Below are 57,671 nucleotides of genomic sequence, written 5' to 3' on the forward strand. Positions count from 1 at the left end.
TTTTGAATTTTTCTTAAATTAATTTATTCGAAAATAAAAATAGCAGCATCTTTTTGTAATTATAAAATCGCCAAAGAAACAACAGAACACTAATAAATAAGCCGATAATATCGATATACCAATCCTAATTTTATCGCTACAGATAATTATTTAATTCATTTAAAAAAAGTTTTATATATTGCAACCGATTGCACAATATGTCATACTTGCACCACAATAATTTACCAAAAAGGAGTATTAGAATGGTTGAACTGAATCTAAAGCACATCCACAAAAAATATCCGAACAATGATGCTTACTCTGTAAAAGACTTTAATCTTGAAATCAAAAATCGCGAATTTATCGTTTTTGTCGGACCCTCTGGGTGCGGGAAGTCTACCACGCTTCGAATGATCGCTGGGCTAGAAGATATTACTGAGGGAGAGTTTGACATTGACGGTGTCAGAATGAACGATACGCCCCCTAAAGATCGTGATATTGCGATGGTTTTTCAAAACTATGCCTTATATCCTCATATGACAGTATTTGAAAATATGGCTTTTGGTTTGAAATTACGAAAATATCCAAAAAATGAAATCAAACAACGGGTTGAAGAAGCGGCAAAAATCTTAGGATTAACAGAGCTTTTAGACCGAAAACCAGCGGATATGTCAGGCGGGCAACGTCAACGAGTCGCTATGGGAAGAGCAATCGTTCGTGATGCGAAGGTCTTTTTGATGGATGAACCCTTGTCAAATTTAGATGCAAAGCTACGAGTTCAAATGCGAGCGGAGATCGCAAAAATCCATCAAAATCTAGGTGCTACCACCATTTATGTAACCCACGATCAGACTGAAGCAATGACGCTAGCTGATCGTATTGTAATCATGAATGCGGGGGTTATTCAGCAAGTCGGCTCCCCGCAGGAGTTATACAATAAACCGGCAAACAAATTTGTTGCCGGCTTTATGGGCAGTCCTGCTATGAACTTCTTCGAGGTTACGTTCAAAACTGGACGCATCTCAAACCATAAGGGATTGGACTTGCCTCTGCCAGAGGGACAAGCGAAGACGCTCTCTGAAAAAGGATATGAAGGAAAGACACTGACTTTTGGTATTCGACCAGAGGATATCACAGCTGAAGAAGTCGCTTTAGAAGCTTACGAAGATTCAGTCGTCTCAGCCACTGTTGTCGTCAGTGAGCTGCTTGGATACGAATCCATGCTTTACTCAACAATTGGCGATACTGAATTTATCTCAAAAGTAGATGCCCGCGATTTTCACAATCCCGGCGAACACATTGAGCTTGCCTTTAATTTAAACAAAGCTCGCTTTTTCGATTCTGAAACAGAAGAAGCGATTGATTAGCAACGGAGGTTTTTATGAACACAGCAGCAATTTACCATCGCACCGAAAGCGAATACGCCTATTTATATACCAACGAGTTAATGCATCTGCGCTTGCGAACCGCTCGCGCAGACTGTAAACAGGTCTCCTTAGTTCATGGAGATCCCTATGAGTTAGACAAAAAGCGTTGGTATCGCCAACCTACGGTGATGAGGAAAACACTCTCTACCGACCTATACGATTATTGGGAGGTGGATATCACCGCCCCTCATCGCCGTTTAAGCTACGGATTTATTGTCACGGGCTACGATGAGACAACTGTTTTCTTTACTGAACACGGGGTTTTCCCTGTCGAGGAAGACTACTTGTTAATGGCGAATAATTATTTCCGAATGCCCTTTTTTCATGAAGTTGACCGCTTCAAGGCGCCTCAATGGGTAAAGGAAACTGTTTGGTATCAAATATTCCCAGAACGTTTTGCCAATGGCGATCCTTCAAATGACCCAGAAGGTGTTCTCCCTTGGGGCAGCAAAGAATACCCTGACAGACAGGATTTTTATGGCGGGGATTTGCAAGGAGTCATCGATCATTTAGATTATTTAAGTGAACTCGGAATCAATGGGATCTATTTCTGCCCGATCTTCACTGCTCCTACCAATCACAAATACGATACTACCGACTACTTAGAAATTGATCCCGCATTTGGAAACAAAGAACTCTTCCGCAAGCTCGTCGAGGAATGTCATCGTCGTGGCATCCGAATCATGTTGGACGCGGTTTTTAATCATATGGGCGACACTTCCCCGCAATGGCGCGATGTTCTTGAAAAAGGTGAAGACTCTCGTTTCAAAGATTGGTTCCATATCCATTCATTTCCTGTTCATTATACAAAAACGGATGATTTTGAAGTGGCTGAAAATATGAATTACGATACCTTCGCCTTTACGCCCCACATGCCGAAGTTAAACACCGCCAACAAAGAAGTGCAGGAATACATTTTGACCATCGCAAAGTATTGGATTCAAGAGTTCGATATTGACGCATGGCGTTTGGATGTTGCCAACGAAGTGGATCACCAACTATGGAAAAAATTTGCAGCAGCCTGTCACGAATTGAAAGATGATTTTTACCTATTAGGCGAAATTTGGCACAGCTCTCAACCTTGGCTGCAAGGGGATGAATTTACAGGTGTAATGAATTATGCTTTTACTGAATCAATTACGAATTATTTCTTGGAAAGAAAGATTCCACTAGATAAATTGGTTAGCAACCTGAATGAGCAATTGACACTTTACCGCAAACAGACAAATCAGATGATGCTGAATACGATTGATAGCCACGACACACCGCGCTTATTGACATTAGCTAGCGGCAACAAAGACCTGATGAAACAAGTCCTAGCCTTTCTCTATCTTCAGCAAGGAATTCCTTGTCTTTATTATGGAGATGAAATTGGTTTGGATGGCGGGATGGATCCAGATTGTCGAAAATGTATGATTTGGGAACCTGAGAAACAAGATTTACAACTTTTATCATTTGTAAAACAGTTGATCGCCTTTCGTCGAGAAAATCAATTCACGCTTTGTGAAGGAACACTTGAGTGGCAGAAGATTGATACAACCACAGGGACGCTGATTTTTTCACGAGATATCCCTGATGAACGCATTATCGGGATTTTCAACACCGGAGATCATTCTATCTTCGAGTATTCAACCGGCGAAGCCTTGATGCTGCATCTAGCAAACATCACAGATGAGGGAATCACAATTGAGCCAAACGGCTTTGTCATTTTAAAAAATTAGCAAATCATTGTTTTATAGGAGGTTGAAGCATATGCGTCATTGGTGGCAGGAAACTGTTGTCTACCAAATTTACCCACGAAGTTTTCAAGATACGAACGGAGATGGCATTGGGGACTTGGCGGGAATTATTTCACGACTTGATTATTTACAGAAGCTGGGGATCGGAGCGATTTGGTTAAGTCCAGTCTACCAAAGCCCGAATGATGATAACGGCTATGATATCTCAGATTATCAAGCAATCATGCAGGAATTCGGAACGATGGCTGAAATGGAGCAGCTAATCCAAGCCGCAAAGCAACACGGCATTCGAATCATCCTCGATTTAGTCGTCAACCATACCAGCGATGAGCACAGATGGTTTATTGAGGCGCGAAAATCGAAAGACAATCCCTATCGTGACTTTTATATCTGGCGGGATCCAGTTCAGGATACCTACCCAAATAATTTGAAAAGTATTTTCAGCGGTCCCGCTTGGCAATACGATGAAACAACACAACAATATTATTTACATCTTTTCAGCAAGAAACAACCGGATTTAAATTGGGAAAATCCGGCGGTTCGACAAGCCGTGTACGACATGATGAATTTTTGGATTGATAAAGGAATCGGCGGCTTCCGAATGGACGTGATAGACTTGATTGGAAAAGTACCCGATAAAGAAATTACCGGCAACGGCCCCAAGCTCCATGATTATTTACAGGAAATGAATCAGGCAACCTTTGGCGGAAAAGATCTATTGACCGTCGGAGAAACCTGGGGCGCAACGCCCGAAATCGCCAAGCTCTACTCCGACCCGGCTCGCGAAGAACTGTCAATGGTCTTCCAATTCGAGCATATCGGCTTAGATGAAGTAGCAGGACAATCCAAATGGGTTAGTCGCCCCTTGCAAATCAAAGAGCTGAAGGAGGTTTTTTCGAAATGGCAAACCAAATTAGGCGATCATGGCTGGAATTCGCTCTTTTGGAACAACCATGACCTCCCGCGTATTGTTTCACGCTGGGGAAATGATACAGAGTATCATGAAAAATCAGCGAAGCTATTAGCGATCTTACTCCATTGCATGAAGGGAACGCCTTACGTTTATCAAGGAGAAGAAATCGGTATGACCAATCATGTGGTCACGGATATCACGGAAGTCGAAGATATCGAAAGTCGAAACATGTACGCTGAACAAATCGCTGCCGGACAATCCAAAGAAACACTGTTGGCTGCAATCAATCAAAAAGGACGAGACAACGGACGAACGCCGATGCAATGGGACGCTTCCCCTAATGCCGGTTTTACAACAGGCACTCCCTGGCTCGCAGTCGTACCAAATTACGCTAAGATCAATGTGGTACAGGCTTTACGTGATCCCCAATCCATTTTCTATACCTACCAAAAATTGATCCAGTTGCGAAAAGAGCAGCCGATCATGGTATGGGGCGAGTACAAATTATTGACGAAAACAGCCGACGAGGTATTCAGCTATCTTCGAACTCACGAAGACAAGCGTTGGCTAATTGTCACGAATTTTTCAAATGAACCCCAGTCATTTACTTACCCTAAGGGAACACTCGGAAAGGTGATTATTTCAAACTTCACAACTGATATCCCTCGTGAACGGACGATTCAGCTGGAACCGTGGGATGCCTTTGTCGTAGAACTAGGAGAAGAAGTATGAGCAAATGGTGGAAAAATGCCGTTGGATATCAAATTTATCCCCGCAGCTTTATGGACAGCAACGATGACGGTATCGGTGATCTAAAAGGGATTCAGGCAAAGCTTCCCTACCTAAAAGAGTTGGGGATTGACTTTATTTGGCTCAACCCCGTTTACCAAAGCCCCAACGTAGACAATGGTTATGATATCTCCGATTACCAGGCCATTAATCCAGAATTTGGCACGCTCGAAGACTTGAAGAACTTACTTACAGCAGCTCATGAAATAGGCATTCGCCTCATTATGGATTTAGTAGTCAATCACACGAGTGATCAGCATCCCTGGTTTTTAGAATCTAAAAGAAGCCGAGAAAATCCCTATCGCGATTACTATCTGTGGGCTAATGCCACACCTGAGAAAATGCCGAATGACTGGAAAAGCTTTTTTGGCGGATCAACCTGGACTTATGACCCTACTACAAAACAGGCTTATTTTCATGTCTTCGCGAAAGAACAGCCCGATTTAAATTGGAAAAATCCAGCGATGCGAAAAGAAATCTACCAAATGATTCGTTGGTGGTTAGACTTGGGGATCGATGGGTTTCGCCTAGACGCCATCAGCCACATTCAAAAAGAGCCTTGGGATTTCAAAATCACGGATAACCCTTGGGCACCTTTCATGAATGTCGCGGGAATCGAAACCTATATGTCTGAATTACGAGAGATCTTCCGCAGCTACGACATCATGACCGTCGGTGAAGCCAGCGGAGTTAATAGTAAAACAGCACCCTTCTGGACTAGCGAAGAAGACGGCTATATCGATATGATCTTTGAACTGGAGCACCAGGTACGCACAGGCAATCCCGGCTCCGAAACAGGGGATTTACTAGAGTTCAAGAAAGTATTATCCCGCTGGCAAAAGGACATGCAGCCGATGGGATGGAACGCACTGTACACCGATAATCATGATAATCCCCGCAGCAATTCGACCTTTGGAAATGAAACTCGAGAATCAGCAACAGCACTAGCAACGGCCTATATGCTGTTAAGAGGAACTCCTTTCATTTATCAAGGACAAGAATTAGGAATGACGAACTTCCCCTTCGAATCCATTGAGGAAGTCAATGCGACTGATTCCTTAGCTGCTTATCATGATTGGTTAGGAAAAGGATTGTCACCTGAAGAAGCCCTGCGCCTAACTACTCATTGGACCCGCGACCATTCCCGGACACCCATGCATTGGACTGACTTCGGTGGCTTTTCAACGAACCTGCCTTGGATGAAGCTCAATCCAAACACCGATAAGATCAACGTTGCACTTCAAGAAGCAGATCCCTTCTCGCCTTTCAACTATTACAAAAAGTTGATTGCCCTGAGAAAATCCTTGCCCGTCTTCCTGAATGGCAGCTATCATATTGAACTAGCCAAGCATCCCAAGGTCTGGGCCTATACACGTAAACTGGACTCAGAGGAAGCCTATGTCCTTACAAATTTAGGCGATCAACCACAGACTATCACACTACCCAATCGCTGGATAAACAAACCAGCCACAGTCCTGTTATCGAATTACCAAGATCCGCAATGGAAAAAAACAATCACACTGCGCTCCTTTGAAGCAATCGTAGTAAAAAAAGATGCTTAATCAATTACGATTAAGCATCTTTCATTATTCTACCGCGGCGCCTTGAACCTCTAAAATTTTTTCATCAATCAGACGAATCACTTCATCACGTGCGTCAGCATCATCTACAAAGTTCAAACGATCACCGTCGATTTGAATCTTAGGACTCTCGTTGTACTCTTCATACCATTGATCATAACGGCTGTTCAATTCTTTATAGTAGTCATATAATGTTGGATCAAATTCTAGCTGCTCATATTCCCGTCCTCGTTTTTGAATTCGCTCCATCATCGTCTCGAAAGAAACACGAATATGCACAAGTAAATCGGGATGCTTTTTGTGGGCAGCATAAGGCAATTCCTGCATCATGTTCGCCAATAATTCATCGTATACCTTTACTTCTGTCTCTGTTGCTCGACCAAGATCGGCATTTAAGTGGAATAATAATGAATCCTCATAGATTGAACGATCCAAGACATTATTATCATCCTGCATCGCCTTCTTGATACTATCAAAACGTTTATTTAAAAAATAAATCTGCAATAAAAAAGCATATTGCTCTGGATCGGCATAAAACAGCGGCAATACCTCATTATCATCGATTGATTCATAAAAAGCTTGACTCCCTAAATGCTCTGACAACATTGCCGTCAAACTTGATTTCCCCGCTCCAATGGTTCCTGCTAATACGATCACGCTCATAGACCTCCAACTCGCTTCATACAAAATATAGTGCGTATTTTTCAACTTATCAAATATACCCCCAATATCTTGTGTCGTCAAACAAAATAGCTGAATCGAAGAAAAGTTTTTTCTTCTAAGGAATGTTTAAAAATTCGCTGATTTTCAAAAACTTTTCAATGGTTTCGTTTACTTGTCGGCTCTGTCTGAGTAAAATAGGAAGAGACTAAATATTGATAATTACTATTAATTAAAGATTTATACGCAATTCCAGTTAAAAGATAAAGGAAAACGAATTGTTTTTACATTAAGAACGATTCAATTAAAATGAATATTAGTGAGAATAATTTATTTTTTCTGTTGAGAAAGAATCATTCTAAAACGAAATAGGGGTTTTTTAAATGAAATCGATTGGCACGGGTTATGCCAGCGGAAAGATCATCTTAATGGGGGAACATTCGGTTGTCTATGGCGAACCGGCGATTGCCTTTCCTTTTTCAGGAACAGGTATTCAAGCGACGATCCGCGCGAATAAATTAGAATCGTGGATCGAATCCAGCTTCTTCCACGGACCGCTTTCAGAAGCTCCAAATACGATGCGCAACGTGACTGTTTTACTATGGTATTTAGTGAAGCATTTTAAAATTCCAGAGCCATTTTATCTAAAAATCGAAAGCTCGATCCCAGCTGAACGGGGAATGGGCTCTAGCGCGGCTGTAGCAGTCGCAATTACACGGGCGGTCTTTGATTGGATGGAAGAATCGGCGACGCAAGACAGCGTGCTGCACTTCGTCAACCAAGCTGAAGCAGTCGCTCACGGAAATCCTAGCGGTATCGATGCTACTACGATCAGCGGCACGGAACCGATCCTATACCAAAAAGGCATCGGCTTCCAGCCTTTCCAATTAAACATGGATGCTTTTTTAGTGGTCGCCGATACTGGCGTCAAAGGTCAAACGCGTAAAGCAGTGAAGGACATCGCCAAATTGATGGAGATGCGCCCCTACGAAACCAATAAACAAATGCGTATGCTGGGTAACTTGACCAGCAAAGCCCAACAAGCCATCCTGCAAAATCGTCCGCAAATTTTAGGCGACTGTATGAATCAAGCACAAGGATTATTACGATTATTAGGCACCAGCAATCGGCACCTAGATCACTTGATCGAAACAGCTTTGGAAAACCAAGCACTGGGCGCGAAATTGACCGGCGGCGGTCGCGGCGGCTGTATGATCGCACTGGCGGAGAATGAAACCAGCGGACGTCAGCTGCAGCAGATTTTATTAGATGCCGGCGCGCGAAATACATGGATCGAAGGGTTAGGAGTGTACGCACATGTTTAGCGGTAAAGCGCGGGCTTATACCAATATTGCCTTGATAAAATATTGGGGCAAAGAAAATCAAGAACTGATCATTCCTATGAACAACAGCCTATCACTGACATTGGATGCTTTTTATACCGAAACACGCGTCACCTTCTCAGAAGAGATCAAGCATGACCAATTTTATCTAGACAATCAATTGCAAGATTCGAAAGCGACCTTAAAAGTGAGTCGCTTTCTTGATGTCATCCGTACAAAAGCGGATTGTTCTTTGCGGGCGGTTGTAAAAAGTCAAAACTTTGTGCCAACCGCAGCAGGGTTAGCCTCTTCAGCCAGCGGTCTAGCGGCTCTAGCCGGAGCCGCAAGTGCCGCTTTGAATTTAACGCTATCCCCTGAAGAATTATCTCGTTTAGCGCGCCGCGGTTCAGGCTCGGCTTGCCGCAGTATTTACGGCGGCTTTGCGGAATGGCAAAAAGGTGATACTGACGAATCTTCTTATGCCGTCAAAATTCCTAGCACCGGCTTTGAAGATGAATTAAGTATGCTTTTTGTCGTTGTGAATGACGCTCAAAAAGACATATCCAGCCGGGACGGAATGCAGCGCACGGTGGAAACTTCGGCCTTTTATGATGGCTGGCTGCAAACCGTACCTGCAGACATAGCAAGAGCGAAACAGGCGATCGCAGAAAAAAACTTCACCGCTCTGGGAGAAGTGACTGAAGCCAGTGCTTTGAAAATGCACGGAACAACTTTAGCCGCAAATCCACCCTTCACCTACTGGTCAGCGGAAAGTATGAAAGTTATGAATCTTGTCCGTCAAATCAGAAATGCTGGCTTGCCTTGCTATTTCACAATGGATGCTGGACCAAATGTTAAAATCCTAGTGGAACGTAAAAACGAGGAAGCTTTATTGAACGCTTTAAAAAATCAATTTGATGACCAACAGCTCGTCGTTGCCCATGCAGGGCCGGCGATTGAAATCTTGAGCGAGGAGGAAGCTAAATGATCGAAGTGACTGCACCAGGGAAATTATACATTGCCGGCGAATATGCGGTAGTCGAACCGGGACATCCGGCGATCATCGTGGCGATCGATCAATTTATTTCTGTTTCGATTGGTCCTGCAAAAAAAAGCGGCAGTATCCAATCCGCTCAATACAGCGACCTGCCCATTCGTTGGACACGACGGAAAAACGAGCTGGTCTTAGATATCCGCGACAATCCTTTTCACTACATTTTAGCAGCGATCCACTTTACGGAGAAATTCGCTCAAGAAAAAGGCAAAAAACTCGCCTTCTTTGATTTGAAGGTGACTAGCGAGCTGGATAATTCCAACGGGCGCAAATACGGTTTAGGCTCTAGTGGTGCTGTTACTGTCGCTACAGTCAAAGCCTTGAATGCTTTTTATGATCTACAGCTTTCGCAGCTGGAACTGTTTAAATTGGCGACATTGGCTCATCTGAATGTTCAAGGCAACGGCTCCTGCGGAGATATCGCAGCAAGCTGTTACGGCGGCTGGCTGGCCTTTTCTACTTTTGATCACGACTGGGTATTAAGCAAGCTGGAATCTGAAAAAATAACTACCCTGGTGGAAAGCGAATGGCCCAGTCTGAAGATTGAACCCTTAGAAGTCCCAGAAGATCTGCGTTTGCTGATCGGTTGGACCGGCAGCCCTGCCTCGACCTCTGATTTAGTCGATCAAGTCCACCAGTCCCGCGAGGAGAAAAGGACTTCTTATGAGAACTTTTTACGGGAAAGCACAGAATGCGTGGATCAAATGATCCAAGGCTTCAAACAAAACGACGTGGCTCTGATCCAAAAAATGATCCGCAAAAATCGCAGCCTATTGAATCAATTAACCAGTCTCAGCAATGTTTCCATCGAGACCGAAGAATTAAAACGTTTGAATGATCTGGCAGAAAAATATGGCGGCGCGGCAAAATCATCAGGCGCTGGCGGCGGCGACTGCGGTATCGTGATCGTTGACAAACGCGCTGGGATTCTGCCCTTGATGAGTTCCTGGGAAAAGGCCGGCATCACGCCGCTGCCTTTACATGTCTATCATTTTACGGAGGATCCTCATGAATCGTAAAGATGAACATGTTTCCTTAGCTCGCGCTTTTCATCAAAAACCAAAAGAGAATGATTTTGATGCGGTTCGCTTGATCCACAATTCCTTCGTCAGCACGCGATCAGAAGAAATCGATCTAAGTACAGAAATCCTTGGATTACAACTCAGTGCCCCCTTCTACATTAATGCAATGACCGGCGGCAGTGAGAAAACCAAGCAGATCAATCATGATTTGGCGATCATCGCTCGCGAAACGAACTTAATGATGGCAACGGGGTCGGTCAGCGCTGCATTAAAAGATCCGAACGTTGCAGATTCTTACAGCGTTGTTCGTGAAGTAAATCCTGACGGCTTGATTTTAGGCAATATGGGCGCCGGCCGAACCAGTGAAGATGCAAAGAAAATCGTCGACTTGCTTCAAGCCGACGGGATGCAGATCCATTTGAATGTACCGCAGGAACTCGTTATGCCTGAAGGAGATCGTGATTTTCACGATTGGCCAAAGAATATTCAAGAGACGGTCCAACAATTGAGTGTACCAGTAATTGTTAAGGAAGTTGGTTTCGGTATGAACAGAGAGACCCTTCAGCAATTACAAACTCTTGGAGTAAAAGCTGTTGACGTTTCAGGGCGTGGCGGTACAAGCTTCTCGCAAATCGAGAATGCCCGACGTAAAAAACGGGAACTAAGCTATTTAGATGACTGGGGACAATCAACGGTGATCTCCCTATTAGAAGCACAAACTGTCAATGAGCTCACGCTCTTATCCTCCGGCGGCATTCGTGATGCCTACGATATTTTCAAAGCGCTTTGTTTAGGTGCTAAAGCTGTTGGCATCTCCGCTACAATCTTAGATCATTTGATCAGCAATGGAATTGATGCCACGATTGAACTGATTGAAGACTGGAAAACACAGTTGCGCCGGTTGTATCTAATGACCGATAAGGCAAAAACAGCGGATTTAGTCCACAATCCGATCATTATCAGCGGTGCACCAAAAGAATGGTGCCAAGCTCGCGGCATCGATTATAAAAAATTAGCGTTGCGCAACTAGTTCGCACATAACAGCTATCTCGAAATTAGGGATTTATTTTTCCAAAAACCGAAAAAATAGTCTGATTCTCGTCACGCATATCATTAGGCTACACAGCACAACCGGTTATTTTCTATCTAAAAAAGAGTATACCTCGATCGTCAATCACTGCGAAAAGCCTAACTGACAAAGAGGCTGAGATCACTTGATCTCAGCCTCTTCGTCTGTATAAATATTTTTTTGAATCAGCGCTTGCGCCTCTTTTGTTTTTCTCTCAAGCAGTGCTCGGTAAAGTTGATTATGGATGCTGGTATTGTCCTGATAATCTTCCATTCGCAGTACCTGCTGGCTTAAATGCAGTTTGATATCCGGCAGCAGCTCATTATACCATTTGATCAAAAAGGGATTGCGGCTCATCAGAATAATCTGCTGATGAAAGGACAGATCTGCTTCGATATACTCTGAAAATTTCCCCGCTTCCAACAATTGATTCCGCTGGAACAAGACCTCTTTCAGTTGGAGCATGCCCTTGTCTGTTTGATTCGATACTGCCAAGACAATCGCTTGCGTCTCGATCATTGACCGGGCCTGTAAAAGATCGGTCGTCGAAAAATCTCCAATACTGCCGTTTTTGACAAAGGTTCCTGAGCCTTGCTTTACTTCTAAAACATTGCTGTAAACTAGAATTTTAACTGCTTCTCGTAAAGTCGAACGTCCGACTCCGAACGTTTCAGCCAACTCTTTTTCTACTGGCAGCTTATCGCCCGTTTTTAAATCCTTTTCCTCAATGTACTTCTCTAACTGCTGAATCGTCTCGTTCACCAGATTGCGATTTTTCGTCATTACCATAGCCTCTTCCTTGAATTGTCAGCAATAAGATACCGCCACACAAAATAATCATAACATATAAGAAGACGTTGAAGGATTGAAAAATATCTACGAAAACGCCTAAAAGAATCGGTATTACTCCACCTACGATATACCCAAAGGATTGAACCATCCCTGTCCATAAACTAGCTTCCAACGGATCCTCACTCGCCTGCAGCGGCAGCAGTATGGCGATCGGAAAATAGCCGCCCAAACCAAAACCAATCAGTATGATGCCACCGATCAACAAGAAAAAGGTATTCGTCAGCAGACAACCTACACCGAGCAAAATCAGACAGCCGCAAATCAAAATCCAGCTTTTGGTACTTCCCCAATGATCCATTAAAACTGGGATAACAAAGCTAAACACCATTTGTACAATCACATATAAGGTCAACCATTGACTCGCTTCCCCTCGTGAGAAGCCTTTTTGAACAAGTAATTCTACCAGCCAGGTACTCACGCCATAAAACATTCCAGATTGCAGCCCAAAGAATAAAACCATCTTCCAGGCCTGAACCCTCTTTAAAGGAAAACCTTTCGAAGCTTTCCTAACGGATGCTTGTGTACCCTTCTCTCCCATAACAAAAAACCAAACAATTCCGCCAATAATCGCTAATATGCTCCAGCTTCCTAAAGCAAACGACCACGAGGTCTTAGCTAATGAAAGACTAAAATTCGATGCCGCCGCCGAACCGACACCCATACTGATGGAATAGACACCAATCAGCAATCCTGTTTGCTGTGGAAAATACTCTTTTATCAAACCAGACAGCAAAGGTCCGATGATCGCGATAGAGAATCCAATCACGATGGCCGAAAGAACCAAACATAAATAATTGGAGAAAACAATTCGACTCGCCATCCCGATTGCCAATAAGAATAAACATAGTAAGATGCTGCGATCGCGGCCAAGCTTCTGCTGCATCTGCTTAACACCAAAAGCCATGACCCCCATGCAAATAACTGGAATACTGGTTAATAAACTAACTTGAAAGTTATTCAGCTGCAGAGCTTGTTTGATCAACCCGATTAACGGTGGAACCGAAGAAATGCCTAATCGCAAATTTAGCGCGACAATACATACTACAAACACCATTCTTTTATTTTCCATAGAATATCCCTCAAATTCATCTGATGTATTTTAAATTCATCATATCATTTAAAAATGAAGGCTGCAACTGATTTTTAATTCTTTCGTCAAAGGAATAACTGTTTTGCGATGAAACTTTTTAGTCATCACAAAAAAAGGCATCAAGCCCAGTATTGAGCTTAATACCTGTCTATCTTATCTGAGTATCTGTTGCTTTATCTTCTTAATAGACGCTGTAGCCAGCTTTTTCTTTCACCGATCCGTATATTTCCGCTGATCTTGTTTGCGTCCAGCATAGATTGGAAAAAGATATTGTCCTGCAATAGTAATTGATTGATCACCTGTAAACGTCTAAAGTGCTTCTTCTTATGGTTATCAAATTTCATCTCTTCAGGTAATTTATCTTGGAGCTCGAGCCGAGCATAATCTCTTTGAATAATCTTCATTAGCTCATATTGCTGAGTAAGCAAATGATTGATTTGTTTGATATCTGGAGGTGTCGCAGAATTTTCTGAATCCGAGGGAGCTAATTGCTTCAAGGCGGCGACATAGTCCTGCATATCTAACATAAAAATATGATTTGACTTGCTAGTCATTAAATTTTTTTCGTTCACTAAATAATCGATCAACACGCCCAGTCGTGCGTTTGATTCAGCCAGTTCTTTTATCTCTCGTCTCAGTTTCTCCATACCCTCGAACCCTTCCTCTTATCCTAATTCTAGTCTATCGTTTTTCACAGACTATAACAATCAAAGAGAATCATTTTCTCTAAAAGAAATGAATTTTTTAAATAAAAACAACTATTGTTACTTTCAACAAAAATATAAAGATATTTTTCTTCGAATCGTCTGTAATGCGTAAAATAAAAATAGAATAAATATATTAAGTAATAAAAAAAACATCCGAAATCAGAATATCTGATTTCGGATGTTTGGCTAAACTTTTTACGCTTTGTAGTCGTAAGCAGTTACGATGATTTCTTTTAGTTCGCTGATCAATGGTTCTTTAGGGTTAGCAGTCGTACATTGGTCTTCGTACGCTAACTCTGCCATGCGATCAACTGTTGTATTCAACGTTTCTTGAGTCACTCCTTGTGCTTTCAAGTTCATGTCAATGCCACAAGTAGCTCCTAAGTTGTAGACAGCTTCGATCAATGCTTCAACTAATTCCGCTGTTGTATTGCCTTTAAGTCCTAAGAACTTAGCGATATCAGCGTAGTCAGCATCTGCACGGAAGTAGTCATATTTAGGGAACATCGCATGTTTTTGCGGATCCTTCGCATTGTAACGGATGATATGAGGCAACAGAATTGCGTTCGTACGTCCGTGAGGAATACCGTATTCTCCACCGATCTTATGAGCGATTGAGTGACAAATTCCCAAGAATGCATTGGCAAACGCCATACCAGCCATTGCTGATGCGTTATGCATTTTTTCACGAGCTTCTGGATCAGCTGTTTTAACTGATTTTTCAAGGTTTTCAAAGACAAGTTTGATTGCTTGTAAGCTCAATCCACGCGTGTAGTCAGATGCCATAACAGATACATAAGACTCGATCGCATGTGTTAATACGTCCATACCAGTATCAGCAGTTACTGAAGCAGGTACTGTCATAACGAATTGAGGGTCAACGATTGCTACGTCTGGAGTCAACGCGTAATCTGCTAACGGGTATTTCACGTGTGTTTCGCTATCTGTGATAACGGCAAATGGTGTTACTTCAGAACCTGTACCAGATGTTGTTGGGATACATACGAACTGAGTTTTTTCAGGTTTGCCGATATTGTAGGTACGTTTACGGATATCCAAGAATTTTTGTTTCGCGCCGAAGAATGAAGTATCTGGGTGTTCAAAGAACATCCACATTCCTTTCGCCGCATCCATTGCAGAACCACCACCAAGAGCGATTACTGTATCAGGTTGGAAGTCGTTGAATACTTCTAATCCTTTATAAACAGTGTTTGTTGAAGGGTTAGGTTCAACATCAGAGAATACTTCGATTTTCACGTCATTTGCGCGACGTCCAAGAACTTCGCGAACGATGTCAGCATACCCAAATTGAACCATACCAGGGTCACAAACTAACATGACACGTTCAACGTTTTCCATTTGTGTCAAATACAATAGAGAGTTCTTTTCAAAGTAGATTTTTGATGGTAATTTAAACCATTGCATATTATTTCTCCGTTTCGCTATAGTTTTAACATTGATTAAGTTAATAGCAGATACGTTCTTAGATACAGAGTTCTTACCGTATGAACCACAACCAAGTGTCAATGATGGAATCATTTCGTTGTAGATGTCACCGATACCGCCTTCTGCAGATGGTGAATTTACTAAGATACGGCAAGCTTTCATACGCAATCCAAATTTCACTTGTAGATCTTCATCTTCAGTATGGATAACTGCTGTATGTCCTAAACCACCTAATTCCAACATACCTTGGCAAAGATCGAATCCATGTTGGTGATCGTTTGCTTTGATCATTGCTAAAACTGGAGAAAGTTTTTCACGTGATAATGGGTAATCAGCACCCACGCCGTCTAATTCTGCGATCAGAATTTTTGTGCCCGCAGGAACTTTGATACCAGCGCGTTGAGCGATATCTTCAGCTGAATGACCAACAATCGCAGGGTTAACCGCATATTTGCCTTCGTTCATTACAGCGTCTTCTAATCTCTTCAATTCCGCTTTTTTCACTACATAAACTTGATGTGCTTGGAACTCAGCTTTTACTTCTTCGTAAACTTCTTTGTCAACGATGACTGCTTGTTCAGAAGCACAGATCATACCGTTATCAAATGATTTTGATACAATCAAGTCGTTTACTGCACGTTTGATTTTCGCAGTTTTTTCGATATATGAAGGTACGTTACCAGCACCTACACCTAAAGCTGGTTTACCAGTAGAGTATGCTGATTTAACCATGCCAGGTCCGCCTGTCGCAAGAACGATCGCTACGCCTGGATGGTTCATTAACATTGATGTTGCATCGATCGATGGCTTTTCGATCCATTGGATACAGTTTTCAGGAGCGCCGGCTGCGATTGCAGCATCACGAACGATACGTGCAGCTTCAGCAGAACATTTTTGAGCACTTGGGTGGAATGCAAATACGATTGGATTCCCAGTTTTCAATGCGATCATTGATTTGAAGATCGTAGTAGAAGTTGGGTTCGTCGTAGGAGTTACTCCACAAACAACGCCGACAGGTCCGGCAACTTCGATCAAACCTTTTTGTTTGTCTTCGCCGATCACGCCAACTGTTTTGTCATTTTTGATGCTGTTCCAGATGTATTCTGATGCGTACATATTTTTGATCGCTTTATCTTCGACAATCCCACGGCCAGTTTCTTCAACTGCCATTTTTGCCAACATCATGTGTTTGTCTAGTGCCGCCATTGCCATTTCGTGAACGATATGGTCAACTTTTTCTTGATCAAAATCTTCCATTTCTTTTAACGCAACGTTTGCTTTTGCCGCTAATTCGTCAATCACTTGCTCAACGCTGATCGCGTCTTTTTCCTTTTCAATCGCTTTAGCCATGTGTATCCTCCTAAAAATTTTTGTGTTACTTTTCACATACACATCATACAACACCGCCAATCGTTTGTAAACAGTTTTTGTGATTTTTTTCACACCATATTTTTTTCTTAACAAATGCCATGATATCAGCGATATCAGAACAATTGTTTTTATGGTATTTTGAACTTATAAAAACGCTGTCAAAGTTCTTTCCTTCACAAAATGTGGCGCTTTTATCTTTATTTGAACTGAATTCTACTGCGTCTGGCTTTTTATTGCATTCGCAACACGCAGCCATCTCATTATAAAAAGGTACATTTCTTTCATTTTGTCATAAAGGTATTCTGCCGAAAAGTCGACTAAGTCTAAAAAAGCTGATCAGCAATTTACTGCTGATCAGCGTTGTGTCCATCTATCTCCTCTTTCGATAAAGCCATATGCCTGTGATCAGACCCACACCTGCTAATGAAAGCAGATTATTTCCCCTCATACCTGTTGCTGGATATTCTTTTTTTGACGAGGACGGAGACGACTTGCTCGTTTGCTGACTGCTGGATCCTTCACTGGTTTCCGATGATTCAGGGAATTCTTTTTTTTCTGGAATGGGCGTATCTCCCTTCGTATTCTCTTTTGCCAATGCTACAAACCGATCATCCTTAGCGAAAGTAAATTTTATCGGGGTATCATCCAGCACATAGCCTTCTGGTGCTTTAATCTCTACCAAAGTATACTCTCCAGCTGGAAGGGGGTTAATGTGGAGCAATCCATCTTCATCTGTGACCAATGCCTTTCTTAAATACATTTTATCACCAGCTGAGTTCTTCAATTCAAACTCTGCCCCTGGCAGCGGTTCTCCTGTTGCTGAGTCCGTCTTGGTCAAGTCAATTCCTTTCTTTTCATCGGTGTTTTCTGCGGAGTTGTCTATCGTATCAGGTGCCGCCGACGTTTTTGGCGTTGTTTCTTTGGCGCTTTGCTTCAAGCTCGTCTTTTCAGTCGTGTCCTTCTGCGTTTCATTCTCAATTTTCGGAATCACCATTGTCGGAACGGCCGCTAGATCATTGGTAAATCGCTCCTTTAAGATTGTTTGATTCAAGATCAAAAAACGAGCTGTCCGATTATCCTCTATCTGATAATCGTATTGATACCCTTCACCAACGCCGCCAGTGATTACCGCTGAAAATTCTGGATTGGGTATCTCTCGGATTAAATAGCTGTGATTATCTTTGAGTAAAGAACGCCAGCCTGAAGCACCTGTGTTTCCATCAATCTTGTCTGATAATTCGCCTTGTGCTGATTTGCTTTTGTAAAAAACAACTTTGACTATTTCTCCCTTCTGAATCAGCTTTCTTTCTGTTCTTCCAAAAGCGACTGCTTCTTTCTGATTCGCTTTGTCAACAATCACATACTCAAAATTCAGAGGCTTATCCAAGATACCAGCACCAGCTATTTTGGCATTCGCGCGAATTAAATCATCCGTAGGAATATTGGGATCAATGATCTCCAGTTTAGGAATGGTCAGTGAGCCATTTCCGCCAGCATTGATTTGGCTGCCCGCCTTTATAGCCTTTACGTTTATTTTCAGATGAAGCTGCGATAACTCTTTTTGTCTCGCTCCCGTTTCATTGATCGTCACTGTAAATTGATTATCTGATAATGAAACCTGGCCCAAAGTTTCGCCTGTTACAGAATCTTTAAGCTTCGTTTCTAAACTATTATCATCGCTCCGAAAATACTGCGCATCTGGTAGAGAAATACGAAAGGTATCTCCTGCCTCAATCTCAGTCATGCTTTCCTGATTGATGTTACAAATATAGTCTAATTGAATCCTGTCATTCAGTTGAATCTGATTGCTCTCTGTAACCGCGCTTCCATCATCCTTTACTAATTTCAAATCCAAAACGTGTACCTTAGCAGTAGTATCTTTTACTGCCGCTGAAATTGTCGGCTTTGCAATTCCTAAAATCACTAAATAGGAACTCAGCAGTAAAAAAAGCATGAGAATTGGCCCTTTGCTGATTTTCATCATTCTCTCCCCCAATACCATCTCTAATCAAACAACCAAAAATACTAGCTCCAAAATCATCTTCTCCTATTTATATATACGCATTCTATGTAACTTTCTATTCGTACCGCTTTTCCTTATTTTCTCAGAATATTGACTGCTAAAGAGCCAATTTTAAAATCTTATATTTCTTATTTTTAACGTTCAGTAAGCAATCTGGTTTTTTGCACAACGAAAAAAGACGCGTATAAATACGCGCCTTGATACCTAAAAATGCTAAAGCCAGAAATTGCTCTTACTTCTCTTCTGGTTTGTCTTCAGGTTTTTCTTCTACTACTGTTTCTTCTGGTTCTGCAGGCTCAACTGCTGCTGGTTCAACGGGAGCTGCCGCTGGACGTACACCAGATTTCACCGTTCTGATTGAAGAACGATCAAATACCAAGTAGATTCCTTCACAGTCTAGAGTAACCGTTTTGTCGCTATCATTGATCTCAGAGATCACACCGTGTAATCCACCGATTGTTACGACGCTGTCCCCAGTCTTCATTGCATCTAATAAATTCTGACGTTCTTGCTGTTGTTTCTTTTGAGAACGATTCATAAAGAAGAACATTCCCAGCATCAACACTAGCAAAATAATCATTGAAAAGCTTCCGCCCATTTTTAATTTCCTCGCCTTCTAAAGTAATTCCTTTTAACTGTAACAAAGTTTTCAGTCTTTCACTAGCATTTTAACCAGACTTTAAAAACTTTTTGCGTTTTGCTTGTTAAAACCATACTCTTCAAAGAAGGCTTGGCGGAATTCTAATAGATTATCATCCATAATTGCTTGGCGAACTTGTTTCATCAAGTTGATTAGGAAATACAGATTGTGATACGAAGTCAAACGAATACCAAACGTCTCATCACAATGAATCAAGTGGCGAATATATGCCCGTGTGTAATTACGACAAGTGTAGCAATCACACTTTTCATCCAACGGACGGAAATCATGAGCAAACTTCGCATTCTTAACCACTAAACGTCCGGCAGAAGTCATACAAGTACCGTTGCGGGCAATACGCGTAGGTAAGACACAGTCGAACATATCAACACCGCGAATCACACCATCGATCAATGAGTCAGCCGCACCGACGCCCATCAAGTAACGCGGTTTGTTTTCTGGAATCAACGGTGTGGTGAACTCTAATACTCGATTCATTTCCTCTTTAGGTTCACCAACAGATAGACCGCCGATCGAGTAGCCAGGGAAATCCATGCTGACTAGATCTTTCGCGCTTTGACGACGCAGATCCTCAAAACCGGCACCTTGGATGATCCCGAACAATCCTTGAGTTGCTGCATTCGCATGGGCCTTCAAGCCTCGTTCAGCCCAACGTGACGTACGCTCTACTGATTTCTTCACGTAATCGTAGCTTTCATCGAATGGTGGACATTCGTCAAAGCTCATCATGATATCAGAGCCTAATTTATTTTGAATATCGATGGCTTTTTCCGGTGACAAGAACATTTTTGAACCATTTAGATGATTCTTGAAATGCACGCCTTCTTCAACGATATTACGCATATCCGCTAGTGAGAAGACTTGGAAGCCGCCTGAATCAGTCAAGATTGGCTGATCCCAATTCATGAATTTATGCAAGCCGCCTGCCTCTGCGACTAGATCTTCACCAGGACGCAGCCAAAGATGATAGGTGTTGCTCAGGATGATGCCAGCACCCATTTCCTTCAATTCTTCCGGTGACATGGTTTTTACAGTAGCCAACGTTCCCACTGGCATAAACATTGGTGTCGGGAACGTTCCGTGTGGCGTGATGATTTCGCCAAGACGCGCTCCAGTATGTTTTTCTTTCTTTATTAAGCGATAAGAAATGGCAGGTTCAGTCATTTAATTTCCTACTTTCTTCTATATGTATGTGTTTGCAACTTGTACCATAATACTGGTTTTAATCCGCTTTTGCAACTTTCTGTACAGGGCTTAAGACAGATTGCAACAATGAATCCAGCTTAATCACCAAACCCTCTATTTCTTCTGATCTTCTTGATACTTTATAATATCTCCCGGTTGGCACTCCAGAACTTCACAGATCTTATCTAAGGTTGAAAAACGGATTGCCTTTGCACGATTGTTTTTCAGGATTGATATATTCGCGAGCGTGATTCCGACTTTTTCGGAGAGTTCGCTCACGCTCATTTTTCGCTGTGCCAAGACAACATCTAAATCAATAATAATCGCCATTTGTTCCCCCTAAATAGTTAACTCGCTATCATTCTTCAGCTCAGCAGCACTCTTAAATAATTCCTCGACAATTTGAGAAAAGATAAACGCTGTGAAAGGAATCGAAACAAGCCCCAAACCAATCACCAAAACGCCAGGTGCATCTTGCCGATCTGCAACCGTGTAGAAAAACGGTAAGATTCCCAAAAACACAAGACTGATCAAAAGAATCAGTTTCTTAATCTTCGAAACAACCTTCAATGTCTTGTCAGAAAAAGCCTCTGCACGTTGTACAAAATCCAATATTCGGTTCAATAGAAACAATACCCGAAAGCCTAATAAAACAGAGCCAAAAACCGCGCAGAAAAGAATACTGTTAACCACGTTCTTCTTTTCCGATGAGAATTGGAACATAAAAATTACTGTGATGAAAAGAACGAATAACGAAATAATAACTAATGCCGTTTTAAGCAAATTGACCTTGAGCTTCATTAAAACACCCCACTAAGTTTGATAGCCATATATTAGCATTCAAAAAATTGATATTCAACATATTTTTATCGATAAACGATACACTTAACTGAATATAAAGCTTTACTAGAACTCTCTGTGGCGACTGATAGCTTTCCCCCCAGAAAAAAACGCTAAGCTGAAATCAGCCTAGCGTTACTGCTTAGATATTTTCCGGATCAACTTCCGGTGCTTTATGGAACTTGATCAGTTCAGTCACAATAATCGGTACGATCGAAAGCAAGATCGCGATCACCCAATGATTCATACTGATTGGAACCAAGTAGAACAATTCTTGTGTTTGCGGAATTAAGGCAATCGCCGTTGTAATTCCTAAAGCCAACCAAGCCATTTGTGCCAATGATTTATTCGTAGCTAAATCTACCTTGAAAATCGACTTGCTGCTACGTACATTAAAGACATGCAGGATTGACGAGAAGGCCAATACTAGAAAGGCTACCGTTTGACCAACTTCTAAACTAGGCGGTGTAAAATAGCTAACATGCTCAACAAATGCACCAATGTAAAAGCCGATTAAAGTCACGACTGTAAAGACCGCTGCATTCAGACCGATCTTCTTCCAAAGTCCGCGAGCGAAGATTCCTTCATCACGAGGAATCGGTTTTTCGTCCATGATCCCTGCTTCTGCTGGCTCTCTACCTAAAGCAAACCCTGGCAGTCCGTCTGCTACAACGTTAACGAATAATAACTGAACGGCTGTAAACGGAGCGCCCCAGCCTAGCAGCATCGCAATTACTACGATAAAAATCTCAGAGATATTACAGCTCAACAAGAAGTTGATTGCTTTACGAATCCCTTGATAAACAGAACGTCCACGAGCGACCGCATCAACGATCGTCGCAAAGTTATCATCAGTCAGGACCATATCAGCAGCACCCTTCGCCACATCTGTCCCTGTGATCCCCATCGCACAGCCAACATCGCTGGCTTTCAAAGCTGGTGCATCATTTACCCCATCTCCAGTCATCGCCACAACAGCGCCTGAACGCTGCCAAGATTTAACGATACGAATCTTGTCTTCCGGTGTTACACGAGCGTATACTGATAGGTCTTTGACGCGATCATCTAGTTCTTCATCGGTCATTTTTTGCAGCTGAGCACCAGAGATTGCTTCTTTACGACTTTTCATGATGCCTAGTTCTTTTGCAATCGCTCCAGCAGTCACAACATGGTCTCCAGTGATCATGACCGTTTTAATTCCAGCTTTTTTCGCACGGGCGATTGCGGCTTTTGATTCTGGACGTGGCGGATCAATCATCCCGATCAGACCCATTAGACGCAGATCTTTTTCCAAAGCTTCTGAAGTAATATCTTTTGGCTCTTCTTCATGGATCGCGTAACCTACAGCAATGACCCGCAATGCTTTTTTCCCAAAGCGGTCATTGACAATAGCAGCTTGATCCACGTCGCCATAATGAAATTTTGGTAGTAAAACGTCGAAAGCTCCCTTAGTAATGGAGATAAATTTCTTCCCGCGCTTATGTACAGTCGTCATCATCTTTCGATCTGAGTCAAATGGGATTTCCCCGATTCGCGGATATTTTTCTTCCAGTTCTGCTTTCGTATGATAATTTTCTTCCACGGCACGAACAATCGCCGCTTCGGTTGGGTTCCCTTTGATTTCTAACTCGTTGTCATCATTTTCTACGATAACATCCGTACACAAAGCTGCAATACTTAAAACTTCCATTGCTTCTTCGGTCATACCTTCTTCGGTATCTACCACAGAATCTCCGTGAGTCCAGACACGACGAACGCGCATTTTATTTTGTGTCAGCGTTCCAGTTTTGTCTGAACAAATGACGTTTGCCGAGCCCAATGTTTCAACCGCAGGTAATCTCCGGATAATCGCATTTTTCTGAGCCATCTTCTGTACACCAAATGCCAATGTCAGAGTCACGATAACTGTCAATGTTTCCGGAACAGCCGCGACCGCTAATGAAATCGCCGTGATAAACATGTCCAACACTGGTTCGCCTTGCATCTCGCCAATGAAAAACACAAAAGCCGCAGCTGCCAAAGCGATCAAACTGATACGTTTGCCTAATTGATTTAATCGTTTTTGCAGAGGTGTTTTTTGAGTTTCATCACTATTTAAAAGGCCAGCGATTTTTCCCATTTCGGTCTTCATGCCAGTCGCAGTAACGATTGCCTTCCCGCGACCATTTACTACAGTCGATCCTTTATAGAGCATATTCAAACGATCTCCTAATGAATCGTCCTCTTCACCTTGATACTCCGGATCTTTCATCACTGGTTCGCTTTCTCCAGTCAATGCGGATTCTTCTACACGTAATTGCGAAGCTTCTACGATTCGAGCGTCAGCCGTAATCATCGATCCAGATTCCAGTAATAATGTATCTCCTGGTACTAATTCTTCTGCATCAATCTCTTGTTGCTTGCCATCACGCATGACTGTGGCAGTCTGCTTATTCATATCTTGCAGAGCAGATAAAGCTTTTTCAGCATTTCCTTCTTGTACAATTGCCAAAACAGAATTGATCACAACAATTGCGATAATCAAAAAACTTTCAAAATAATCTCCATGATCAGTAGCAATCGCAGTGTATAAAGAAATGACTGCAGCCACCAATAAAATGATAGTCGTAAAATCGGTCAAACTATGGAAAAACTTTTTTGCCAATGATTCCTTCGGCGCTTCCTCAAATTTATTTTTTCCGTTATTTTTAATTTTTTCTTCGACTTTACTCTCTGACAAACCATTGTCTAAATCAGCACTATATTCATCAATCACAGTATCAACTGTCTCTTTGTAGGGTTCCATCCTATTCCTCCTTATGTTATAAAAATACTACCTATATTATTACTATAACACAGAAAAGATTCTTAACTCAAAGCATACACCTTGAAAATCCATCAAAAAGTAACAAAATAAATTATTCAAAATAACCAAGTGCAATCGCTTTCAAAAATGATTAGGATGTGCTATATTATAGATACAAGGAAGGAGGAACTTAAATCATTCGAAGGATTTCTCGATAAGAAAGTAGAAAAAAGTAAACAATAAAATTGTTAGTAATACAAGATTCACCGAAAAGTTGTCAAAAGTGTACGTGTGAAGTATTTCCTTATAAATAGTGAATGCGTATCCAAGGTTGAGTAGTACATCAAACACACAAGTAAAAAGATACGTAAGTAAGAAATAAGTTTCTTAAAACTGAATACAAGTGAAAACGTAGTAAAAACAAATATTTATGTTTATAGTCAAGAAATTCATGTAATACTTTACATGTATCAATAAAGTAATATAAAATTCGAATGATTTAATCCTTCCGAAATTCTAAGAGCCAGGCTTATCGAGAGCCTGGCTTTTTTGTGGTTTTGTTTGCAATGTGTTGAAACAACAGCGATTCTACGCTGTTTCCTTAAAACTGGAAATTGAAAGTTTGTACTGTTTTGCGGAGAATTGCAGATCAGTTTTAGCCAAATTTTAGCCGCTTTAGATATACTTATTCTCTTGTGTATTGATCATTACTTGTTACTCCTTCATGAGACAAGAAAATAAGATGATCGTCAACTAACCCTTTAAAAAAGAATGCTGAATCTTATTTAGTATGTCCATTAAAACAACAGAAAATTATTAGATTTTGGTCGACTTAATATTGTTTATCTCGATTATTGCACTGTAAACTCCATGCATCCTTTCAAAACAAGTGTGCTCTTTTTCTGTAGTTCTAGAAATAAAAAACTATCAGAGCGTTAATTTAAATATAACAACACTTTAACGAATTGAGCTTTCAAGTACGATAAAATATTAATACAGATAATGGCTTATTAGAGTTCTGATCAGCAAAGATTAACAGGTATCTATAGATTTAATAGAGGTGACGAATGAAATTAATTATACTGATTTTCGAGTCATTCTTACTTTTTAGGTTAGGGTTAGTTCTCAGAGACACTCGAAAAATCGAAAAAAATCATATTGAAGAAGTTAAACAACAATTTCCAGATTTAACAAAAATCGGATTATTGAAACGCAGGATCAAAATAAATAGGTATTACCATAGGTTTTTTTTGAAAAATAGTTTGATAGCAAGAGTTTGTACCTTGATAGGTACTTTAGCTTATTTATCAGTATGCATATCGATTCTGAATATAAATATCTCTTTGTTAAATATTTCGGCGGGAATTTTAGCGTATGCTGTCTCAATTGCTTATTTATTCGGTCCAAGTGTATCTGAATGGTACAAGTATATGGAAAAGTATTTGGAATCACACCCTGAGAATGAACTAAAAGTTTGTTTAGCATCACGAGAAGAACTGTTGCGACTAGAAAAAAACCGAAGAAAAAGTGGGTATATTTTAGGTTTGATGGCTACAGGTAATATTTTAGCAGCACTTCATTTGATTTTCATCGCCTAAGCTAAGTATAGATGCGTTAAAAAAGGGCTTAGTGTGAAGTCTTTTTTAATTTTATGCAATCATGACCAATATTTAAAATAGAGCAAAAGACCAAAAATCAAAGCTGATTTTTGGTCTTTTGCTTAATTAACGAGTTATCTGTTAACTTTTTCGTTCTGATTTAACTGGTATCTCACCCCACAAACCGCACTCCCTGAATTTCCTCTGGATAAATCTTCGCGATATTCTCCAAAATAAACTCCGCAAAACGCCGTGAGGCAAAGGACATTGTCTGCCAATTACGCCAACCTAGAGCAACAGTTCGTTCGGGATGTTCCTTGATCTCGCGAACAGCCACCTTATCCTTGACTCCCGATAGCGTCAGACTGTACATGATCGAAACGCCTAATTGCTGCTGAACCATCTCAAGGATCGCGGAATCATCATAGATTTTATACTGAATATTTGGCTCAAGCTGCTTTTTTGAAAAAGCTTTTAGGGCTACACTAAATTCTCCTTCATCTAAAAGAATCAAGGTCTCCTGTGCTAGTTCCTTCAGACTGACTTGATTTTCAGCAGTCAGCTTGTGTTCATTCGGAATAACCGCCAGCATCTCATCGTGATAAATTGGTCGTGTCTCGACTCCATCGACACAATCATGATTCAAAAAGCCAAAGTCGACCCGATCATTTATGATCCAGCTGCCGATACTGGAGGTTTCTCCCTGCAGCAATTCAAAACTGACTTTGGGATATAGCTTCTTAAAATTTCCCATCAGCTGCGGCAGGAAATTTTTACTAATACTGTTAAAGGCGCCAATCCGAATCGTACTAGCTTCCAGACCTAAAAGCTCCTGCTGTTTTTTCTCCAACTAGTTTTCAGCTACTTGGATCGCTTGAAGATAGGGTAAAAACTGCTCACCATCACTCGTCAAGCGGATACCGTCTTTTCCGCGATTGACTAGAATGGTTCCCAATTCCCGTTCCAATGACTTGACGATCTGACTCACTGCGCTTTGAGAGTAACCCAGTATTTTTGCGGCTTTAGTAAAGCTCCCTATTTCTATCACTAAGCAAAACACACGGTATTTTGTGATCATGTTTACCTCCATAAGATTTACTTATGGATACATTATAATCATTCGTTTTACTATGGTAAAGGAGCTCTCTATAATGTGGCTAAAAGAGAGGAGACGATGTCGTGAAAGATAAACGTTTAGTCAACCCTCCCAACTCAAATGTGACGTTTTCAAAGCAGGTCTTTTTGGAAGGGATCAGAGACGGAATCCCCATCGGCCTAGGCTATTTTGCGGTCGCTTTTTCTTTAGGAATCACCGCTAGAAATGCCGGTCTGACTCCTTTCCAAGGCTTTCTTGCCAGTATTTCGAACAATGCTTCCGCAGGACAATACGCCGCTTTCGTTTTGATTGCTGCGAAAGCCAGTTATTTAGAAATCGCAATCGTGACGCTTGTTACGAACGCCCGTTACCTGCTGATGAGCTGTGCGTTGAGTCAACGATTCTCGCCCGCAACTCCCCTGTTTCACCGCCTTTTTCTCGGTTATGACATTACGGACGAGCTTTTTGGCCTTACGATCTCCCGACCTGGTTTTGTTGAGCCGTTTCATACCTATGGCGCTGTTTTAGTCGCCGCTCCTGGTTGGGCAGTCGGCACAGCTCTGGGGATTTCTGCTGGAAACCTTCTGCCTGCTAGCTTAGTCAGCGCATTAAGCGTTGCATTGTATGGCATGTTCTTAGCTGTAATCATTCCGCCAGCTAGAAAAGACCGCCTGATCGCCGCCTTAGTAAGCATTAGTTTCCTTGCAAGTTACCTGTCTGATAAGCTGCCATTATTTGATCGCCTGCCTAATGGGATGCAAACAATTTTTTTAACTGTTGGGATCTCCTTATTAGCAGCTTGGTTTTTCCCTGTGAAGAAAGGGGCGAATACGAATAATGAATAATTACATCTACATAGCGGTAATGGCTGGTGTGACCTACGCGATCCGCGTGATTCCTTTGACTCTGATTCGTCGTCCGATCAAAAATGAAATCATTCAGTCTTTCCTCTATTATGTCCCTTATGTCACTCTATCAGTCATGACCTTTCCTTCCATCACGCAAGCCACACGTTCGCCACTGGCTGGAGTGTTGGCTTTAGCCGTAGGAATCTTTGCAGCTTGGTACGGGGCAAATCTGTTTAAAGTTTCCTCCTTGTGTTGTGTGGTCGTGCTGATAGCAGAATTTATCATGATTTGATCGTTAAGTTCTTACTCAACATACTTAACGAAGAGAAAGTTATTTGCGGAATTGCTTTACATTTGGCAAGGTTGGAAGGTGTGCATTCTGAAAAAACAAAACAAGGCGCTAGATGTCAGCATTCATCTAGCGCCTTGCTTTTGTTGAATATGCTATTTTACGAACATTGCATCACCGAAGCTGAAGAAGCGATAGCATTCCTCAATCGCGTGATGATACGCTGCCAACGTCTTTTCACGTCCGGCAAAGGCACTTACTAACATCACCAAAGTTGATTTAGGCAAATGGAAGTTTGTTGAAAAAGCTTGAACAACTTTGAATTCGTAGCCTGGTGTGATAAAAATATCGGTCCAACCACTGTCGGCTTTGATTTCGCCATTGAATTTTGTTCCGATCGTTTCTAACGTCCGGATCGAAGTTGTTCCGACAGCCACGATTTTTCCGCCATCGGCTCGGACTTCATTCAATTGGACAGCAGCTTCTTCCGTCAAGCGATAGAATTCACTGTGCATTTGATGTTCAGCGATATTATCTACACTAACTGGTCGGAAGGTTCCTAATCCAACATGTAACGTTAGATAGACCAGTTTCACGCCTTTTGCGGCGATTTTTTCTAGTAGCTCAGGGGTGAAATGCAGGCCCGCTGTCGGTGCTGCGGCTGATCCGTTTTCCTTCGCGTATACGGTCTGATAACGTTCGGGATCTTCTAAGCGTTCTTTGATATACGGCGGTAATGGCATTTCACCAAGTGATTCTAGATTTTCTAAGAAGATCCCTTCATAAGAAAACTCTACAATCCGACCGCCATGCTCTAATTCCTGCTTCACTTCTGCCCGCAGGCGACCATCGCCAAAGACGATCTGCGTGCCGACCTTCGCCCGACGCGCTGGCTTGATTAGGGTTTCCCACTCGTCGCCTTGAGTATTGTTCAGCAGCAACACTTCAAGATGTCCACCAGTTTCAGGCTTCTCGCCATATAGACGCGCTGGCAAAACTCGTGTGTCGTTCATCACTAAAGCATCACCGGGATTCAATTCTTCAATAATCTCATCAAAATGTTTATCCGCGATTTGGCCAGTTTCCCGATCCAGCACTAATAAACGCGAACTGTCTCGCTTTTCTAGAGGGGTCTGGGCAATTAATTCTTCTGGTAAATCAAAATCAAAATCTTCTGTGGTTAACATAGCTTCTCCTCTTTTCCTCGGCTATTCTATCATGGGACACGCGCAATGAAAAGTCCATTGCTGTTTACATAAATCCCTCATCAAATTAGAATAGTTTTCATTTTCATAAAAAATTTTCGTAAAAATTAATTATTCGTTTTTTTATTCCGCCATCCTCTCATACTTCTAATAAAAGATAATTACATCCATAAAACCCAAATAGTTATTTTATAATCTAGAAAAAGCAATACTAATCCGATAAAAATGGTTGCAAATGAGCCAGTCATTTGCTTTTTTATCGCTTTGTGTAGCATACTAAAATTATAAGTCTGTTAAATTTTTTGCTTTTTAGATGCTGGATTCATGTATTTCAGTTACTTTCACTGAAGGATCTCTTGCATATAAATACGCTTGGCGGAATAGTCGATGAATTGGAATTAGAGTATTTTTTCTTGTGAAAAGATCGTCTAATCCGAGTGACGCTCCGCTGAATTTTCATGTCAGAAAAATTTGAACATACAAAACAGGAATAGGAGTGTAAACATGATTGAGTTTGACCACGTTTCTAAAATCTACAATGGAAACAAAGTAGCCGTTGAAGATATCAACCTCTCTTTTGATAAAGGAGATTTCATTTGTCTGATTGGTACCAGCGGCAGCGGCAAAACCACTACGATGCGGATGATCAATCGCATGATCGACCCGACAAAAGGAACCATCAAAATCAACGGAGAAGATATTCAGAAGAAAAATCCTGTTGAATTGCGTCGTCAGATCGGCTATGTCATTCAAAATATTGGTTTGATGCCCCATATGACGATCCGTGACAACATTACCCTTGTACAGCGTTTATTGAAAGTAGACAAAGAAGAACAAAACAAAACAGCCGAGAAAATGATCGACCTTGTTGAATTGCCGCGAGACATGCTGGACCGTTATCCCCATGAACTGTCTGGTGGACAACAGCAACGGATCGGGGTTGTTCGTGCGCTCGCTGCCGATCAAGATGTCATTTTGATGGATGAACCCTTCGGTGCGTTAGACCCGATCACTCGTGACTCGCTGCAAGACTTAGTAAAAGATCTGCAGGAACGTCTAGGTAAAACCATCGTCTTCGTTACTCACGATATGGACGAAGCCTTAAAGTTATCGAATCGGATCGCCATCATGGACAACGGAAAAGTGATTCAATTTGATACTCCAGAAAATATTTTACAAAATCCAGCCAATGAATTTGTTGAGGAGCTTTTAGGAGAAGACCGATTATTGCAAGCAAAACCAGATACGACAACTGTTGGCGAGATCATGATGCATACAGCCGTTTCCATCACACCAGAGAAGAGCCTGCAAAATGCGATTCGTTTGATGCGGGAAAAACGGGTAGATACCTTGTTGGTCGTGGATGAAGACAATGTCTTGAAGGGCTTTGTCGATGTTGAAACGATTGACCGTGAACGTCGTCGCGGAAAAGCAACCAGTATCGGCGATATCATCAATCCAAAAGTTTTCTACGTCAAAGAAAAAGCGTTGGTTCGCGACAGCCTGCAGCGAATTCTGAAACGCGGTGTGAAATACGTGCCCGTAGTGGACGACAGCAATCACCTTGTCGGCATCTTAACGAGAGTGTCGCTAGTGGATATCATTTATGACGTTCTTTGGGGCGAAGAAGAAACTTTCGGAGATGCAGCAGAAAACATCACTAGCGGGGAGGCGTAATCATGCAAGCATTCATCAATGAATATGGTGGGCAAATGCTGACAAAAAGCGCTGAACATTTGTATATTTCTGCCATCGCTCTAGGCCTTGGTATCTTAGTTGCTGTTCCTTTAGGTATTGTCTTGACCCGTTTGCCCAAAATCGCTAATCTTGTGATCGGAATCGCCAGTGTCTTGCAGACCGTTCCTTCCCTTGCTTTGCTGGCCTTAATGATTCCCTTCTTCGGTGTAGGGAAATTCCCGGCGATCATCGCCTTGTTCATTTATTCCTTATTGCCGATTTTGCGGAACACCTTTATCGGGATGAAAAATGTCGATCGTAATTACCGTGACGTCGCCAAAGGTATGGGAATGACCAATCTGCAGTCGATTTTCACTGTGGAACTGCCGATCGCTATTCCAACAATCATGGCAGGAATTCGTCTAGCCGCTGTTTACGTTATCGCATGGGCAACATTAGCCTCTTACATTGGTGCCGGCGGACTAGGTGATTTGATCTTCAGCGGATTGAACAACTTCCAACCGCCTTTAATCATCGCAGGAACAGTGCCGGTCATCGTGATGGCATTAGTCGTTGATCTGCTATTAGGTTTCTTAGAAGATCGCATGACTCCAGCAGCCCTAAGGAAGGAGGAGTAACCCATGAAAAAAATAAAAATTTTGGCTTTACTCGGACTTTCTCTACTATTTCTAAGCAGCTGTTCTTTCCCTGGTTTAGCATCAAACGATGACGAAGACACGATCGCTATCACTGGCGGAATCACCTCAGAGATGCAGATCTTAGGCAGCATCACTGCTGGAATGGTCGAGCATTATACTGATAAGGAAACGACAGTGATCAATAACTTGGCAACGAACATGATCAATCATCAAGCGATGCTGAAGGATGATGCGTCGATCTCCTCTGCGCGCTATACAGGAACGGATCTATCTTCGATCCTGCAATTACCAGCTGAAAAAGATCCTAAGAAGGCTTTCGATATCGTTCATGACGAATTCGAAAAACGCTTTGACCAAACATGGCTTCCTTCGTACGGCTTTGACAACACCTATGTTTTCTTAGTTCGAAAGGATACCGCTGAAAAATATAACCTGAAAAAAGTCAGTGACTTGAAACGTGTCGCCGGTGAATTAAAAGCAGGTGTCGATACTTCGTGGATCACACGTAAAGGGGACGGCTATGAGGGCTTCAAGCAGGCTTATGGATTCGAATTTTCTTCAATCCTGCCGATGCAGGTCAGTCTGGTTTACGACGCCTTGTCAGTCGGAAAAATGGACATCGTTCTCGGCTACTCCACAGATGGACGGATCGCCAGCTATGACCTCGTGATGTTAGAAGATGACTTACGCTTCTTCCCGCCTTACGATGCTGCGCCGATCGTTTCCAATAAACTGCTGAAAACTGATCCAGAGGTCAAAGATGCTTTGGAACGTTTGGCTGGAAAAATCTCTACTGAAGAGATGCAAAAGCTCAACTATCGAGCAGACAATGACCTGGTCGAACCGCAAATCGTCGCCGAAGATTTTCTAAAAGAACATAACTATTTCGAAGGGAAGTGAGCGTAATGGAAAATCTAAATACTTTTCAACAATTCATTCAATATTATCAAACGAATGGCAGTATTATTTTCGCACAATTCGTTCGCCACTTCTTGATCTCGATCTATGGGGTGATCTTTGCTGCGATCGTCGGGATTCCATTGGGGATCTTCATTGCTCGCCATACGAAGTTAGCCAACTGGGTGATTCGTTTAGCCAATGTGATCCAGACAATTCCATCGCTGGCGATGATTTCGGTTTTGATGATCGGAATGGGTCTCGGCGTCAATGTTGTCATTTTGACTGTATTTCTATACTCACTATTGCCAATCATCAAAAACACCTATACTGGCATGCGGCAAGTCGATAAAAATGCCTTAGATGTCGGAACTGGTATGGGAATGACCAACTGGCAGCGATTGTACATGATCGAGCTGCCCTTATCTGTCTCGGTAATCATGGCAGGTATTCGAAATGCCTTAGTTGTTGCCATCGGGATCACGGCCATCGGCGTATTCGTTGGTGCCGGCGGTCTGGGGGATATCATTATCCGCGGAACGAACGCAACAGACGGAACTGCGATTATCTTAGCCGGAGCATTACCGACCGCCTTAATGGCAATCATGACTGACTGGATCTTAGGAATCGTTGAACGCAAACTAGATCCGGCAACGAAAACAAGTAGATAAATTTTAAACAAAGAATCCTCCAATCATGTAGTTACGATTGGAGGATTTTTTCTTATTTAAAATCTTTTTCATCTTCAATGATGAGCTGCCGATCATCTACTAACGAACGATACCAATAGGCGGATTTCTTCAACGATCTAGTTCTCTGTTCATCTAATTCGATGCGGACCAGACCATAGCGGTTTTTAAAAGCATTCATTGGCGAAACGCAATCCGTAAACGCCCAAAGCATATAGCCTTCACAGGTCGATCCGTCCTTAATTCCTCTCAATAATTGATAGAGGTGTTGAGAAATGAAGTCGATGCGATAATCATCCTGCACGATGCCGTCCTCGTTCTTATACAGTTCCTCTTGTTCTCGACCCATTCCATTTTCAGTGATCAACCAAGGAATTGATCGATAATTATTTTTAAGATACATCGATATATCGTACATAATTTCTGGGTAGATCTCCCAACCACGAGAGTTATTCATACGTTTTCCAGGAAGCTCGAAGGGTTCATAATAGGCTTCCGGATGGAACGGCGTTTGCTCGTTCCAAGCATATCTTGGCGCACGAACTCTTTTTGGATAGTATTGATTGATTCCCAGAAAATCAACAGGATTATTTTTGATCGTTTCAAGCTCTTCGTCAGTCGGTTCAAAATAAATGGCGTGCTGCTTACATAGATCGATCAGCTCTTCCGAGTATTCTCCATTTATCATCGGATCAAAGAAAACACGATTAAAAAACAGGTCATACATTTTTGCCGCATGAATATCTTCAGCTGAGCTGGATCTAGGATAGACCATTTCCGGATTCAAAATACACCCAATTCGCCCACCTTTTTGTGTACGGTGATAGATTTCAACCGCTCTTGCTGTTGCCAATGCCTTATGAAAATTCCACAGCATCCATTTCTTTGTATTCTGTTCATGGGGCCAGCGAACAGCATCCAAGTAACATCTTGTTTGGACGACGATCGGTTCATTAAATGTGAACCACTGCTTCACTCGATCACCATACCGCTCAAAAGCAATTTGAGCGTACTTTACGTATAGCTCCAGAACATGCTTGGAAGACCAGCCATCATACTTGTCCATCAAGTATGATGGCACTTCATAATGCTCCAAACAGATCATCGGCTCAACGCCTGCTTCAATCTGGCCATCAATGACCTCATCAATATGCTTTGCATACTCTTCATCCACGACCAAATTTTCATAATCTGTAAAGAAACGTGCCCAATTGATAGAGGTTCGATAATGGGTCAAATGAATCTCCTTCATTAGCGCAATATCTTTCTCATAGTTTTCCATGAAATTTGTCGCTACAGCTGGACCATATCCTTCGTGCCAAACAAATTGTTCATTTTTATACCAGCTATCAATAAAAGAGTCTTGACCTTCCTTCTTTCCTTTCCAGCCTTCTGTTTGCCATGCTGAAGCCGCTGCTCCAATCACAAAATCTTTCGGTATTGAAATTTCCATTGGTTTCCTCCTACTATTAAGCAGTTTCTATGTTTGCTTTATTTGAAATTTTTACAAATGGTAGATAGATCAAGATGGACACGATAATACAAATTATCTGAGTGATTACCGCTCCGATATCTCCTGCTGTCGCTAGGTAGGCGTTCACAATTGGCGGCATCGGCCAAGGAACCATCACGACCGCCTTTGCAGCAAAACCTAAGGATGTCGCTATATAACCAATTGTTCCAGTAACCAAAGGTGTTACGATAAACGGAATTGCTAAAATAGGATTTAGCATGATAGGCATTCCAAATATCACTGGTTCATTGATATTAAAAATACCGGGAGCTAAAGACAGTTTGGTGATTTCCCGCATGTCATCACGTTTACTCACAAGGATAATTGCGATCAATAGACCAATTGTCACGCCTGAGCCGCCCATACTCATGTACATGTCCCAAAAAGGCATCGTGATAATATTAGGAATTTCCTTTCCTGCTTCAAATGCCTCCGTATTAACAGCAATAGCAGCCAGCAGCAACGGTTCACGCACAGGCTTCACCATCTGATTCCCATGGATTCCGATTACCCAGAACACTTGAGCGATGAACATTAGTAATAAAATACCAGGTAGTCCCTGAACAATTCCTTCCAACGGTCGCTGAACGATATTATAAATAATGTCATACGCGTACATTCCCGTCGCTGCTTTTACCACAAATCCTGCTGTTGCAATGATTGAAACTGTCAGGATCGTTGGAAACAGAGCTGAGAAACTCTTGGAGACATTTGTAGGAACCGTGTCTGGCATTTTGAGCTTGAGTCGTTCTTGTCTGCCTAACCAGCAATACAATTCGATCGAAGCGATCGCTACAAACATTCCTAGAAATAAGCCCTTCGTATCTGTATACTGTTTGGCTAAGACATTCTCTGCGATAACAGTGACATTCTCTGCATTGACAAATTCATAAACAAACGGATTGACCGATAGATAACTCATCACTGCGATGATTCCCGGAAAAATCCCCCTTACATTATTCAGTTTTGCCAGCTCGATACCTATAAGAAAAACCGCGTAGATGGTTAAAAAACTCAATGTTACATAACTCACGGCAGATGATATCGGTTTCAATTCTGCTAAAAAGCTTAATGCTTTGATTCTAGCCAAACCATTCTCATTGTCGAAAACCATCGCTGAGAATAACGTACCAAAGGCACCAGTAATAATGACAGGGATCAATGAAGCAAAAGCATTCTTGATCACCATAATATATCGAAGCGAATTTACTTTCGTCGCGAAATTTCCAAGAACTTCAGTAAGCTTTCCCATGAATCCATTTTCCATAATACTCCTCCTCGTGACTGGCTCTTGCTTTTCAAATTTTCAAATGTGGTATACTCTCCTTACAACTTATGAAATTACAGTGTAAAAAAAGTAAATTACCTTGTTTAGTAATCGATTACATTGCCAATCTAATACAGGATCAAAAATTTGTAAACTCAAATTATCTTTTTCAAAAAAGTTGTAAACCTTAACCTTTTCAACCTATATTTTTATTAGCTAGAGGAGAAGAATATGGCCTTTTACCAAGACATCGCGATCGATCTAAGAAAGAAAATCATTGATGGCATTTATCAAAAAGACTCAAGGTTGCCTAACCAAGCAGAATTAGCAAAGCATTACAAAACAAGCCGCGTAACAATTCAAAAAGCTTTGAAAAGCTTGCAGGTCGAAGGGTTAATTGAGGGAAAGCAAGGGTCCGGCTCTTATGTGAAAGGACCTGAATCTGTCTATGATTACGACGCAAGCATCTATGGCGGTATGACGAAAAAATTAGGTCACCTTGGAAAGTTGGATAGCAAAATCATTTCCTTCGGTGTAACCTTCCCAAGCGAAAAGGATCAAGAAAAATTGAAAATTAATAAAAACGATCCTATCTATGATATTATTCGTCTTCGGATGCTGGATGGCGAGCCGTTAGCAATTGAGTATACAGTAATGCCTGTTTTATTGATTCCAGGCATTACTGAAGAAATTTTGAAAGGTTCAATCTACCAGTATATCCAGGAAAGCTTGCATTTTAAATTTGGTCAATCCCATCGCAGAATTAAAGCAGATAAACCTGATCAGTACGATATCGAGTACCTCCATTGCCAATCAGACGATCCTGTCTTGGAAATCGAACAAACTGTTTACTTAGAAAATGACCAACCCTTTGAATATTCTCAAACACGACATCGCTATGACAAAGGGGATATCACTATCGTAAATAAATCAAGCAGACACATCTATCAGTTGTAAACCTTTTGTTTAGCAAATCTTCAGCAAAGCAAAAAATCCTTTTCCTTTTAAAGGAAGAGGATTTTACTTTTTAATCACCGAATGTCTATACTCAAATGATTTAGTTATTCAATAACTCATACCCGACTTCTTCATCGCAAATCAAAACATTGATCAGCTTGCCATTGATCGCGCCTAGTGTTGCTGTTGCTCGTTTCTTCGAGCAGACGGCACCGATGCTGATCGGTGCTAAACGCAAGGAATCCAAACCGCTGGAAATTGGAAATTGATTGCGGTACTGGATTTCTTTTCCATTGATATCAAACGCTCGACCAATCATCGTTCCTACCGCGCCTTCAGCCACGAGATCGTTTAAATCACGATTATCTAAGATTCCCGAAGAAACCAACGTATTACGTGTGGTTTCAATATTTCCGATACCGCTAAAGGCTACGTCAATCTTACGCCCTAGTGAGATGTTCAAATCGATTTGCGGCTGCGCCAATAGTTCTTCCTGCAGCTTGCGGGAATTAACGAAGGCTGGCGCGTTGAAAAATTCATGCCGGCCATTCAATTTCTGCGCTAAACGGAAAACCAGCTCGTTTCCATCCATCACGGTTCGATTCGGGCCCAAACTTCCCGTCAATTGAACCACATGAACATTTTTCATTTCATGCTCAGGAAAGTTTTTCACCATTTTTTCCACCGTCGCGCCCCAAGAGATCCCCAGCAGTTTGTCATCAGATAATGCGCTGCTGATATAATCCGCCGAAGCCTTGCCTACATTGTCCAAGTCAAAATCATAATCGCCTAATCCTTTTACTACGATGACCTCTAATAGATCGAACTTTTCCTTTAGTTTCATCATCAACGCATTATTGCGTTCAAAAGGTGCTTCGATCGAGATTTTGACGATTTGCTTCTCGCGCGCTTCCTCCAGCATTCTGGAAATGGATGGACGTGATACCCCAATTATTTTCGCAATATCGTTTTGGTTCATCCTATCTAAGTAATACATTTCTGCTACTTTTAATAATGTAGAAATATCATTCGCCATATTATCCTCCTAGTTCAAATACTGGGTCAGCATCCGTTAATTATGCAATAAAGTCGTCAATCATTTCTAACGCTCTTACCACGCCGTCTTCATCATTGGTCGGGCAGTGCCATTTGGCCGCCTGTTTTAATTCATCCGTAGCATTTCCCATCGCGATCGATTGCGGAAATCGTTCAAATGAGGAGAGATCATTGCCATTATCGCCGACGACAAACACTTCGCTGTCGGATAATCCATAATAACTGGCTAATTTAGCCAAAGAGCTTCCTTTATTAACACCTTTCTTACTGAACTCGATCATGGTCGGATAGCCCTCGACACAAGTGTATCGCTGTGAAAAACGTTGTTCTATCCGGCTTTTATTCTGTTTAATTATATCGGGCTTATCACAAATAATCAATTTAGAATATTTCTCAGCTAGATCACATTCGCTGAGCGAGCAGACTCTCAAATCATTATTCGTCAAGAAGCAAAATTCTAACGTTCCAAGATTAATCGAAGGAAACGAAGTAACCACTTCATGATCATTGACTGCAATGCAGGTTAGCCCTCTTTCGCGGCAATAATCCGTCAGCTCTTGATAAGCTGAAAAATCCAGCAGCTCCTCGACTAATTTTTGACCATTCCCATTTTGTACCATTGCGCCATTCGCCAGCACGTGATAATCATCCGCTATCCCGACCGCTTGCGCATGAGGCAGTGCGCCAGACAGTGGGCGCCCAGAGCAAAAGGCAAATTTGTAGTTTGAGTTCTCTGCTCTTCGCCTAATAGTTTCCGTTACTCCCTTTGTTAACTTTCCAGTAGAATCCAGTGCAGTTCCGTCAAGATCTAATGCAATTAAATTCATAGGTTTTCCTTTCAAAAAGAAGACTGGATATTTTCTACCCAGCCTTCTACACTTCTATTTTCCCATCTCTTTTAAGGCTGCCAATGCTGCATCTAAAAATGTATCTTCATCTAATCCAGTCAATAATCCAACCGAATTGATTTGCGGAATTCCCTCTGCGTCTGCTGGATCGATTGGGCTGGTAAAGGCCACCAGGTCAATATCACCATTCGCGACAGCGCCTTTGACCATTCCAGGATTTACCTCTTGAATCTCTACCTCATAACCATGCTCCTCTAACAATTCCACGATTCGTTCGCCGACCATGGCCGAGCTGACCGTACCAGATCCGCATACAGATAAAACTTTGATTTCCGTCATCGCTAAACCTCCTATTTCACTAGTTTCTATCCATGTAAGTTCTTATCATCCATTATAGTATAACGCTTTCAACAAATGGCGCTTTTTTAAAATTTAATTTTGCTGGTAACTGCTAGAACTTCTTCCGGTGTTTTAGCAGTACTAATTGCATCCAGATCCTCTCTAGTTTTAAAAACATTCATCAATTGTCGTAAAAGGTCCAATTGCTTCTTTGGATGTTCCATCGCTAATGGGAAAAAGATCTTGCTTTGCAGCTTGATATCCGGACTGCCCATCATGGAAACTTCAATCGGTTCTTTCGTAACCACCACTCCCATCGCTGGCCGCAGAACATGTTCAGGGTCCGTATGAGGAATCGCGATGTTATGCCCGTCAGCCGCCAGCCCAGTCGGGAACACCTTCTCTCTGGCAATGACCGCATCTACATAAGTCGGCTTAACGATTCCAGCCTTTTCAAATTCTGCACCCATCAGTTGGATGACTTCTTCAAAGGAATGGACATCCTGATCAAGCAAAATACAATTTTTTTCAACGAGATTTTTTTCTTCCATAGCAAACCCTCACCTTATTGTTTGTTTGGCTGCAGAACAACCTTTATTTCATTGCCAGCCATGACCTGTTCTATGGCTTCTTCCCATTGCTCTAATGGATAAACCTTCGTGATCAAGCGCTCCGCATCGATCTTTCCTTGTTTCATCAGATCCAAGGTCAAATGCCAAGTAGACGGTTTTTGCGATCTTGAGCCGATCACATTCAGCTCTCTTTGCACGATTGAGTTCATGTCTAACTCATTTAAACTTTTAGCAAAGACACCCATTTGAATCAAGGTCCCTTTTTGTTTCAAATAATCAAAGACTCCTTTGATCGCCGGTGCAGCTCCGGAACATTCGAAACAATAGTCCGCACCTTTTCCATCCGTGAACGCTTGAATAATTGCCGCTGCGTCCTCTGTCTGTGAATCGATCACCCGATCAGCACCCAATTCCAGCGCTGTTTTTAACCGCTCAGCGTCTTGAGTGATTCCGACAACAATCACTTTGGCTTCCACACTTTTCAATACCTGACTCAAGCATAACCCAATCGGACCTGGTCCGACAATCACTGCCACATCATTTTTTTTAACTTGAACTTTTTCCATACTGGCATGGACCCCGCAAGCGATCGGCTCGGTAATCGAAGCCGCTAACAAACTAAGTTTTTCGTCCAGCACATGGACACTTTCTTCACGCGTTAGCACATACTCAGCAAAGCTGCCATTTACTTGACTGCCTAAGCCTTTGCGATTCAAGCAAAGATTGTATTCCTTGTTCAGACACGATTCGCATTCGCCGCAAGTCGCAAATGTCGTCTCGCTAGTTACTAAGTCACCTTTTTGAACATTGGTTACCTTTTCACCGACAGCTTCGACCACACCGGAAAATTCATGACCTAAGACTAACGGTGTCTTCAATCGATCATAAACTCCTTTGAAGCCATGGATATCTGTTCCGCAAATTCCGGTATAGATCACTTTAACTAAGACTTCTTTATCTTTTGGGACTGGTGTTTCAATTTCTAACAGTTTCATTTTGTTGTAGCCAGGTTCCGTTTTAACTAACGCCTTCATGCGACCACCTTTTCTTTTGGAGTATCATTTTTTTCACCTTCCAAGAAAGACCAAACGGCTTGTTTGTTTTTCTTGAATAAGAAATACATTGCAAAATAAAGTACGACCACGATTCCAATCAATAGATAGTTGCCTGATAAGAATGTCAGGAAAATCAAGGCCATTACTGGATTGTACAGAATTCCGAAGCTGGTAATCATCATGGCACCTTCGGGAATATTTACACCCACTTGAGCCGCCACTTCGGTAAAGTAAGGTGCAGTATACGTACAAACGTACAAACCAATCGTAAACCAAATCACACCTGAGATCACACCTTTGAAAATATTCCCTTTCGAAACACAGATGATCATTTCCACCATGTATGGCAAAGCGATCAAGTCAACCAAAGGTAAGGTTTCGTTACCTGGCAAGACCATCGCCAACAATACCATGATCGGGATCAAAATCAGCCCCGTCATCAACGTCGCTGGTTCACCATAACCAACTGCATCATTCACGGACAGCATCCATTCACGATTCTTTCCGCTGCCTTTCGCTGTCTTCTTACTAGCATTCGTCAAGCTGGTAAACGCCGAAGCAAAGATACTCGCAACCCGCGGGAAGACTGCCATCACAGCTGAAACTGCTAAGCCCATTGTGAACACACTGCCCCAACCATCCAAGGTATTCAGCGTGTTTAAGTTCCCCATAATCCCGATCAGCAAACCAAGAAATAGTCCCAACGTGATAGGTTCGCCCAAGAAACCTAATTTCTTTTTCAAGGTTGCCGGATCCCAATTAATTCTATCCGCGCCTAATTTACTTAAGAGCCAGTTCATCGCGATCGCATAGGGTACCGACGTAACATGGTGCGGCGCGGTCAAGGTTGTTCCCGGCAAGCTGTAATAATTCGCCCAGCGTTTAGCGATCACTTCCCCAAACAGCATGACATATAAGTTCTGAACGATCATACACGTCATCGCTAACACCATATTGCTGGTAATCAAATAGATCATCGAACCCCAAACCATAAATGAATAGTTATTCCACATATCACTCGGCATAAAGACATCGGTCCATTTTACTAAGAATAATGCCACTTGCAGGATCAATCCTACTACTAAGAAAATCACACCCACCTGAGTAGAATAGGCAATCACCGAAGTCGCCTGCCAGCCTGTGTCGAACACCGGCAGTTTTACGCCCGTTTGTTCAACCATATTATTGATGACTGGTGTAACGATTGGAACAAATGAGTTAACAATCAAGTTGAACCCTGTTAACCCGATCCCAGCGTTCAAAGCAGATTGAAAGGCTTTTTTAGGTTTGACCTTCAAAAATAATGCCACGATGAACAACATCACCGGTACAACGACGGCGGCACCAAATGAACTCAAGATATTTTGTAACAACTCCACAATAATTCCTCCTTTTTTTACTGAACTATTTTTCACGTTTTAGAACTTATGATAAGTATCACATGGAATTTTCGATCTGTCAACACTTTTATTGGAAACGATTACACGTGTACAAAAGTTACTATAATACTATTTAAAAACATTTTTCGAAAAAATACATATTGACATTTGTTCTACTTGATGAAATAATGTAAAAAACAACATTGGAGGTAATATCATGCTTGAACAATTGAAAGAGTCGGTCTGCAAAGACAATAAAGCGCTTCCTAAAAATGGATTGGTTTTATGGACGAGCGGAAATGTCAGTGCAAAAGATCCCGAAACAGAATATGTGGTCATTAAACCTAGCGGTATCCATTTCGAGGACTTGACCCCAGACAATATGATCGTTGTAGATTTGGCCGGCAACGTGATCGAAGGTGAACTGACACCTTCAGTAGATACTGAGTCTCATCTGTATGTATACAATCACTGCCCTGAAGTTCTCGGAATCACTCATACCCACTCGCCATACGCTACTGCTTTCTCGATTGCCGGAGAATCACTTCCTATCTATACGACGACTTCTGCAGCTGTTTTCGGAAAAGAAATCCCACTATCAGAAATCGCCGCTGTCGGTGAAAAAGCCATCGGCGCCGAGATCGTTCGCTGCTACCAAGAAACCAAGTGTCCCGCAATTCTATTGAAAAATCACGGCGTCTTCACTGTCGGCAAATCTGCTACCAACTCTCTAAAAAATGCCGTCATTCTCGAAGAAACCGCTCAAAGTGTTTATTACGCTCGAACCTTGAACGCAGCTCTCCAACCATTAGAAGATTCCTATATGGAAGAAGTATATGAGTTCTATCAAAATAATTACGGACAAAAATAATTTTAAAAAAAGGAGTTTTATCATGGCAATTAACTATACGATCGCTGATGTAGAAAAAGCGGCAACAAACATTCGCAAACATGTACTGAAACTAACACTCGAAAGAAACGGTTGTTACCTCTCGCAGGCCTGCTCTTCCGCGGAACTTTTCGCGACTATGTACTTACGTGTTCTAAATTTGAGTGAAAGCAAAGCGCCTCGCTTACCGAATAAATTCCCGGGAACACCGTCAAAAGATAATATGAATTACGTTCAAGGAGCGGAATACCATGGCTCACTAAAGGCCCCTTACGATCGCTTCTTCGTATCACCCGCGCATTATGCTGCTCCTGTCTATGCAGCTTTGATCGAAGCGGATCGCTTAGATGAAAAAGCATTGGAAATGTTCAATCGCGACGGCTATTCAATGGAAATGATCGGCGCCAATCACACGCCCGGATTTGAAAACGCTGCCGGAACACTGGACCAAGCAATCAGTGTTGCTGGCGGAACGGCTCATGCGCGAAAATTACGCGGGGAAGAAGGACGTGTCTTTGTGATGATGTCCGACGGGGAAATGGAAGAAGGCCAATTGTGGGAAGCCATTCAAGCTGCGGTCTTTTATGAACTGGACAATCTGGTTTTATTGGTCGATATCAACGGCCAGCAAGTCGAAGGGGAAACCAAGAAAGTCATGAATATCGAACCGTTGGAAGATCGTTTCACCGCATTTGGCGCTAAGGCAGTTTCGGTCAACGGACATGATATCGCAGCGATCGAAGAAGCCGCCAAACAAGGGGAAAAGAACAAACCATTAGTTATTCTTTGCTATACCGACCCAACTCAAGGGATCCCTTACTTAAACGAAAGAAGACCAATCCTGCATTTCGTTCGTTTAAAAGAAGGCGAAGAATTCGATAAATACACCCAGTTCTACAAAGAAATGTAAGCGAAAAGAGGAAGGAGTTTTATTATGAAAATAGAATCGGATGTACATTCAAAAAATATGATCAAATTTGCCCGGGAAAATGAGGATGTCTTAGTCTTATCAGCAGACTTAGGAACTTCTTGTGAAGTCAAAGAGTTTCCGAAAGTTTTTCCTGAAAAATATTTATCAATGGGGATCGCCGAACAAAACATGTTAAGCTGGGCGGCTGGTTTAGCTCGTGAAGGCTTCCGACCGTTCTTACACACTTTCGCGGTTTTCCTATACCGCAGACCGCTAGATCAATTAGAAATGTCGATCGCTTATCCAAATTTACCCGTTTCACTTTTAGGCTTCGTGCCAGGTATTACGACTCCCGGCGGTGTAACTCATCAATCAATTGAAGATGTTGGTATTCTCCGCACCATTCCGAATATGACGATCTTCGATTGCGGCGATGCGACCGATGTGGAATCTGCTCTAGAAATTTGTAAAGAAGTCAACGGACCGATCTATGTCAGAATGCTGCGGGGACAAATGCCAAGACTCTTCTCACCTGACATGCCAACGGAATTTAACAAAGGGCGGGTGATTTCTTCCGGTGATGATGTTGCTCTATTCTCCAGCAGTATCTGTACAGAAGAAGCAATGCGGGCAACCCAGTGGCTGGAAAAAAAAGGAGTCTCTGTTCAGCATGTTCACATCACAACCTTGAAACCATTTACTGATCCGTTAGTTGTTGAATCCATCAAAAAAGTAAAACATGGGGTGGTTACGATGGAAAACCATGTCAAGATCGGCGGATTAGGCACGGCGGTCGGTGAAGTGATGTTAGAACATCAACTGCATAAACCATTAATCAAAGTCGGCATTGATGATGAATGGACACACGGAGCCTCAAAACCTTACTTATTGAAAAAGTACGGCTTAGACGCCGCTTCCTTGATTCGAGCAGTGGAGAAGATTTTAGATAAAGACCTCGGCTTCAAGGAAGAAGAATTAGAAGACATTCGCTTAGAAGACTACGATCGAGTTTAAAATAAAAGCATTCCTGAGAGATTTTTCTCAGGAATGCTTTTTTAGAGAAGAAACTCGCTCTCCCCTTTTTTTAAATACTCATGCACCTTCTTAGCTAATAAAAATGGAGAGTTTGGAATCGCATCAACGGTATCTCCTGCAATGTGGGAAGTAATTACCAAATTATCCAATTTGAGTAAAAGATCATCCAGCTGGAGCGGCTCCTCCCAAACAACATCAATAGCCGCTCCAGCAATTTGTCGCTCTTTCAACACATTGATAAACGCTTCCTTAACAAGCAATCCCGGTCGCGCAGTATTAATCAAATAAGCACTAGGCTTCATCAATGCTAATAATTCCTCATCCACCAGCTTTTCTGTTTCTGACGTAACTCGCATATGCAGAGAAACGATATCTGATTTCGAAAACAACTCTTCCAAAGAAACAACTTCCACCTCAAGTCCTGAGCTCAACAATTTCTCCTGATCAACAAATGGGTCATAAGCGATTACCTTTACTCCAAGTCCCATAAGCCGCTGTGCCACTATTTTGCCAATATGCCCCAATCCAACTAGGCCAACTATTTGATCAGAAAGCGTAGTTCTATAAGCATCATTGGGGTAGCTTTTCTTCCAATCTCCTTGCATCACCGCTGCATGAGAAAGGGCAATATTTCTTGTTACTGTATAAATCAGACCAATCGTGTAGTCTGCAACCGGTTCGGCGTTCCGAATGACATGAATGATTGGAATCTTCTTTTCTCTAGCGGCCGCAAGATCGATATGCTCCACTCCGCCACGACAAGTACCGATCAGCTTCAAATTCTTAGCCTGCTCAATCAGCTTGCGGGGAACAGGCGCAAGATGTACAAACAAATAGTCGGCATCCCTTATCTCTTTCATGATCCCTACTGGAATAGCGAATGCTTCTGGCCCTTCCTTTTCAATCACTTTCAAGTTTCGCTGAAATTCTTCCTGCGAATCTTCTGTTCGCCATTCCAAAGTGACGATTTCTACCGGTTCTGGAATCCCCATTGAAGCCACAGCTTCATTCAGACTTTTAGCTGACACAAAAGTATCACCAACAACGATTACTTTACTCATCTTTTTAACCTCTCTCCTTATTTGTTGTTTTTCTTTACCGCAAACCATTCCGCCAAACGGTTACTGACATAGATTGATTGTACTTTGACGGCTGATCATCAAGCATCGCAATCTGCAAAAGGCAAAGCCAACACCCTTTACTAGTATTTCTTCTATTGACCATAACTCGGAAACCGTTCGAGTACTTCTTTCATATCTGTTTTGTCTAATATCACCGGATTGCCAAATAGAGAAGCCCCAACATGCAAGCCTGCCAAACGTTCAATCTCACTCGCAACAGAAAAAGCATCTTGCAAAGTCGGACCGCAAGTCAAGAGTCCATGATTCGCCAAAAAACAAGCATAGCGATCTGCCATCGCTTCAAACGCGTATTCCGCTAACTTTTCCGTACCAAAAGTCGCATAATCAGAGCAACGTACCTCATCGCCTCCTGCAACCGCTATCATATAATTGGTGGCTGGAAGATTTTTTCGACAAGTAGCTAAGATCGTGCTAAACGTCGAATGTGCATGTACCACTGCGTGGACTTCATCCCCACGTCGTTGATAATTAATTAAGTGCATTTGCCATTCACTTGAAGGCTTCCTTGTCCCTTCAACAATCTTTCCTTCAAGATTCATCACAACAATGTCCTCTACTGTCATCTCGAAATAATCGATCCCACTAGGTGTGATCGCCATCAGCTGTCCTGCTGGGTCATATACGCTGATGTTTCCGCCAGTTCCTGCAGTCAATCCCGTCGAAATCAATTTTTCGCCATATTCTACCAGCTGCGCCTTTTCTGTTTCCATCATAAGTACCACTCCTATCAAGAAATTATGTTCAATTATAAGAAAATATTTTCTATATTCAACCTAACACCTCTTTTTAAATAAGTCAACACAGAACGAATGATCACTAAAAAGAAATAATTATCTAGTTTTGCTTTCCTACAATATCTAAAACCTTTGAATCATCTCTTTTCGCGTATCCTCCCCCGTGGTATCATTTATGAACAGTTAGGGTTCTGGTAACAACGAAAACAAGGATATTTAACTAGAGAATTCGCATGAAAATGAAGGGGGTGGTGAAAAATGAAGGGATTGGTCTGCAACTATTGCGGTGGAAATCAATTCAAAAAAACGGAAACTGGCTATGAATGCAGCTATTGTCATGCGGTCTACGAACTTGATGCCCCACCTCTAGAAAAACGATCACTTCGAAAAAAGCCGCTGTCCATTATAGGAATCACACTGATCCTTATTGTTGGCATTCTTTTTATTAGCAGTATTCTCGTGCCAAATTCATTGAAGACAACTCCTTCAAAGATGGGACCGCGATTGACTACATTTACACCTGCCACCAGCGCTAAAAGCTCGACAGAGTCGACGACCTATTCGCCGAGCCAATTGAACAATCCGGAGCGAAACGTGAGAATAGCGGAGCTTTCATTGAACCAAGCAGAGATTGATTTAGCACTTGTATCCGCCGAGGAATACGGCGGCGACAAGACGCAAGACTTTAAAGATCGAGTGGCAGCTGCACAAAAGCAACGTGATTCTCTGGAAAAAAATCGGCTAAAAACACCACCGAAAGAAGACATGATCATCGAAAATCCTGCTAGTGATTTTGCGATAACAACTTACTATCGAGAAGCTGGATTTTTAGCTGCTTACGGACCAGATTTTGATCAATACTCTAGCTCAGATATTTTACGAATTTGGGGTCAGCCAGATGAGATCGTTACAGATACCGAACAGATTCAAAAAAAGCTGGCTCTTAAGTTTGATAAACAAAACAAGCCCGTTAATTATGAAGCGAAGATGCTTAGAGAGCAGTGGCAGCAAGGAAAACTAACTTGGCGGGAAGTTCGCGCCTTCATCGCCATAAACACCGATAATACTTATGGCGGCTTCAACAAACTATTTGTTTATGAAAAACAAGGAAAACCCAATGTGTATCTTAAAAATGATCAGGTAGGATATGTCACCCCAATTGTGCGTTACATTCACTTTAGTCGTCTACCAGAAAAGTATCCGCGTGCTGGGTTAGGCAAATATCCAGATGACTTTCCTGAAAACTATGAATCGGATGGACTCTATCATGAAAAGTAAAGAATGTGTGAATTGCGGAAGCACCCATTTCCATAAAGTAGAACAAGGCTGGAAATGTGATTATTGTGGAACGGTTTATTTGAAACCGCAAAAAGGGTCTTCACCGCAACAAAGTCAAAACCCAGATACCTATTCAAAAAAACGACCTCGTAAAGTGATAATTGCGATTTCTTTTGTCATTTTGCTCATCATCGGTTCTGTCATTTTTATACTTTCTAATACCACTTCTTATGAACCGATCGACACGCAACCAGCAAACTCCCAATCAAAAGGAGCATTTCCTGGAGAGTGGACATCAGAAATTTATGACAGTATAAAGGTCGCGACAAAGCATTACGATGCTGACAGCGAAAAATACTCCTTTGAAGGCGGGGCCAGTTATGAAGAATTAGAAAAGCTGGTTGGTCCGCCAGACAGAGTAACCAGCTGGGAAAAAGAAAAATACGGTATGCCCCCAAAATCGACAGCTACTTGGGACCAAACGAAAGACGGCGAATACGCCAACGGCTCTGTCACAATCACTTATGATAAACAAACAAAGATGATCACAGACAAGAGTCGCTACTAATAGACGATTATCTAAAAAAAGACCAATCATCCGAAATAAATGGATGATTGGTCTTTGGCTTATTCTGATAATTCTTCAAACTGTGAGTTGTACAAGGCGGCATAAAGTCCATTTTGAGCCAGTAGTTCTTCGTGGCTTCCTTGTTCTTTGATATCTCCACCCTGCATGTAAAGAATCTTATCCGCATCCTTGATCGTTGACAGACGGTGAGCGATAACAAATGACGTCCGCCCCTTCATCAGGTTGTTCATGGCTTCTTGAATTAATCCTTCTGTTCGAGTATCGACCGATGATGTCGCCTCGTCTAAGATTAGGATTGGTTTGTCCGCCAAAATTGCCCGGGCAATCGTCAGCAATTGTTTCTGGCCTTGAGAGATATTGGAAGATTCTTCATTCAATTCCATCTCGTAGCCACCAGGCAGTGTCTTGATAAAGTGATCGACATGAGCCGCTTTCGCTGCTGCGTATACTTCTTCATCTGTTGCATCTAGACGACCATACCGCAAGTTGTCCATGATCGTTCCTTTGAACAACCACGTATCCTGCAAGACCATACCGATGTTCTTACGTAAATCTGCACGATTGAAGTCTTTGATATTATGACCATCGATCTTGATCGCGCCAGAGTTGACATCGTAGAAACGCATTAGCAATTTAACCATCGTTGTTTTACCAGCACCGGTCGGTCCAACGATTGCGACTGTTTGACCAGGATCGACATGAGAAGTAAAGTCTTGGATAACGATCTTGTCTGGTGTATAACCAAATTGAACGTGATCAAAGTCGACCATACCTTCTGCTTTATCGATTTGAACAGGATTTTCAGCCAATTGATCTTCTTCCTCTTCACCTAAGAATTCAAAGACCCGTTCAGCTGCCGCCGCCATTGATTGCAGCATGTTTGATACTTGTGCCAGCTGTGCGATTGGTTGTGTCAAATTACGAACGTATTGAATGAACGCTTGGATATCCCCAACAGTGATCGTCCCATTATAGGCCATAATCCCGCCGGCAATCGCTACCCCAACATAGCCTAAGTTACCGACAAAGTTCATGATCGGCTGCATCAAGCCAGAAAGAAATTGTGATTTCCAGGCTGATTTGAATAGAATATCATTTTGTTCTTTAAATTCCTTCAATGAGTTTTCTTCTTCATTGAACAAACGCACGATCGTGTAACCGCCAATCGTTTCTTCAACTTTACCATTGATCACACCAAGGTATTCTTGTTGCGTCTTGAAGTATTTCTGCGAGTTCTTTACCACAACCATGATCAATAGTAATGAGATCGGCACGATCAAAATCGCGATACCGGTCATCTTCACTGAGATCGAAAGCATCATCACGATAACTCCGATGATGGTGAAGGTTGATGTAATTAATTGCGTCAAGCTTTGGTTCAGCGATTGTCCTAAGGTATCCACATCATTTGTGATACGCGATAACACTTCACCAGTCGTACGACTTTCAAAATAGTTCATTGGCATGCGGTTGATTTTTTCAGAAATCTCTTTCCGCATCCGATAAGTGATTCGTTGTGAGATCGTCGACATGATCCAGCCTTGGATGATCCCAAATAAGGAAGCAACTACATACAGCCCCAACATGAAGAGCAGGATGCCGCCGATTTTATCAAAGTTGATATCGCCGGTTCCCTGATACTTCTTGATCAGACCATTAAATAATTCAGTAATCGCTTTTGACAGAATCTTTGGTCCCCAAATATTGAAGATCGTTGAAGCTGCCGCAAAGATCATTACAAAGAAGACCGCGATCTTATATGCGCCAAGGTATGAGACTAACTTTTTAATTGTCCCCTTAAAGTCTTTGGCTTTTTCTACTGGCGCAGCCATTCCTCGGCCAGGTCCGCCACCATGAGGGCGATTTTGTTTTTGTTCTGCCATTCTTTTCGCTCCTCCTTAATCCGCTTCTTCTATGCCTAATTCAGCATTACTTAATTGTGACTGAGCAATTTCTTGATATACCGATGATGATTCCATCAATTCTTCGTGACGACCTTGGGCCACCACACGTCCTTCGTCTAATACGATGATATTATCCGCATGAAGGATCGTTGAGATTTTTTGTGCCACGATGATTTGCGTCACATCTTTGACGTTTTCTGCTAATGCTTTACGCAGCGCAACATCGGTCTTGTTATCAAGTGCTGAGAAGGAATCATCAAAGATCAAGATCTTAGGATTCTTCGCTAATGCACGTGCGATTGACAAACGTTGCTTTTGTCCGCCGGAAACATTGGTCCCACCTTGGGAGATAGCGCGATCGAAGCCTTGTTCATTAGAATTGATAAATTCATCTGCTTGGGCAATCGAAGCAGCTTTTCGCATTTGTTCATCTGAGATATCCGCATCACCGAATTTAATATTCGAAGCGATATCCCCAGAGAATAAGACCCCTTTTTGCGGTACAAAGCCCATAATCTCATGCAGTTTATGCATGCTCATCTCACGAATATCAATCCCATCAATCGTGATCCGTCCGCCCGTTACATCAAATAGACGAGGGATCAAATTGACGATCGTTGATTTCCCTGATCCAGTTGAGCCGATCAAGGCTGTCGTTTCACCCGGTTTAGCGGTGAAATTAATATGATGCAAGACATCCGCGTCAGCGTCTCCGTAACGGAATTGAACCCCTTCAAATTTCACTTCGCCCTTGAAGTCATGGTCATCTTTTGGCTGTTCTGGATCTTTGATCGTAGGTTCTGTGTTCAACACTTCATCCACACGACCTGCAGCAACATTGGCACGAGGTAAAATAATCGATACCATCGACAACATCATGAAGGCCATAACAATCTGCATTGTGTACGTAATGAAGGCCATCATATCCCCAACCTGCAATTGACCATTATCCATATTATGTCCGCCGACCCACACGATCAACACAGAGATACCATTCATTAAAAGCATCATGATTGGCATCATTAATGACATTGCACGGTTTACAAACATTTGCGTTTTCATCAAGTTCGTATTGGCCACATCAAAACGTTCTTCTTCATATTTTTCACGAGAGAAGGCGCGAATAACTGGCAGACCCGTAATGATTTCACGAGAAACCAGGTTCACGCGGTCGACTAAGTTTTGCAGAGCCTTGAATTTAGGCATCGTTGTCGCAAGTAAGGTCAATACTAGAACCAACACACCTGCAACAGCCACGCCGACGATCCAGCCCATACCAGTACCGGTCCTATATACGCGATAAATACCGCCGATACCTAAGATCGGTGCATATAAAACGATCCGCATGATCATCACGATCCCCATTTGGATCTGTTGGATGTCATTTGTGTTCCGTGTGATTAATGAAGCTGGTGAGAATTTTTCCATTTCATTATTTGAAAATTCCAGTGTCCGTTCGTATTGTCCAACCCGTAAGTTTTTACCCACGGTAGCAGCGACTAATGAACCAATCAAACCAACGATGATCGCCGCAACAGCAGACAGCAGTGTTAAGCCGATCATTTTAGCACCAGTTTTGATCATGTAATCAGTTTGGATTTTTTTTGTGTTTACATTTAACGCTTTGTATTCAGCTAAGGTCATTTGAATTCCCACTGTTTTCAATGAGTCTTCACCGACATCGCCTAAGCTTTCTTTGGTTGCTTTACGGGCAGCGTCGACTTTTGCCGGCATGGCATCCGTTTTGGCCTTGATAGCATCGCCAAGCTTTTGAGCCTCCGCGCCTTTCGCTTGCGCTTCAGCGGCTAATTTCTGTGCTTCCGCACCTTTAGCAGCGGCAGTCGCGCCGTCTGTTGCAGTTGCAGCCGCTTGTCCGGCTGCTTGAGCCTGTTCACCAAGCGTTTTCGCTTCTTGTCCTAAGGCTTGCGCTTGTGCGCCCTCCTTAGCGATCGCCGAATAATCATTTAGAACTTCTTTGGCTTCTTTACCATTACTCGAATCTTCTCCTCGAGTGGAAGCGAGCATCATGATTGGCAAATTGAAGATTTTAGACAATTTCTCTTTCGTCATGCCTTTTTGCAAATCTAATTTGTAAATATCAACTTTTTTACCATCAACGGTTTGAGTTGCTTCTTTATAATTGTCTTCGATCGTTTGTTTCTCTTTATCAGTCATGAAAATCTCGAGTCCTTGAAGGGTTGATTTTCTGATTTTATCCGGAGTCGACTGTTCAAGTCCTCCTTGTTGAATACCGACATCGACGATATCCGATGTCAAACTCGGCAAGCTTAAATCACTAGATGCCTGCACGATTAAAAGTAAGAATACGGCAATGATTGCATACCAGTATTTACCAAGATATTTAAAAATCTTCACTATTGATCACTTTCCCCTTCCATGGTTAATTTTTGAGAGTAGTCGACAAACTTAGCAGTTAATTCAAGGTATTTTTTGGTGTCTTCTTCACCCATAAGTTCAAATACTCGAATAATTTTATTTCGCATCTCCTGTTTTTCAGCTTTTGCTACTTTTTTTCCGCATTCTGTTAAACTGACATTGATTCGACGGCGATCATCAGGGTCCATCGTACGAATAATCAAACCACGTTTTTCTAAGTTCCCCAACACAGCGGCAATCCTAGCAGTTGATAAATTCAGTGTCTCGGCCAAATTCTTTGGGTTGGTCGGTTCACCTAATCGAGCAAGTACTTTAATGACAATATTGGCACCTTTGCTGCTCTTCTCGATTTTGCTAAATGCACCATGGCGATTTTTGACCATCAGCTCCATCAGCTCACGTTCAGCGTCTTCTGCAAACGTCATCAGACTCCCCCTTCTTTCTAAAATAATTTTTCTTCCATTAATACCTAATAGTGTTAGTAATTAATGCTGTTTGATATTACCGCTAATAGGAAATAAAATCAACCTTTTTTGCTCAAAAAATAGATGAATACGTTTTAAAATGATAGACTTTGACCTTTTTCTTAAAAAATGACAATCAGGTCAATAAAAACCTAGCTTAACCCGATAAGTCAACTCGTTTTTTTCATCAAAAAGAACATCGAATAGTGGACAGACCTCCTCCATTCGATGTTCCTTTTATTGATTTTATTAGAGTATATTTTTGAGCACAGTAAAGAAGCTTATCCTCTCCGATTTTTTTCCACACCAAATAAACATAAGACTCATGCTTATTTTTACTCGTTTAAGGAACCTTCAAATCAACGCAAGACATCACTTCTTCCTTTTCCTTCTCTTGGCTATTTCCTTATCTATTCTCCGTTTCCTACTTCTAGCCTCACGGTTTTGTTTGATTTCTTCTTCGGTTTTTCCGTAGCGCAAATAGGAGGAATCTATCTTTTGAGGACTTGCGCTAGATTTCTTGGCAGGTGGTTTCTCTGTTGTTTCAGTATTTGGCGCGGCGGAACAACCCTTTGCCTCGATTGGCGGAGCCGCTTGCGACAGTTGGTACATCGCTTCATTTTTATCCATGAGCTTCTCATAGGACAGGGTGGTTTTGCCTGCCTTGCTTGTAGCGGACTTGGTTGGTTTTGGTGGTGTTTTACTACTATTAATAGAAGAAGCTGGTTTTTCTTGCTTTTGAGTGGTTTGTGGTTCATCTGTTTGTTTGATGTCTGAAGCTGGAACGGGCGCTTCTGTCTGTGGTACCTTGTAGCTCACGGTGATGCTGGCTTTGGGGGTATAATATTCTATTAATTCCGCAAAGCGCCTTACGCCTTTCGTGGACTTGAAGATTGTCAACGTCGTCAAAATTTGCAATACACCCGCCGTTTCAGCGATCTGACTTTCTGAATCAACGGGGATTTCTTTCGTATCCCGCAATGTCCACGTATATTTTTTCCCATCCGCACCCCTAAAAATGGCGACAGTATTGAATTTTTCACCGGATACTTGCGGTGTTCTACGGGTCTTTTTCTCTAGAAATTCATTATATAAACAAGCTTGCTTGGTAATTTCATGGTATTCTGCTTCATTAAGGAATAACCGATCAATGACCGTTTTCCAGTCTTCTTTCAGAAACTTTTTGAAGTAGACGACATGGCGGCGCAGGGTATCATTGGGTTCAGCGCTCAGGAAAATTTGACGGATAAGGTCTGTTAACGACTCCAGAGCATAGTCTCCAACACACAAAGCATCCCGTAAAAGAATCACCACAAGGTACTCGACGACTTCGGCGGCATTGTTGGTTTGTTCAAAGTATTGGCTCACGCGTTTCATAAGGTTGTCCTTCTTCATAAAGAACAACTGGCGGCCCTGTAATGCTTTTACTAATTTCATCCTGATTTCCTCCATTTATCTATAGTTTTTTACCTATTATCGTGTAATCGATTTCATAAAAATATTTTCAAGCAGTTGGATCGAAGTAATTGTATTCACAAATATGATAAACATAGATAACTGATTAGTACATAGAAAACTCTAAAATAAAGAACTCTATTTTCTCTATAAAACCATTGAATAGTGGGTATATCACACTTATTAATTAATAAATATGATAATTCATCATTTTTTAAATAACTGTCGATAATAAATGAGTTTAAACAGTTGATTGAATAACATTTATGATTTCAAATTAATCAGTACGCAAAAAAAGAATGCACCGATAAAGGTACATTCTCGTTCAAACGTTATTTCTTTAAATGGTAGTTATAGGTGCTAATGATAATATCATCACGATATGACAAGCGGAAGCGTAAGCGTAAAGCCGTCTGATTATGCAACGAACGTTTCCAAGTTCTGTTTGGAACGAATTCTGGAATTAAGACTGTCGTAGTATAGTTGTGCTGTCTTGCATTTTTACTTACGCGATCCACATATCGGCTGACTGGATTCACGATGGAACGATAAGGCGAACGAACGACTGAGAAACGAACATCTGGGAATTTCTCACGGAATTCACGGCGAATCTCCCGTTCCTTTTCTTCGTTCTCTTCTAACGAAACATGCATCGCGATCACGTAATCCCCGATTGATCGAGCATAATTGATCGCTCCGATATTCACTTGGGTAACATTCCCTACTAGTACGATGACTGTATTCCCAGCATATTCATGCAGCTCCACATCATCTGCCAAGCGTAATTGTTCAGCGACATTTTTATAATGTCGGTGTACCTTATAGAAGGCATAGATCAGGATTGGCATAATAATGAAAAATGGCCAAATATCTGGCAGACGGTAAACAAATAGAATCACGACGATCGCAAAAGAAATCAGAGCGCCAATAATATTAGCGATCGATTTTCTTAACCAATGTTCGCCTTCTTTACGCCATTTCAAGACCATTCCCGTTTGCGATAAGGTGAATGGAATGAACACGCCGACTGAATACAACGGAATCAATCGTTCTGTCGACCCTTGGAAAATCAGTAGCAGGACGATTGAGCCTAAAGCCAGTGTGATGATCCCGTTAGAGTAACCTAAACGGTCGCCACGGTCTTGGTAACGATGCGGCAAGAACTTATCCTTGGCTAAGTTGTAAGCTAGCACAGGAAAGGCAGAGAAGCCTGTATTTGCTGCTACTGCTAAAATCAACGCGGTGACAAACTGCAGCACATAGTACATGAAGCCTTTGCCAAAGACTGCTTCACCAACTTGGGATAGGACGGTAACTTCAGCGGTTGGAACAATTCCGAACCAATAGTTCAAAAAGGTGATTCCTGTAAAGAAGAAGCCTAAGATCAAGCCCATCATGGCTAACGTGCCAGCCGCATTTTTTGCTCGCGGTTTTTTGAAAAATGGTACGGCATTACTGATTGCTTCTACCCCAGTTAATGATGAAGAACCCGATGAGAAGGCCCGTAACAAGAGCGCGGTCGAAATACCTGGTACAACGGCTCCAACCTGAGCAGTCGAATGAAGCGGCGCCGCTCCAGTAACAATTTTTACTAAGCCGACGACGATCAAGATCGTTATCACTGCAATAAAGCTGTAAACAGGCGTCATCAAAAGACCCGCACTCTCACGTAAACCACGTAAATTCATCAGCATCAATAATAAAACAATAATGACAGAAATCAGGACACGATGATTGTACAAAGCTGGAATCGCAGAGGCGATAGCTTCAGCACCGGCTGATACAGACACGGCAACAGTCAGCATATAATCTACCAGAAGCGAACCCCCAGCGATCAAGCCGGCATTCTTCCCTAAGTTTTCACTGCTGACGACATAAGCTCCGCCACCATGAGGATAGGCATGAATAATTTGACGATAAGATAAAATCAATGATGCTAATAAAATCAATACCACGAACGCGATCGGCAATGAATACCAAATCGCTGCTGCTGATAAGGTCACCAGAACGACAACGATCTGTTCAGTCCCATACGCAACAGAGGACAACGCATCTGACGAAAGCATCGCTAAAGCCGCAAAACGCGACAGGTTCTGATCGTCATTTTCAGACGACTTCAGTGGTCGACCCACCAGCAAGCGTTTAAGATAATCCACTAGACTCACTCCTTGTTCCAAATAATGTACTCAATTTTTTATAGATAACGTTGTTTGTTTTTACCGATACAAATCGTATTTCCTATTTATAAAAATTCTTTGTAAAAAAAGCAAACAAGCGAAATATTACTCGTACTGAAACCAAAAGTCAATGATTTTTTCAACGACTTTTCATACCCTTAGTAAAACACGAAAACAGGTAAAACAACAGTAATACGCTGTTGGCCTGCCTGCTCGTTTTTTTCATGCTCAAAAAGGAC

Annotated in this window: 50 protein-coding genes; 21 read left to right on the top strand and 29 right to left on the bottom strand. The window is 42.0% G+C overall.

The window, feature by feature from the left end; translation table 11 throughout:
* Nucleotides 1–242: 242 nt before the first annotated feature.
* The 4 genes from E6139_RS04565 to E6139_RS04580 are packed head-to-tail and all read left to right on the top strand — an operon-like array spanning nt 243 to nt 6,409.
* Nucleotides 243–1,346 (top strand): sn-glycerol-3-phosphate ABC transporter ATP-binding protein UgpC, encoded by a 1,104-nt coding sequence (locus E6139_RS04565; protein ID WP_316401874.1) that lies wholly within the window; start codon nt 243–245, stop codon nt 1,344–1,346.
* 14 nt (nt 1,347–1,360) lie between these two features.
* On the top strand, nt 1,361–3,127 hold the full coding sequence (locus E6139_RS04570; protein WP_316401875.1) for a glycoside hydrolase family 13 protein: 1,767 nt from the start codon (nt 1,361–1,363) through the stop codon (nt 3,125–3,127).
* 31 nt (nt 3,128–3,158) lie between these two features.
* Nucleotides 3,159–4,790, top strand: coding sequence for an alpha-glucosidase (locus E6139_RS04575; protein ID WP_316401876.1), 1,632 nt, complete (start codon nt 3,159–3,161; stop codon nt 4,788–4,790).
* Entirely contained in the window at nt 4,787–6,409 is a 1,623-nt protein-coding gene (locus E6139_RS04580; protein WP_316401877.1) for an alpha-glucosidase, read from the top strand. The genes E6139_RS04575 and E6139_RS04580 overlap by 4 nt, the downstream gene beginning before the upstream one ends.
* Before the next feature lie 24 nt (nt 6,410–6,433).
* Here E6139_RS04580 and E6139_RS04585 read toward each other — a convergent pair whose 3' ends face one another.
* Nucleotides 6,434–7,090: a deoxynucleoside kinase gene (locus E6139_RS04585; protein ID WP_316401878.1), complete on the bottom strand. Its 657-nt coding sequence runs from the start codon at nt 7,088–7,090 to the stop codon at nt 6,434–6,436.
* Between the two features lie 380 nt (nt 7,091–7,470).
* On the opposite strand from E6139_RS04585, the gene mvk reads away from it, so the two are divergent.
* The 4 genes from mvk to fni are packed head-to-tail and all read left to right on the top strand — an operon-like array spanning nt 7,471 to nt 11,515.
* Nucleotides 7,471–8,412: a mevalonate kinase gene (mvk, locus tag E6139_RS04590; RefSeq protein ID WP_316401879.1), complete on the top strand. Its 942-nt coding sequence runs from the start codon at nt 7,471–7,473 to the stop codon at nt 8,410–8,412.
* Complete coding sequence (gene mvaD / locus E6139_RS04595; RefSeq protein ID WP_316401880.1) at nt 8,405–9,397, top strand: diphosphomevalonate decarboxylase; 993 nt, start codon at nt 8,405–8,407, stop codon at nt 9,395–9,397. Before mvk ends, mvaD begins: the two co-directional genes overlap by 8 nt.
* A complete protein-coding gene (locus E6139_RS04600) occupies nt 9,394–10,482 on the top strand; it encodes a phosphomevalonate kinase (protein ID WP_316401881.1) in 1,089 nt (362 codons plus the stop codon). Before mvaD ends, E6139_RS04600 begins: the two co-directional genes overlap by 4 nt.
* Nucleotides 10,472–11,515, top strand: coding sequence for a type 2 isopentenyl-diphosphate Delta-isomerase (gene fni / locus E6139_RS04605; protein ID WP_316401882.1), 1,044 nt, complete (start codon nt 10,472–10,474; stop codon nt 11,513–11,515). The genes E6139_RS04600 and fni overlap by 11 nt, the downstream gene beginning before the upstream one ends.
* A gap of 180 nt (nt 11,516–11,695) precedes the next feature.
* On the opposite strand, the gene E6139_RS04610 is transcribed toward fni, so the two are convergent.
* The 10 genes from E6139_RS04610 to E6139_RS04655 form a co-directional block, all read right to left on the bottom strand.
* Complete coding sequence (locus E6139_RS04610; protein WP_316401883.1) at nt 11,696–12,337, bottom strand: FadR/GntR family transcriptional regulator; 642 nt, start codon at nt 12,335–12,337, stop codon at nt 11,696–11,698.
* Nucleotides 12,279–13,475, bottom strand: coding sequence for a CynX/NimT family MFS transporter (locus tag E6139_RS04615; RefSeq protein ID WP_316401884.1), 1,197 nt, complete (start codon nt 13,473–13,475; stop codon nt 12,279–12,281). The genes E6139_RS04610 and E6139_RS04615 overlap by 59 nt, the downstream gene beginning before the upstream one ends.
* Nucleotides 13,476–13,669: 194 nt before the next feature.
* Complete coding sequence (locus tag E6139_RS04620) at nt 13,670–14,143, bottom strand: hypothetical protein (protein WP_316401885.1); 474 nt, start codon at nt 14,141–14,143, stop codon at nt 13,670–13,672.
* Between the two features lie 255 nt (nt 14,144–14,398).
* Nucleotides 14,399–16,999 (bottom strand): bifunctional acetaldehyde-CoA/alcohol dehydrogenase, encoded by a 2,601-nt coding sequence (gene adhE / locus E6139_RS04625; RefSeq protein ID WP_316401886.1) that lies wholly within the window; start codon nt 16,997–16,999, stop codon nt 14,399–14,401.
* A 391-nt stretch (nt 17,000–17,390) separates the two neighbouring features.
* Nucleotides 17,391–19,004 carry a SpaA isopeptide-forming pilin-related protein gene (locus E6139_RS04630; RefSeq protein WP_316401887.1) on the bottom strand — a complete coding sequence of 538 codons (1,614 nt, stop codon included), beginning with the start codon at nt 19,002–19,004 and terminating at the stop codon, nt 17,391–17,393.
* A 271-nt stretch (nt 19,005–19,275) separates the two neighbouring features.
* The gene (yajC, locus tag E6139_RS04635; RefSeq protein WP_316401888.1) at nt 19,276–19,623 is read right to left on the bottom strand and encodes a preprotein translocase subunit YajC; all 348 of its coding nucleotides are present in this window, start codon (nt 19,621–19,623) and stop codon (nt 19,276–19,278) included.
* Between the two features lie 99 nt (nt 19,624–19,722).
* On the bottom strand, nt 19,723–20,868 hold the full coding sequence (gene tgt, locus E6139_RS04640; protein WP_316401889.1) for a tRNA guanosine(34) transglycosylase Tgt: 1,146 nt from the start codon (nt 20,866–20,868) through the stop codon (nt 19,723–19,725).
* 135 nt (nt 20,869–21,003) lie between these two features.
* A complete protein-coding gene (locus E6139_RS04645) occupies nt 21,004–21,219 on the bottom strand; it encodes a helix-turn-helix transcriptional regulator (RefSeq protein ID WP_316401890.1) in 216 nt (71 codons plus the stop codon).
* Nucleotides 21,220–21,228: 9 nt separating this feature from the next.
* Complete coding sequence (locus tag E6139_RS04650) at nt 21,229–21,690, bottom strand: DUF2975 domain-containing protein (RefSeq protein WP_316401891.1); 462 nt, start codon at nt 21,688–21,690, stop codon at nt 21,229–21,231.
* Nucleotides 21,691–21,871: 181 nt separating this feature from the next.
* A complete protein-coding gene (locus E6139_RS04655; protein WP_316401892.1) occupies nt 21,872–24,514 on the bottom strand; it encodes a cation-translocating P-type ATPase in 2,643 nt (880 codons plus the stop codon).
* Between the two features lie 1,067 nt (nt 24,515–25,581).
* Between E6139_RS04655 and E6139_RS04660 the strand changes: the two genes are divergently transcribed.
* Nucleotides 25,582–26,112 carry a hypothetical protein gene (locus E6139_RS04660; RefSeq protein WP_316401893.1) on the top strand — a complete coding sequence of 177 codons (531 nt, stop codon included), beginning with the start codon at nt 25,582–25,584 and terminating at the stop codon, nt 26,110–26,112.
* A gap of 172 nt (nt 26,113–26,284) precedes the next feature.
* Here the strand turns inward: E6139_RS04660 and E6139_RS04665 are convergent, their stop codons facing one another.
* Nucleotides 26,285–26,962: a LysR family transcriptional regulator substrate-binding protein gene (locus tag E6139_RS04665; protein WP_316401894.1), complete on the bottom strand. Its 678-nt coding sequence runs from the start codon at nt 26,960–26,962 to the stop codon at nt 26,285–26,287.
* Nucleotides 26,963–27,190: a LysR family transcriptional regulator gene (locus E6139_RS04670; RefSeq protein ID WP_316401895.1), complete on the bottom strand. Its 228-nt coding sequence runs from the start codon at nt 27,188–27,190 to the stop codon at nt 26,963–26,965.
* A 101-nt stretch (nt 27,191–27,291) separates the two neighbouring features.
* Here E6139_RS04670 and E6139_RS04675 point away from each other — a divergent pair, with 101 nt between their 5' ends.
* The gene (locus E6139_RS04675) at nt 27,292–28,053 is read left to right on the top strand and encodes an AzlC family ABC transporter permease (protein ID WP_316401896.1); all 762 of its coding nucleotides are present in this window, start codon (nt 27,292–27,294) and stop codon (nt 28,051–28,053) included.
* A complete protein-coding gene (locus tag E6139_RS04680; RefSeq protein ID WP_316401897.1) occupies nt 28,046–28,348 on the top strand; it encodes an AzlD domain-containing protein in 303 nt (100 codons plus the stop codon). The genes E6139_RS04675 and E6139_RS04680 overlap by 8 nt, the downstream gene beginning before the upstream one ends.
* Before the next feature lie 152 nt (nt 28,349–28,500).
* Here the strand turns inward: E6139_RS04680 and queA are convergent, their stop codons facing one another.
* Entirely contained in the window at nt 28,501–29,532 is a 1,032-nt protein-coding gene (gene queA / locus E6139_RS04685; RefSeq protein ID WP_316401898.1) for a tRNA preQ1(34) S-adenosylmethionine ribosyltransferase-isomerase QueA, read from the bottom strand.
* A gap of 522 nt (nt 29,533–30,054) precedes the next feature.
* On the opposite strand from queA, the gene E6139_RS04690 reads away from it, so the two are divergent.
* From E6139_RS04690 to E6139_RS04705, 4 genes are read left to right on the top strand one after another with little or no spacing between them, the layout of a single operon-like run.
* Nucleotides 30,055–31,227 carry an ABC transporter ATP-binding protein gene (locus E6139_RS04690; protein ID WP_316401899.1) on the top strand — a complete coding sequence of 391 codons (1,173 nt, stop codon included), beginning with the start codon at nt 30,055–30,057 and terminating at the stop codon, nt 31,225–31,227.
* 2 nt (nt 31,228–31,229) lie between these two features.
* Nucleotides 31,230–31,865, top strand: a complete 636-nt coding sequence (locus E6139_RS04695; protein WP_316401900.1) for an ABC transporter permease — start codon at nt 31,230–31,232, stop codon at nt 31,863–31,865.
* Nucleotides 31,866–31,868: 3 nt separating this feature from the next.
* Nucleotides 31,869–32,786, top strand: coding sequence for an osmoprotectant ABC transporter substrate-binding protein (locus E6139_RS04700; RefSeq protein ID WP_316401901.1), 918 nt, complete (start codon nt 31,869–31,871; stop codon nt 32,784–32,786).
* Nucleotides 32,787–32,791: 5 nt separating this feature from the next.
* Nucleotides 32,792–33,454, top strand: a complete 663-nt coding sequence (locus E6139_RS04705) for an ABC transporter permease (protein WP_410470511.1) — start codon at nt 32,792–32,794, stop codon at nt 33,452–33,454.
* A 52-nt stretch (nt 33,455–33,506) separates the two neighbouring features.
* Here E6139_RS04705 and E6139_RS04710 read toward each other — a convergent pair whose 3' ends face one another.
* Nucleotides 33,507–34,925, bottom strand: coding sequence for a glycoside hydrolase family 1 protein (locus E6139_RS04710; protein WP_316401903.1), 1,419 nt, complete (start codon nt 34,923–34,925; stop codon nt 33,507–33,509).
* A 16-nt stretch (nt 34,926–34,941) separates the two neighbouring features.
* Complete coding sequence (locus E6139_RS04715) at nt 34,942–36,252, bottom strand: PTS sugar transporter subunit IIC (RefSeq protein WP_316401904.1); 1,311 nt, start codon at nt 36,250–36,252, stop codon at nt 34,942–34,944.
* Between the two features lie 231 nt (nt 36,253–36,483).
* Between E6139_RS04715 and E6139_RS04720 the strand changes: the two genes are divergently transcribed.
* Complete coding sequence (locus E6139_RS04720; RefSeq protein WP_316401905.1) at nt 36,484–37,209, top strand: GntR family transcriptional regulator; 726 nt, start codon at nt 36,484–36,486, stop codon at nt 37,207–37,209.
* A 100-nt stretch (nt 37,210–37,309) separates the two neighbouring features.
* Here the strand turns inward: E6139_RS04720 and E6139_RS04725 are convergent, their stop codons facing one another.
* The 6 genes from E6139_RS04725 to E6139_RS04750 all read right to left on the bottom strand — a co-directional run bounded on the left by E6139_RS04725 (nt 37,310) and on the right by E6139_RS04750 (nt 42,458).
* Nucleotides 37,310–38,245 (bottom strand): sugar-binding transcriptional regulator, encoded by a 936-nt coding sequence (locus E6139_RS04725; protein WP_316401906.1) that lies wholly within the window; start codon nt 38,243–38,245, stop codon nt 37,310–37,312.
* Nucleotides 38,246–38,285: 40 nt separating this feature from the next.
* A complete protein-coding gene (locus E6139_RS04730) occupies nt 38,286–39,092 on the bottom strand; it encodes a Cof-type HAD-IIB family hydrolase (RefSeq protein WP_316401907.1) in 807 nt (268 codons plus the stop codon).
* A gap of 54 nt (nt 39,093–39,146) precedes the next feature.
* The gene (locus tag E6139_RS04735; protein ID WP_316401908.1) at nt 39,147–39,452 is read right to left on the bottom strand and encodes a PTS sugar transporter subunit IIB; all 306 of its coding nucleotides are present in this window, start codon (nt 39,450–39,452) and stop codon (nt 39,147–39,149) included.
* A gap of 86 nt (nt 39,453–39,538) precedes the next feature.
* On the bottom strand, nt 39,539–40,003 hold the full coding sequence (locus tag E6139_RS04740; protein WP_316401909.1) for a PTS sugar transporter subunit IIA: 465 nt from the start codon (nt 40,001–40,003) through the stop codon (nt 39,539–39,541).
* A gap of 14 nt (nt 40,004–40,017) precedes the next feature.
* A complete protein-coding gene (locus E6139_RS04745; RefSeq protein WP_316401910.1) occupies nt 40,018–41,058 on the bottom strand; it encodes a zinc-binding dehydrogenase in 1,041 nt (346 codons plus the stop codon).
* Nucleotides 41,055–42,458 (bottom strand): PTS galactitol transporter subunit IIC, encoded by a 1,404-nt coding sequence (locus E6139_RS04750; protein ID WP_316401911.1) that lies wholly within the window; start codon nt 42,456–42,458, stop codon nt 41,055–41,057. Before E6139_RS04750 ends, E6139_RS04745 begins: the two co-directional genes overlap by 4 nt.
* Nucleotides 42,459–42,675: 217 nt before the next feature.
* On the opposite strand from E6139_RS04750, the gene E6139_RS04755 reads away from it, so the two are divergent.
* The 3 genes from E6139_RS04755 to E6139_RS04765 are packed head-to-tail and all read left to right on the top strand — an operon-like array spanning nt 42,676 to nt 45,271.
* Complete coding sequence (locus E6139_RS04755; RefSeq protein ID WP_316401912.1) at nt 42,676–43,329, top strand: L-ribulose-5-phosphate 4-epimerase; 654 nt, start codon at nt 42,676–42,678, stop codon at nt 43,327–43,329.
* Between the two features lie 22 nt (nt 43,330–43,351).
* Nucleotides 43,352–44,257: a thiamine pyrophosphate-dependent enzyme gene (locus tag E6139_RS04760; protein ID WP_316401913.1), complete on the top strand. Its 906-nt coding sequence runs from the start codon at nt 43,352–43,354 to the stop codon at nt 44,255–44,257.
* 24 nt (nt 44,258–44,281) lie between these two features.
* On the top strand, nt 44,282–45,271 hold the full coding sequence (locus E6139_RS04765) for a transketolase family protein (protein ID WP_316401914.1): 990 nt from the start codon (nt 44,282–44,284) through the stop codon (nt 45,269–45,271).
* A 41-nt stretch (nt 45,272–45,312) separates the two neighbouring features.
* Here E6139_RS04765 and E6139_RS04770 read toward each other — a convergent pair whose 3' ends face one another.
* Entirely contained in the window at nt 45,313–46,353 is a 1,041-nt protein-coding gene (locus E6139_RS04770) for a 2-hydroxyacid dehydrogenase (protein WP_316401915.1), read from the bottom strand.
* A 152-nt stretch (nt 46,354–46,505) separates the two neighbouring features.
* The gene (locus tag E6139_RS04775; protein ID WP_316402006.1) at nt 46,506–47,144 is read right to left on the bottom strand and encodes an L-fuculose-phosphate aldolase; all 639 of its coding nucleotides are present in this window, start codon (nt 47,142–47,144) and stop codon (nt 46,506–46,508) included.
* A gap of 282 nt (nt 47,145–47,426) precedes the next feature.
* On the opposite strand from E6139_RS04775, the gene E6139_RS04780 reads away from it, so the two are divergent.
* Both E6139_RS04780 and E6139_RS04785 read left to right on the top strand, forming a co-directional pair.
* On the top strand, nt 47,427–48,446 hold the full coding sequence (locus E6139_RS04780; protein ID WP_316401916.1) for a DUF4947 domain-containing protein: 1,020 nt from the start codon (nt 47,427–47,429) through the stop codon (nt 48,444–48,446).
* On the top strand, nt 48,436–49,014 hold the full coding sequence (locus E6139_RS04785) for a hypothetical protein (protein WP_316401917.1): 579 nt from the start codon (nt 48,436–48,438) through the stop codon (nt 49,012–49,014). The genes E6139_RS04780 and E6139_RS04785 overlap by 11 nt, the downstream gene beginning before the upstream one ends.
* 59 nt (nt 49,015–49,073) lie before the next feature.
* Here E6139_RS04785 and E6139_RS04790 read toward each other — a convergent pair whose 3' ends face one another.
* From E6139_RS04790 to E6139_RS04810, 5 genes are all read right to left on the bottom strand, one after another.
* Nucleotides 49,074–50,918, bottom strand: a complete 1,845-nt coding sequence (locus tag E6139_RS04790; RefSeq protein ID WP_316401918.1) for an ABC transporter ATP-binding protein — start codon at nt 50,916–50,918, stop codon at nt 49,074–49,076.
* A 15-nt stretch (nt 50,919–50,933) separates the two neighbouring features.
* Nucleotides 50,934–53,315, bottom strand: a complete 2,382-nt coding sequence (locus E6139_RS04795) for an ABC transporter ATP-binding protein (protein WP_316401919.1) — start codon at nt 53,313–53,315, stop codon at nt 50,934–50,936.
* Complete coding sequence (locus tag E6139_RS04800; protein WP_316401920.1) at nt 53,315–53,761, bottom strand: MarR family winged helix-turn-helix transcriptional regulator; 447 nt, start codon at nt 53,759–53,761, stop codon at nt 53,315–53,317. Before E6139_RS04800 ends, E6139_RS04795 begins: the two co-directional genes overlap by 1 nt.
* Nucleotides 53,762–54,172: 411 nt before the next feature.
* Nucleotides 54,173–55,177 (bottom strand): hypothetical protein, encoded by a 1,005-nt coding sequence (locus E6139_RS04805; protein ID WP_316401921.1) that lies wholly within the window; start codon nt 55,175–55,177, stop codon nt 54,173–54,175.
* A gap of 410 nt (nt 55,178–55,587) precedes the next feature.
* Nucleotides 55,588–57,411 (bottom strand): APC family permease, encoded by a 1,824-nt coding sequence (locus E6139_RS04810; protein ID WP_316401922.1) that lies wholly within the window; start codon nt 57,409–57,411, stop codon nt 55,588–55,590.
* Nucleotides 57,412–57,671 lie beyond the last annotated feature (260 nt).

The organism is Enterococcus sp. (assembly GCF_032555305.1).
In the GTDB taxonomy this organism is placed as follows: Bacteria; Bacillota; Bacilli; order Lactobacillales; family Enterococcaceae; genus Enterococcus_A.

Excerpts from the sequence above, each read along its gene's own strand:
- E6139_RS04565 (WP_316401874.1), top strand. The coding sequence starts at position 243 with ATGGTTGAACTGAATCTAAAGCACATCCACAAAAAATATCCGAACAAT.
- E6139_RS04570 (WP_316401875.1), top strand. The coding sequence starts at position 1,361 with ATGAACACAGCAGCAATTTACCATCGCACCGAAAGCGAATACGCCTAT.
- E6139_RS04575 (WP_316401876.1), top strand. The coding sequence starts at position 3,159 with ATGCGTCATTGGTGGCAGGAAACTGTTGTCTACCAAATTTACCCACGA.
- E6139_RS04580 (WP_316401877.1), top strand. The coding sequence starts at position 4,787 with ATGAGCAAATGGTGGAAAAATGCCGTTGGATATCAAATTTATCCCCGC.
- E6139_RS04585 (WP_316401878.1), bottom strand. The coding sequence starts at position 7,090 with ATGAGCGTGATCGTATTAGCAGGAACCATTGGAGCGGGGAAATCAAGT.
- mvk (WP_316401879.1), top strand. The coding sequence starts at position 7,471 with ATGAAATCGATTGGCACGGGTTATGCCAGCGGAAAGATCATCTTAATG.
- mvaD (WP_316401880.1), top strand. The coding sequence starts at position 8,405 with ATGTTTAGCGGTAAAGCGCGGGCTTATACCAATATTGCCTTGATAAAA.
- E6139_RS04600 (WP_316401881.1), top strand. The coding sequence starts at position 9,394 with ATGATCGAAGTGACTGCACCAGGGAAATTATACATTGCCGGCGAATAT.
- fni (WP_316401882.1), top strand. The coding sequence starts at position 10,472 with ATGAATCGTAAAGATGAACATGTTTCCTTAGCTCGCGCTTTTCATCAA.
- E6139_RS04610 (WP_316401883.1), bottom strand. The coding sequence starts at position 12,337 with ATGACGAAAAATCGCAATCTGGTGAACGAGACGATTCAGCAGTTAGAG.
- E6139_RS04615 (WP_316401884.1), bottom strand. The coding sequence starts at position 13,475 with ATGGAAAATAAAAGAATGGTGTTTGTAGTATGTATTGTCGCGCTAAAT.
- E6139_RS04620 (WP_316401885.1), bottom strand. The coding sequence starts at position 14,143 with ATGGAGAAACTGAGACGAGAGATAAAAGAACTGGCTGAATCAAACGCA.
- adhE (WP_316401886.1), bottom strand. The coding sequence starts at position 16,999 with ATGGCTAAAGCGATTGAAAAGGAAAAAGACGCGATCAGCGTTGAGCAA.
- E6139_RS04630 (WP_316401887.1), bottom strand. The coding sequence starts at position 19,004 with ATGATGAAAATCAGCAAAGGGCCAATTCTCATGCTTTTTTTACTGCTG.
- yajC (WP_316401888.1), bottom strand. The coding sequence starts at position 19,623 with ATGATTATTTTGCTAGTGTTGATGCTGGGAATGTTCTTCTTTATGAAT.
- tgt (WP_316401889.1), bottom strand. The coding sequence starts at position 20,868 with ATGACTGAACCTGCCATTTCTTATCGCTTAATAAAGAAAGAAAAACAT.
- E6139_RS04645 (WP_316401890.1), bottom strand. The coding sequence starts at position 21,219 with ATGGCGATTATTATTGATTTAGATGTTGTCTTGGCACAGCGAAAAATG.
- E6139_RS04650 (WP_316401891.1), bottom strand. The coding sequence starts at position 21,690 with ATGAAGCTCAAGGTCAATTTGCTTAAAACGGCATTAGTTATTATTTCG.
- E6139_RS04655 (WP_316401892.1), bottom strand. The coding sequence starts at position 24,514 with ATGGAACCCTACAAAGAGACAGTTGATACTGTGATTGATGAATATAGT.
- E6139_RS04660 (WP_316401893.1), top strand. The coding sequence starts at position 25,582 with ATGAAATTAATTATACTGATTTTCGAGTCATTCTTACTTTTTAGGTTA.
- E6139_RS04670 (WP_316401895.1), bottom strand. The coding sequence starts at position 27,190 with ATGATCACAAAATACCGTGTGTTTTGCTTAGTGATAGAAATAGGGAGC.
- E6139_RS04680 (WP_316401897.1), top strand. The coding sequence starts at position 28,046 with ATGAATAATTACATCTACATAGCGGTAATGGCTGGTGTGACCTACGCG.
- queA (WP_316401898.1), bottom strand. The coding sequence starts at position 29,532 with ATGTTAACCACAGAAGATTTTGATTTTGATTTACCAGAAGAATTAATT.
- E6139_RS04690 (WP_316401899.1), top strand. The coding sequence starts at position 30,055 with ATGATTGAGTTTGACCACGTTTCTAAAATCTACAATGGAAACAAAGTA.
- E6139_RS04695 (WP_316401900.1), top strand. The coding sequence starts at position 31,230 with ATGCAAGCATTCATCAATGAATATGGTGGGCAAATGCTGACAAAAAGC.
- E6139_RS04700 (WP_316401901.1), top strand. The coding sequence starts at position 31,869 with ATGAAAAAAATAAAAATTTTGGCTTTACTCGGACTTTCTCTACTATTT.
- E6139_RS04705 (WP_410470511.1), top strand. The coding sequence starts at position 32,792 with ATGGAAAATCTAAATACTTTTCAACAATTCATTCAATATTATCAAACG.
- E6139_RS04710 (WP_316401903.1), bottom strand. The coding sequence starts at position 34,925 with ATGGAAATTTCAATACCGAAAGATTTTGTGATTGGAGCAGCGGCTTCA.
- E6139_RS04715 (WP_316401904.1), bottom strand. The coding sequence starts at position 36,252 with ATGGAAAATGGATTCATGGGAAAGCTTACTGAAGTTCTTGGAAATTTC.
- E6139_RS04720 (WP_316401905.1), top strand. The coding sequence starts at position 36,484 with ATGGCCTTTTACCAAGACATCGCGATCGATCTAAGAAAGAAAATCATT.
- E6139_RS04725 (WP_316401906.1), bottom strand. The coding sequence starts at position 38,245 with ATGGCGAATGATATTTCTACATTATTAAAAGTAGCAGAAATGTATTAC.
- E6139_RS04730 (WP_316401907.1), bottom strand. The coding sequence starts at position 39,092 with ATGAATTTAATTGCATTAGATCTTGACGGAACTGCACTGGATTCTACT.
- E6139_RS04735 (WP_316401908.1), bottom strand. The coding sequence starts at position 39,452 with ATGACGGAAATCAAAGTTTTATCTGTATGCGGATCTGGTACGGTCAGC.
- E6139_RS04740 (WP_316401909.1), bottom strand. The coding sequence starts at position 40,003 with ATGGAAGAAAAAAATCTCGTTGAAAAAAATTGTATTTTGCTTGATCAG.
- E6139_RS04745 (WP_316401910.1), bottom strand. The coding sequence starts at position 41,058 with ATGAAGGCGTTAGTTAAAACGGAACCTGGCTACAACAAAATGAAACTG.
- E6139_RS04755 (WP_316401912.1), top strand. The coding sequence starts at position 42,676 with ATGCTTGAACAATTGAAAGAGTCGGTCTGCAAAGACAATAAAGCGCTT.
- E6139_RS04760 (WP_316401913.1), top strand. The coding sequence starts at position 43,352 with ATGGCAATTAACTATACGATCGCTGATGTAGAAAAAGCGGCAACAAAC.
- E6139_RS04765 (WP_316401914.1), top strand. The coding sequence starts at position 44,282 with ATGAAAATAGAATCGGATGTACATTCAAAAAATATGATCAAATTTGCC.
- E6139_RS04770 (WP_316401915.1), bottom strand. The coding sequence starts at position 46,353 with ATGAGTAAAGTAATCGTTGTTGGTGATACTTTTGTGTCAGCTAAAAGT.
- E6139_RS04775 (WP_316402006.1), bottom strand. The coding sequence starts at position 47,144 with ATGGAAACAGAAAAGGCGCAGCTGGTAGAATATGGCGAAAAATTGATT.
- E6139_RS04780 (WP_316401916.1), top strand. The coding sequence starts at position 47,427 with ATGAAGGGATTGGTCTGCAACTATTGCGGTGGAAATCAATTCAAAAAA.
- E6139_RS04785 (WP_316401917.1), top strand. The coding sequence starts at position 48,436 with ATGAAAAGTAAAGAATGTGTGAATTGCGGAAGCACCCATTTCCATAAA.
- E6139_RS04790 (WP_316401918.1), bottom strand. The coding sequence starts at position 50,918 with ATGGCAGAACAAAAACAAAATCGCCCTCATGGTGGCGGACCTGGCCGA.
- E6139_RS04800 (WP_316401920.1), bottom strand. The coding sequence starts at position 53,761 with ATGACGTTTGCAGAAGACGCTGAACGTGAGCTGATGGAGCTGATGGTC.
- E6139_RS04805 (WP_316401921.1), bottom strand. The coding sequence starts at position 55,177 with ATGAAACGCGTGAGCCAATACTTTGAACAAACCAACAATGCCGCCGAA.